At 65.4% G+C, this 57,671-nt stretch carries 41 protein-coding genes, 1 other RNA gene and 7 pseudogenes (1 of these 49 running past the window's edge); 23 read left to right on the top strand and 26 right to left on the bottom strand.

Annotation, left to right across the window (positions count from 1 at the left end; genetic code table 11):
• The 9 genes and pseudogenes from XAXN_RS05200 to XAXN_RS05160 all read left to right on the top strand — a co-directional run.
• Positions 1-810 carry the 3' portion of a hypothetical protein gene (locus XAXN_RS05200; RefSeq protein WP_054318763.1) on the top strand. Its footprint begins 225 nt before the window's first position, so 810 of the gene's 1,035 nt are visible here — the last part of the coding sequence; its start codon lies beyond the left edge, outside the window; the stop codon is at positions 808-810.
• Between the two features lie 10 nt (positions 811-820).
• A complete protein-coding gene (locus tag XAXN_RS05195; protein WP_054318762.1) occupies positions 821-2,728 on the top strand; it encodes a glycosyltransferase family 2 protein in 1,908 nt (635 codons plus the stop codon).
• A gap of 49 nt (positions 2,729-2,777) precedes the next feature.
• Positions 2,778-4,073, top strand: a complete 1,296-nt coding sequence (locus tag XAXN_RS05190) for a hypothetical protein (protein WP_054318761.1) — start codon at positions 2,778-2,780, stop codon at positions 4,071-4,073.
• Positions 4,055-5,023: a glycoside hydrolase family 113 gene (locus tag XAXN_RS05185; RefSeq protein ID WP_054318760.1), complete on the top strand. Its 969-nt coding sequence runs from the start codon at positions 4,055-4,057 to the stop codon at positions 5,021-5,023. The genes XAXN_RS05190 and XAXN_RS05185 overlap by 19 nt, the downstream gene beginning before the upstream one ends.
• 382 nt (positions 5,024-5,405) lie before the next feature.
• Positions 5,406-6,584, top strand: coding sequence for a nicotinate phosphoribosyltransferase (gene pncB / locus XAXN_RS05180; protein ID WP_054318759.1), 1,179 nt, complete (start codon positions 5,406-5,408; stop codon positions 6,582-6,584).
• A 204-nt stretch (positions 6,585-6,788) separates the two neighbouring features.
• A pseudogene (gene bcsD / locus XAXN_RS05175) lies at positions 6,789-7,243 on the top strand (cellulose biosynthesis protein BcsD).
• Between the two features lie 28 nt (positions 7,244-7,271).
• Positions 7,272-7,748, top strand: a pseudogene (locus tag XAXN_RS05170) (hypothetical protein).
• Between the two features lie 84 nt (positions 7,749-7,832).
• Positions 7,833-10,013: pseudogene (bcsA, locus tag XAXN_RS05165) on the top strand (UDP-forming cellulose synthase catalytic subunit).
• 20 nt (positions 10,014-10,033) lie between these two features.
• Positions 10,034-10,291 (top strand): annotated as a pseudogene (locus tag XAXN_RS05160) (cellulose synthase subunit BcsC-related outer membrane protein); the annotation flags it as partial.
• A gap of 207 nt (positions 10,292-10,498) precedes the next feature.
• On the opposite strand, the pseudogene XAXN_RS05155 reads toward XAXN_RS05160, so the two are convergent.
• Together XAXN_RS05155 and XAXN_RS05150 are read right to left on the bottom strand one after the other, a co-directional pair.
• Positions 10,499-12,158, bottom strand: a pseudogene (locus tag XAXN_RS05155) (PA domain-containing protein).
• Entirely contained in the window at positions 12,151-12,573 is a 423-nt protein-coding gene (locus XAXN_RS05150; protein WP_054318757.1) for a post-PEP-CTERM-1 domain-containing protein, read from the bottom strand. Before XAXN_RS05150 ends, XAXN_RS05155 begins: the two are co-directional and overlap by 8 nt.
• Before the next feature lie 330 nt (positions 12,574-12,903).
• Here XAXN_RS05150 and arsC point away from each other — a divergent pair, with 330 nt between their 5' ends.
• Together arsC and def are read left to right on the top strand one after the other, a co-directional pair.
• Positions 12,904-13,326 (top strand): arsenate reductase (glutaredoxin), encoded by a 423-nt coding sequence (gene arsC, locus XAXN_RS05145; protein ID WP_054318756.1) that lies wholly within the window; start codon positions 12,904-12,906, stop codon positions 13,324-13,326.
• Positions 13,327-13,664: 338 nt separating this feature from the next.
• On the top strand, positions 13,665-14,180 hold the full coding sequence (gene def, locus XAXN_RS05135) for a peptide deformylase (RefSeq protein WP_054318754.1): 516 nt from the start codon (positions 13,665-13,667) through the stop codon (positions 14,178-14,180).
• 216 nt (positions 14,181-14,396) lie between these two features.
• On the opposite strand, the gene XAXN_RS05130 is transcribed toward def, so the two are convergent.
• Entirely contained in the window at positions 14,397-14,951 is a 555-nt protein-coding gene (locus XAXN_RS05130) for a DegV family protein (protein WP_054318753.1), read from the bottom strand.
• Between the two features lie 480 nt (positions 14,952-15,431).
• On the opposite strand from XAXN_RS05130, the gene XAXN_RS05125 reads away from it, so the two are divergent.
• Positions 15,432-16,247, top strand: coding sequence for a GH12 family glycosyl hydrolase domain-containing protein (locus XAXN_RS05125; protein ID WP_054318752.1), 816 nt, complete (start codon positions 15,432-15,434; stop codon positions 16,245-16,247).
• A gap of 398 nt (positions 16,248-16,645) precedes the next feature.
• On the opposite strand, the gene XAXN_RS05120 is transcribed toward XAXN_RS05125, so the two are convergent.
• The 4 genes and pseudogenes from XAXN_RS05120 to XAXN_RS05105 all read right to left on the bottom strand — a co-directional run bounded on the left by XAXN_RS05120 (position 16,646) and on the right by XAXN_RS05105 (position 21,884).
• Positions 16,646-18,247 carry a rhamnogalacturonan lyase B N-terminal domain-containing protein gene (locus XAXN_RS05120; RefSeq protein ID WP_054318751.1) on the bottom strand — a complete coding sequence of 534 codons (1,602 nt, stop codon included), beginning with the start codon at positions 18,245-18,247 and terminating at the stop codon, positions 16,646-16,648.
• Between the two features lie 357 nt (positions 18,248-18,604).
• A complete protein-coding gene (locus XAXN_RS05115; protein ID WP_054318750.1) occupies positions 18,605-18,931 on the bottom strand; it encodes a hypothetical protein in 327 nt (108 codons plus the stop codon).
• 302 nt (positions 18,932-19,233) lie between these two features.
• Positions 19,234-20,514 carry an amidohydrolase family protein gene (locus XAXN_RS05110; protein ID WP_054318749.1) on the bottom strand — a complete coding sequence of 427 codons (1,281 nt, stop codon included), beginning with the start codon at positions 20,512-20,514 and terminating at the stop codon, positions 19,234-19,236.
• A pseudogene (locus tag XAXN_RS05105) lies at positions 20,511-21,884 on the bottom strand (amidohydrolase). The gene XAXN_RS05110 and the pseudogene XAXN_RS05105 overlap by 4 nt, the downstream one beginning before the upstream one ends.
• A 134-nt stretch (positions 21,885-22,018) precedes the next feature.
• Between XAXN_RS05105 and XAXN_RS05100 the strand changes: the two are divergent.
• The gene (locus XAXN_RS05100; protein WP_174515493.1) at positions 22,019-22,585 is read left to right on the top strand and encodes a DUF924 family protein; all 567 of its coding nucleotides are present in this window, start codon (positions 22,019-22,021) and stop codon (positions 22,583-22,585) included.
• Positions 22,586-22,738: 153 nt separating this feature from the next.
• On the opposite strand, the pseudogene XAXN_RS05095 reads toward XAXN_RS05100, so the two are convergent.
• Positions 22,739-23,597, bottom strand: a pseudogene (locus XAXN_RS05095) (hypothetical protein).
• A gap of 198 nt (positions 23,598-23,795) precedes the next feature.
• On the bottom strand, positions 23,796-24,722 hold the full coding sequence (gene grxD, locus XAXN_RS05090) for a Grx4 family monothiol glutaredoxin (protein ID WP_054318747.1): 927 nt from the start codon (positions 24,720-24,722) through the stop codon (positions 23,796-23,798).
• A gap of 45 nt (positions 24,723-24,767) precedes the next feature.
• Here grxD and XAXN_RS05085 point away from each other — a divergent pair, with 45 nt between their 5' ends.
• Entirely contained in the window at positions 24,768-25,559 is a 792-nt protein-coding gene (locus XAXN_RS05085; RefSeq protein ID WP_174515492.1) for a polysaccharide deacetylase family protein, read from the top strand.
• Positions 25,560-25,701: 142 nt separating this feature from the next.
• Here the strand turns inward: XAXN_RS05085 and XAXN_RS05080 are convergent, their stop codons facing one another.
• The 3 genes from XAXN_RS05080 to XAXN_RS05070 all read right to left on the bottom strand — a co-directional run bounded on the left by XAXN_RS05080 (position 25,702) and on the right by XAXN_RS05070 (position 28,728).
• Positions 25,702-26,373 carry a methyltransferase gene (locus tag XAXN_RS05080; protein WP_054318746.1) on the bottom strand — a complete coding sequence of 224 codons (672 nt, stop codon included), beginning with the start codon at positions 26,371-26,373 and terminating at the stop codon, positions 25,702-25,704.
• Between the two features lie 433 nt (positions 26,374-26,806).
• On the bottom strand, positions 26,807-27,457 hold the full coding sequence (locus XAXN_RS05075) for an SGNH/GDSL hydrolase family protein (RefSeq protein ID WP_054318745.1): 651 nt from the start codon (positions 27,455-27,457) through the stop codon (positions 26,807-26,809).
• On the bottom strand, positions 27,457-28,728 hold the full coding sequence (locus XAXN_RS05070; RefSeq protein ID WP_054318744.1) for a pyridoxal phosphate-dependent aminotransferase: 1,272 nt from the start codon (positions 28,726-28,728) through the stop codon (positions 27,457-27,459). The genes XAXN_RS05075 and XAXN_RS05070 overlap by 1 nt, the downstream gene beginning before the upstream one ends.
• A 153-nt stretch (positions 28,729-28,881) precedes the next feature.
• On the opposite strand from XAXN_RS05070, the gene rsgA reads away from it, so the two are divergent.
• Positions 28,882-29,973: a ribosome small subunit-dependent GTPase A gene (rsgA, locus tag XAXN_RS05065; RefSeq protein WP_054318743.1), complete on the top strand. Its 1,092-nt coding sequence runs from the start codon at positions 28,882-28,884 to the stop codon at positions 29,971-29,973.
• Positions 29,973-31,235 (top strand): flavohemoglobin expression-modulating QEGLA motif protein, encoded by a 1,263-nt coding sequence (locus XAXN_RS05060; RefSeq protein WP_054318742.1) that lies wholly within the window; start codon positions 29,973-29,975, stop codon positions 31,233-31,235. The genes rsgA and XAXN_RS05060 overlap by 1 nt, the downstream gene beginning before the upstream one ends.
• 46 nt (positions 31,236-31,281) lie before the next feature.
• On the opposite strand, the gene XAXN_RS20620 is transcribed toward XAXN_RS05060, so the two are convergent.
• Positions 31,282-31,357: non-coding RNA, sX9 sRNA (locus tag XAXN_RS20620), on the bottom strand.
• Positions 31,358-31,514: 157 nt separating this feature from the next.
• On the opposite strand from XAXN_RS20620, the gene XAXN_RS05055 reads away from it, so the two are divergent.
• Positions 31,515-32,195 carry a type 1 glutamine amidotransferase domain-containing protein gene (locus XAXN_RS05055; protein WP_054318741.1) on the top strand — a complete coding sequence of 227 codons (681 nt, stop codon included), beginning with the start codon at positions 31,515-31,517 and terminating at the stop codon, positions 32,193-32,195.
• Positions 32,196-32,383: 188 nt separating this feature from the next.
• Here XAXN_RS05055 and XAXN_RS05050 read toward each other — a convergent pair whose 3' ends face one another.
• On the bottom strand, positions 32,384-34,303 hold the full coding sequence (locus tag XAXN_RS05050; protein ID WP_054318740.1) for an alpha-amylase family glycosyl hydrolase: 1,920 nt from the start codon (positions 34,301-34,303) through the stop codon (positions 32,384-32,386).
• 34 nt (positions 34,304-34,337) lie between these two features.
• Positions 34,338-36,794 carry a TonB-dependent receptor domain-containing protein gene (locus XAXN_RS05045; RefSeq protein WP_054318739.1) on the bottom strand — a complete coding sequence of 819 codons (2,457 nt, stop codon included), beginning with the start codon at positions 36,792-36,794 and terminating at the stop codon, positions 34,338-34,340.
• A 266-nt stretch (positions 36,795-37,060) separates the two neighbouring features.
• On the opposite strand from XAXN_RS05045, the gene XAXN_RS05035 reads away from it, so the two are divergent.
• On the top strand, positions 37,061-38,380 hold the full coding sequence (locus XAXN_RS05035; protein ID WP_054318737.1) for an MFS transporter: 1,320 nt from the start codon (positions 37,061-37,063) through the stop codon (positions 38,378-38,380).
• Between the two features lie 153 nt (positions 38,381-38,533).
• On the opposite strand, the gene XAXN_RS05030 is transcribed toward XAXN_RS05035, so the two are convergent.
• The 4 genes from XAXN_RS05030 to XAXN_RS05015 form a co-directional block, all read right to left on the bottom strand.
• Positions 38,534-39,565 carry a LacI family DNA-binding transcriptional regulator gene (locus tag XAXN_RS05030; RefSeq protein WP_054318736.1) on the bottom strand — a complete coding sequence of 344 codons (1,032 nt, stop codon included), beginning with the start codon at positions 39,563-39,565 and terminating at the stop codon, positions 38,534-38,536.
• A 215-nt stretch (positions 39,566-39,780) separates the two neighbouring features.
• Positions 39,781-40,521 (bottom strand): acetoacetyl-CoA reductase, encoded by a 741-nt coding sequence (phbB, locus tag XAXN_RS05025; protein WP_054318735.1) that lies wholly within the window; start codon positions 40,519-40,521, stop codon positions 39,781-39,783.
• Positions 40,522-40,638: 117 nt separating this feature from the next.
• Positions 40,639-41,967 (bottom strand): CitMHS family transporter, encoded by a 1,329-nt coding sequence (locus tag XAXN_RS05020; protein WP_054318734.1) that lies wholly within the window; start codon positions 41,965-41,967, stop codon positions 40,639-40,641.
• 226 nt (positions 41,968-42,193) lie between these two features.
• Entirely contained in the window at positions 42,194-43,387 is a 1,194-nt protein-coding gene (locus XAXN_RS05015; protein WP_054318772.1) for an OprO/OprP family phosphate-selective porin, read from the bottom strand.
• 254 nt (positions 43,388-43,641) lie between these two features.
• On the opposite strand from XAXN_RS05015, the gene XAXN_RS05010 reads away from it, so the two are divergent.
• Genes XAXN_RS05010 through XAXN_RS04995 form a run of 4 tightly spaced genes read left to right on the top strand, consistent with a single transcriptional unit; the run spans position 43,642 to position 47,449 of the window.
• Positions 43,642-44,343 (top strand): response regulator, encoded by a 702-nt coding sequence (locus XAXN_RS05010; RefSeq protein WP_054318733.1) that lies wholly within the window; start codon positions 43,642-43,644, stop codon positions 44,341-44,343.
• The gene (locus XAXN_RS05005; RefSeq protein ID WP_054318732.1) at positions 44,336-45,721 is read left to right on the top strand and encodes a sensor histidine kinase; all 1,386 of its coding nucleotides are present in this window, start codon (positions 44,336-44,338) and stop codon (positions 45,719-45,721) included. Before XAXN_RS05010 ends, XAXN_RS05005 begins: the two co-directional genes overlap by 8 nt.
• Complete coding sequence (locus tag XAXN_RS05000; protein ID WP_054318771.1) at positions 45,721-46,770, top strand: ABC transporter substrate-binding protein; 1,050 nt, start codon at positions 45,721-45,723, stop codon at positions 46,768-46,770. Before XAXN_RS05005 ends, XAXN_RS05000 begins: the two co-directional genes overlap by 1 nt.
• Before the next feature lie 40 nt (positions 46,771-46,810).
• Positions 46,811-47,449: a response regulator transcription factor gene (locus tag XAXN_RS04995; RefSeq protein ID WP_054318731.1), complete on the top strand. Its 639-nt coding sequence runs from the start codon at positions 46,811-46,813 to the stop codon at positions 47,447-47,449.
• Between the two features lie 126 nt (positions 47,450-47,575).
• Here XAXN_RS04995 and XAXN_RS04990 read toward each other — a convergent pair whose 3' ends face one another.
• Genes XAXN_RS04990 through XAXN_RS04980 form a run of 3 tightly spaced genes read right to left on the bottom strand, consistent with a single transcriptional unit; the run spans position 47,576 to position 49,588 of the window.
• The gene (locus XAXN_RS04990) at positions 47,576-47,944 is read right to left on the bottom strand and encodes an Atu4866 domain-containing protein (RefSeq protein WP_054318730.1); all 369 of its coding nucleotides are present in this window, start codon (positions 47,942-47,944) and stop codon (positions 47,576-47,578) included.
• A gap of 11 nt (positions 47,945-47,955) precedes the next feature.
• Positions 47,956-48,501 (bottom strand): nuclear transport factor 2 family protein, encoded by a 546-nt coding sequence (locus tag XAXN_RS04985; RefSeq protein WP_054318729.1) that lies wholly within the window; start codon positions 48,499-48,501, stop codon positions 47,956-47,958.
• Between the two features lie 16 nt (positions 48,502-48,517).
• The gene (locus XAXN_RS04980; protein WP_054318728.1) at positions 48,518-49,588 is read right to left on the bottom strand and encodes an aldo/keto reductase; all 1,071 of its coding nucleotides are present in this window, start codon (positions 49,586-49,588) and stop codon (positions 48,518-48,520) included.
• A 306-nt stretch (positions 49,589-49,894) separates the two neighbouring features.
• Between XAXN_RS04980 and XAXN_RS04970 the strand changes: the two genes are divergently transcribed.
• Positions 49,895-50,797, top strand: coding sequence for a LysR family transcriptional regulator (locus XAXN_RS04970; protein ID WP_042823628.1), 903 nt, complete (start codon positions 49,895-49,897; stop codon positions 50,795-50,797).
• Here the strand turns inward: XAXN_RS04970 and XAXN_RS04965 are convergent.
• From XAXN_RS04965 to XAXN_RS04950, 4 genes are all read right to left on the bottom strand, one after another.
• On the bottom strand, positions 50,789-51,556 hold the full coding sequence (locus XAXN_RS04965; protein ID WP_174515507.1) for a substrate-binding domain-containing protein: 768 nt from the start codon (positions 51,554-51,556) through the stop codon (positions 50,789-50,791). The two genes, XAXN_RS04970 and XAXN_RS04965, sit on opposite strands and share 9 nt — an antisense overlap.
• 8 nt (positions 51,557-51,564) lie before the next feature.
• Positions 51,565-52,914, bottom strand: coding sequence for an MFS transporter (tcuC, locus tag XAXN_RS04960; RefSeq protein WP_054318725.1), 1,350 nt, complete (start codon positions 52,912-52,914; stop codon positions 51,565-51,567).
• 296 nt (positions 52,915-53,210) lie between these two features.
• Positions 53,211-55,856, bottom strand: coding sequence for a hybrid sensor histidine kinase/response regulator (locus XAXN_RS04955; RefSeq protein WP_054318724.1), 2,646 nt, complete (start codon positions 55,854-55,856; stop codon positions 53,211-53,213).
• Positions 55,857-56,244: 388 nt separating this feature from the next.
• Positions 56,245-57,417, bottom strand: a complete 1,173-nt coding sequence (locus tag XAXN_RS04950) for an OprO/OprP family phosphate-selective porin (protein ID WP_054318723.1) — start codon at positions 57,415-57,417, stop codon at positions 56,245-56,247.
• Positions 57,418-57,671 lie beyond the last annotated feature (254 nt).

Here is a 57,671-nt window from a genome sequence, read left to right as displayed (position 1 = left end):
GCGCTGCATAGCGATGGCCGTGGGTGGTTCGACGACAGCCATCACCGCACGACCTTCGGCGACGGCCAGCAGTTCGACGGCAATGGCCGCAGCCGTCAGGACCAGCTCAACGTCTACGTCGAGCACGGTCTGACCGACAAGCTCAGCTTCATCGGCAACTTCTATTTCAACGACGTGGGTTTCAGCAACCACGATGCCGTCAACGGCCGTCAGCAAATCACGACCACCGGTTTTGCCGATCAGGAAATCGGCTTGCGCTATGCGCTGCCGAGCGCGCAGAACGATGTGTGGCGCAGTGCCGTGCAGGCCTTGGTGAGCATCCCCGCGTATGGGCGCAGCAATACCTACCACCCGAACAATCCTTCCGCCAATTCCGACCCTGCGCTTGGCCTCGGCGACTATGGCCTGGAGCTGCGCTACAGCCGCGGCCGCGGTTACACGCTGGGCGGCCGCAACGGCTACGTGGATCTGGGTGGCGCGGTCCGCCTGCGCGGAAGTGCGGCGTCCGACGAATTGCGGGTGGACGCGTCCACTGGTCTGAGTCTGACCCCGAGTTGGCTGCTGTTGTGCGAGCTCAACGTGATCCAGAGGTTGGGCAACGGGCGTGGCAACTTCGATGTTGCCGGTAGCGGTGGCAGCGTGGGCTTCGTCGCCACCGGCACCAACTACGACCTCACCAAGGTGCAGTTGTCCACGCTGTATACGGCGCCGGGTGGCAGCCAATGGCAGGTGGGGTATCAGCAGCCGGTGATGGGCCGCAATACAGGTGCCGCAGGGGGGCCATTCGTGGCCGCCTGGTGGCGTTTCTAAGGGGCCGCACATGACGGTCACCTGCGAAACGGACGCGCTGGGACAAGCACCGGACATCGGCCGCGAACGCTGTCTGCTGGGTCGTGCGCTGGTGTCGGCAGGCGTCATCACCGATGAGCAGCTGCGCTCGGCGCTGGCGTTGCAGCAACGCTGGAATTCGCGCCTAGGCGATGTGATCCTGGCCCAGCGCGGCGTGCCGGCGCAGCGCTTCTACGCCATCGTCGCCGCGCACTTCGGGCTGCAATTCATCGATCTGGTGCAGCAGCCGCCGGATCCTGCGCTGCTTACCCCCGGCGATCTGGATAGCTACGCGCAACGGCTGGTGTTGCCGTGGCGGCGCGAAGACGGCGTGCTGGTGCTGGCGGTGGCCGATCCGGATCCGGCCTTGTTCGCCTGGGCACGTGCCCATTACGGCGAAGACGTGCGCTTTGTCGGGACCGCAAAGTTCGACATCATCTGGAGCCTGCAGCGCTATGCCGACGAGCAGCTCACCGACAACGCGCTGAACCTGCTCGCGGCGCATGCGCCGACGTATTCGGCACGCCAGGTCATCACACGCGGGCAGAAGTTCGCGTTGTGGGCGCTGGCGGCGGTGATGCTGGTGACGTTGGTGCTGTTCCCGGTGCCGGCCTTGATTGCCGTCAACGTGCTGGTGGCGCTGGGCTTTCTGGCCACCTTCGGGTTGAAGCTGCTGCTGGTGTGGTTCGGCTCGCGCCATCGCATCGACATAAAGGTCACCGAAGACGAAGTTGCCGCGCTGCGCGACGACGACCTGCCGGTCTATACCGTGCTGGTGCCGATGTACAAGGAGCCGGAAGTCCTGCCGATTCTGGCCAACGCGCTGCGCAAGCTGGATTACCCGATCAGCAAGCTGGACGTAAAGCTGGTGCTGGAAGCGGACGACCTGGACACCATCGAAGCGGCCAAGAAACTCGGCCTGGAAGCGTTCTTCGAAATCATCCGGGTGCCGCCGTCGCAGCCCAAGACCAAGCCCAAGGCCTGCAACTACGCACTGCATTTTGCGCGTGGCGAGCTGCTCACCATCTACGACGCCGAAGACAAGCCCGAGCCGGACCAGCTCAAGCGCGTGGTGGCGGCATTCCGCAAGGCCGAGAAGGATGTGGTGTGCATCCAGGCGCGGCTGAACTACTACAACGCCGACGAAAACTGGCTGACGCGGATGTTCACGCTGGAATACACGCTCTGGTTCGACTTCTACCTGCCGGCACTGGAATACCTGCGTATTCCGATTCCGTTGGGTGGCACCTCCAATCACTTCCGTCTGGACGTGTTGCGCCAGGTGCGCGCCTGGGACCCGTACAACGTGACTGAAGACGCCGATTTGGGCGTGCGGCTGATCCAGAACGGGTATCGCGTCAACGTGGTCAACTCCACCACCTTCGAAGAAGCCAACGTCAGCATTCCCAACTGGATCCGGCAGCGTTCGCGCTGGCTCAAGGGCTATATGCAGACCTGGCTGGTGCATATGCGCGACCCCGTGCATCTGTATCGCAGTACCGGCTTCAAGGGATTTTGGGGGTTTCAGTTCTTCATCGGCGGCGGTTTCTTCACCGCATTGGGCGTGCCGGTGCTATGGGCCTTGTACGCGGCGTGGGCGTTGACGGGCACCACGATGTTCGAGCGCTTCTTCCCGCCGTGGCTGGCGACAGTCTCGCTGGTCAATCTGCTGCTGGCCAATGCGTTCTTCATCTACATCACGCTGGTTGCAGCGTTCAAGCGCGACTACTTCAAGCTGGCGCCGTACGCACTGACGGTGCCGTTCTATTGGGCGTTGCAATCGATCGCCGCCTACAAGGGTCTCTGGCAGCTGATCCACAATCCGTTCTATTGGGAGAAGACCACGCATGGCATCAGCAAGCATTCGGAAAACGAACGCCGCGCCGCACTCGAAGAGTGAGCCGGTTGCGCAGCGTCGCGAGAGCGGGCTGCCGGCGTTCCTCATCGCCGTGGTGGCACTGTCGCTGCTGAGCCAGCCGTTGCTGGTGCAGTCGGTGGCCACGGCGCCCGCGCTTGCGCCAGGCATCGGCGTGCCGGCGACCGGGCTGTTGGCGTGGGCGGTCGATCTCACCTTGCATCGCTGGAATCTGCCGTTCCAGGTCTGGCCTTGTGTCGCGGTGGCTGCGAACGCACTGTTCCTGTCGCTGCTGTGGCGCGATCTGGCTGGCGTGTTCGGGCGCGGCTGGGCCAGCGCTCTGACGCTGCTGGTGGGCTGCAACCCGCTGTTCCTGCTGCCGATCGCTGCCGGCGGCAGCCAGGCAGTGGGGTTGCTGGCCTTCTATGGTTTGTGCCGCACCTTGCGGCGCTTGCAGGCGCCGGTGGAAGCCTTCACCTACCTGCGCATTGCCGGTTGGCTGTGCATTTTGCTGTGCCTGGATCTGCAGACGCTGGCGCTGTCGACCATGGTCGCGCCGTGGCTGCTGCTGGTCATGCCGCCGCAGATGCTGCGCAAGGCGCCGGGCTCGTTCTACCTGGTGTGCTATCTGCCGTTCGCGTTCCTGGTCGGCATGTGGGCCTACGTCAATCTGGTCGTATTCAATGCGCCGTGGCCGACGCTGTCCAGCATCGCGCAGGCCTCGCACCCGTTGCCGCTGCCCCTGGCCGGCCATGCCGACGGCTGGTTGCCGGCGGTGCGCTGGGGTGTGGCGGCCGTGGTGTGCTTCCCGGTGCTTGCGCTGGTGGCGCGTACGCGCGGCGGTGCGTTGGCGCGTGGCGTGGTGGCCAGTGCCGGCACCGTGATCTGCGCGGCCGCGTTGTCGTTCGCGTTCGGCTGGGCTGGCTTCGATGCCCTGCTGCTGTTGTGGGTACCGGCGGCGCTGTTGCTGCGTGCGCTGCACGCCGACCAACGCGGCCAGGCGGCCGGGTTGCTGGTGCTGGGTCTGCTCGGTGCGGTCTGGGCGCAACCGCAGGGGTGGGGCAGCTGGATGCGTGCCGCAGCGACCGACGAACAGGCGTTGATGCAGGGCGAGGCCGTTGTCATGACGACGCCGGTAGCGCTGCCAGTGCTTGCGGCGGCCGCTCCCGCCACGCATGATGCTGGTGTGATGCAGTCGGCGATGGCCGAGAGCGCTGCGGTGGTCCCGGCGGCAACGGCATCTGCCGACACTGCCCAGCCGGCCAACCCGGCAGCGGTCACGGTGGTCCCGCAGGACAAGAACAATGCATCCTTGCGTGCGACGGCGTGCTCCCGGCACGCGGCGCCGCCCAATACCGAAGTATCTGCAGCATGTTCAAGCGCGTTCTAAGCGTCGCAACGTTGATCGGCGTGTGTCTGCTGGCAAACGGCTGCAATGCCGCCGCGCCGACCTGGATGGGCGCCAACGTCAAGGTGTCCGCCAACGCCCCGTGGGAAAGCCAGGCTGCAGCGCAGGCGCTGGACGCATTGGCCAAGACCGGTGCCAGCAAGGCGTTGCTGGTGGCGTTCGTGTGGCAGGCCAACCCGCAGTCCAATGACCCGGTGCTGGGCAGCGACAGCAGTGTGGAGGCCATGCGTGCGGCGTTGCGGCAAAGCCTGCAGGCCGGTTTGCAGCCGACGCTCAAGGTGCATGTCTGGATTCCGGGGCACTGGGCCGGCGATGCCGCGCCCACCGACCCGGCGGCCTGGTTTGCGGCCTACCAGCATGCATTGTTGCCGTTGGCCAAGCTGGCCCAGGACGAACACGCCGAAGCGCTGGTGATCGGCACCGAGTTGCGCAAGTTGCAGGACGCGCCGCAATGGCCGGCGTTGGTCGCGGCAGTGCGCAAGGTCTACCACGGAAAACTGTTGTATGTGGCCGACGGCATGGAGCATGCCGAGCGCTTCCGTTACTGGTCGTTGTTCGATGCGGTGGGCACCAGCCTGTATCCGCGCCTGTCCGAAGCTGCCGATGTACGCAGCGCTGAAATGACCGCTGCGGCACAACGCCTGCAGCAGTTGGGTCAGCGCGTGGGCAAGCCGGTGTGGGTGGCCGAGCTGGGGTTGCGTTCGGCGCGCGGTAGTCTGGCCGCGCCGTGGGAAAGTCCGGAGCAGCGCACGGGCGCCGTCGATACGCACCTGCAGCTGCAGGTGCTGCAGCAGTGGCGCAAGGTACTGCAGGCGCATGGCGTGGAAGGCATTGCGCTGTGGTGCTGGTATACCGACCCCAAGGCCGGCGGCCCGGGCGACAGCGACTTCACCGTGCAGGGCAAGCCGGCGCAGCAGGTGCTGGCGCGCTGAGGGCGACTCGCGAACAGCTGCGTTCGCTGCAATGGCGGGGCGCGGCCAATGCCCGGGATCGCCAGATACCGCTCGCACGCTTGGGCATCTGGCGCCGTTCACGCCATGTGATGCCGGCTCGCTTTGGTTGTCGGTCGCCCTAAATCGCTGCTGCACGCCCATGGTATGCGCCTATGCTGCGCGGCAGGCGGGGGCGGCTGTGCGCACTGGCGATCACGTTGCCTGTCTTCCGCTGTCGACTATGCCGCAGCACTGCTTGAGGCTCGCTGACCCACCTTGGCGATCGCCGCTTCGTGCCTGACAGCACAGCTGCGGTGCGTCGCCACGTGGGGCTTGCGCACTGCACGCGCCGCCATCGCCGCTAAGGGCATAATCCGGCGGCATGATCATCCATTCGCTGCTCGACACCGACCTGTACAAATTCACCATGATGCAGGCAGTGCTGCACCAGCACCCGGCAGCGCAGGTGGATTACCGCTTCAAATGCCGCACCCCCGGCGTGGACCTGGCCCAGTTCATCGATGAGCTCTCGCGCGAGATAGATGCGCTGTGCCGGTTGCGGCTGCGCGATGACGAAGTGGATTACCTGCGCAGCCTGCGCTTCATCAAGCCGGACTTTGCCGACTTCCTGGCGCTGTTCCATCTGGATCGCAAGTATCTGAGCCTGACCGCATCGGCCACCCATCCGGGCGAGATCGAGCTGACCATCCGCGGCCCGTGGCTGCACACCATCCTGTTCGAGGTGCCGCTGCTGGCGATCATCAACGAGGTGTGGTTTCGCAATACCTCCGAGCCGGATTTCGAAGAGGGCCGCACCCGCCTGCGCGAGAAGGTGGCGAGCCTGCGCAGCATGCCGGCCGGCTGCAAGATTGCCGATTACGGCACCCGGCGGCGCTACTCGCGGCAATGGCATGGCGAGTTGCTGCCGCTGCTGCGCGATGGCCTGGGCGAGCAGTTCGTGGGCACCAGCAACGTGTATTTCGCCAAGCAGTACGGGCTGACCCCGCTGGGCACCATGGCACACGAGTATCTGCAGGCGTTCCAGGCGCTGGGGCCGCGGCTGCGCGATTCGCAGGTGGCGGCGCTGGAATCGTGGGCGCGCGAATACCGTGGCGATCTGGGCATCGCGTTGTCGGACGTGGTCGGGCTGGATGCGTTCCTGCGCGATTTCGATCTGTATTTCTGCAAGTTGTTCGATGGCATGCGCCACGATTCCGGCGACCCGTTCGAATGGGGCGAGCGCGTCACCGCGCATCTGGAAGCGCACCGCGTCGATCCCCGGACCAAGGTGCTGGTGTTCAGCGACGGCCTCAATATCGACAAGGTGATGCGGCTGTACCAGCACTTCCACACGCGCTGCCGGCTGGCCTTCGGGGTTGGCACCAGCCTCACCAACGATCTGGGGCCGACGCCGCTGCAGATCGTGATCAAGATGGTCCGCTGCAATGGCCAGCCGGTGGCCAAGCTCAGCGACTCGCCCGGCAAGAGCATGTGCGAGGACATCGGGTACCTGCGCTATCTGCGCGACGTGTTCGGACTGCCGCCGATGGCGGAAGGTTGATCGATCGGGGCGAGACCGCAGGGGACTGACTGGCGGGGATGAGCACCCACTATAGAAATTCGCTACACGCTGTCGGGGAATGCCCGGAAAAGTGAGATGCATCTCTCGATTTGAGGATGGCGGCCGCCAACATTTCATCACACATGCATCACATCGGATGCACGCGTCGCATGTGACGGCCCTTTTCCTTGCGAAGTCTGTTGAATGAGCGCACTCGACCCGTTGCCGCTATACCGCACACGCAGTTGCTCCCGGCAATGGGTGGGGTTTGTGCGCGCGATGGCCGAGGAGTTTGGCGCCGAATTGTCCGAGGACGATCTGGCCCTGTTGATGGTGCGAATCGGGCACCGCTTCGCACGCGAACAGCGGCTTGCGCCCTGCCCCATGCTGGATGACGCGCAGCACGCGGCCTATGCGGTCTGGGACCGCTGCGACTGGGGCCAGTGCGTGTTGGAGGAGTACACCGACCATGTGCAGATCCGGCACGCGGGCGCGCCGTTGAGCGTCGCGCTGAATGGCGCCGCGTGGAGCGATGGGTTCTTGCAGGGTGTGTACGAGGGGTGGTTCCAGCAACTGGGGATGCTGGCAGGTCTGGCGGTGCAGCGCGTGCCGAGCGACACCGTCGATCTGCGCTGCCTGGGTTGGCGCGCACGGCATGAGCATGTCTGATCGGGCAAGGAGAGTGTGATGACAGCAAAGAAGGACAAGGACGCAACCCAACATGACGATGTGTCGGGCCTGTTCGCGCGCTTGGGACGCCGGCGAGCCAGGGGTACCACGATTTCGCTTACACCCAGCTGTCGCCGCGCACGTCTGGCTAGATGCAGGCCGGTGCGCCGGCAGCTATCGAAGCGATCTCCGGTGCGCCCGATGCCGTGCAGCCGCCGGTGGGGAGTTGCAGCGCCGACGCCCAGCTTGGGCATGCCGGTCGCCGTAGCGGTGCCAGAGCGTTCGCTGCAACCCGTCGTGACGGCGGCAGACCCGGTGCCGGATGCGCTCGTGCCGCTGCGCAAGTTGCGGCAGCTCGACGAACCTGCGCCGCGCGGCGTGCAGCCGGCCGATCGGCCCGCGCAGACGCCGTTGGAGCGCTTGTTCCAGTGCCTGTTGCAGGCCGATGCGCGCAGCTGCGCGCAAAGCCCGCTCAAGCGCCTGCGCTCGCGTTGATCTGTTGCCCGTTGTTCCCTGCCGTAGGCGCCGATGCGCTTGACGCTTGTTGTGCCGTACGCCGCCATGCTTGAAGGACGATTGATGACCGCTGCCAGCCGCCGTTCCGCATCACCGCTGCCCACGCTGGCGACCTGGGCGCTGTGGTTGCTGGGTGCGTTGCTGCTGGTGTTCGTGGTGGCCGTGCCGATGGATGTGACCCAGTAGCTGGTGTTTCCCGGCGTGTTGTTCGCGGTGGCGCTGGCAGTGCGCAATCGCGGCGGGCGGGTGGTCATCCTGATGATGATGGGGATGTCGCTGGCGGTGTCGTGCCGCTACATCTGGTGGCGCATGACCCAGACCATGGGCGTGGGCAGTGCGGTGGATTTCATCCTCGGCCTGGGCCTGCTTGGCGCCGAGCTATATGCCTTCGTGATCCTGGTGCTGGGCTATTTCCAGGTGCTGTGGCCGCTCAACCGCAAGCCGGTGCCGCTGCCGGCCGACCAGCGCCTGTGGCCCAGCGTGGACGTGTTCATTCCTACCTACAACGAGCCGCTGTCGGTGGTGCGCACCACCGTGCTGGCGGCCAGCGTGATCGATTGGCCGGCCGGCAAGATCACCATCCACTTGCTGGACGACGGCCGTCGCGACGCGTTTCGCGCGTTCTGCGCCGAGGTCGGCATCCACTACGTCAACCGCACCAACAACGCGCATGCCAAGGCCGGCAACATCAATGCCGCGTTGAAGAAGTGCAGCGGCGATTATGTGGCCATCTTCGATTGCGACCACATTCCCAGCCGCAGTTTTCTGCAGGTGGCGATGGGCTGGTTCCTGTGCGACACCAAGCTGGCACTGGTGCAGATGCCGCACTATTTCTTTTCGCCGGACCCGTTCGAACGCAACCTGGACACGCACGGCAAGGTGCCAAACGAAGGCGAGTTGTTCTACGGCCTGCTGCAGGATGGCAACGACCAGTGGAATGCCACGCTCTTCTGCGGCTCGTGTGCGGTGATCAAGCGCACCGCGCTGGAAGAAGTGGGCGGCGTGGCGGTGGAAACGGTCACCGAAGATGCGCACACCGCGCTGAAGCTGCAGCGCCGCGGTTACCGCACCGCCTACCTGGCCGTGCCGCAGGCTGCGGGCCTGGCCACCGAAAGCCTGTCCGGCCACGTGGCGCATCGCATCCGCTGGGCGCGCGGCATGGCGCAGATCGCACGCATCGACAACCCCTTGCTGGGGCGCGGGCTCAACCTGTCGCAGCGGCTGTGCTACCTCAACGCGATGCTGCACTTCTTCTACGGCGTGCCGCGCATCATCTATCTCACTGCGCCGCTGGCCTATCTGTTCTTCGGCGCGCACGTGATCCAGGCCTCGGCGTTGATGATCCTGGCCTACGCCTTGCCGCATATTTTGCAGGCCAACCTGACCAACCTGCGCGTGCAGAGCCGCTTTCGCCATCCGCTGTGGAACGAGGTCTACGAAACCACGCTGGCCTGGTGCATCTTCCGTCACACGCTGGTGGCCTTGCTCAATCCCAAACTCGGCAAGTTCAACGTCACGCCCAAGGGTGGGCTTGTGGCGCGCAGCTATTTCGACGCGCAGATCGCCAAGCCCTATCTGTTCCTGTTGTTGCTCAACGTGGTGGGCGTGGTGGCCGGTGTGCTGCGGCTGATCTATGTGGGTGGCAGCGGCGAGCAGCAGACCATCTGGTTCAACCTAGCCTGGACGCTCTACAACATGGTGCTGCTAGGCGCCACGATTGCCACCGCCAGCGAAACGCGCCAGGTGCGCAGCGCGCACCGTGTGCCGCTGGATGTGCCGGTCACCCTGTATCTGCCCGATGGCGGTGTGCTGCCGAGTCGCTCGGTGAATTTTTCCACGGGCGGCATGGCGATCACGCTCGCGCAGCCGCAGCCGCAGCCGCAGCCGCAGCCGCAGCCGCAGCCGCAGCCGATCGAGCCGGGCTTGCCGGTGCAGATCGGCCTGAGCCATCGCGGCGTGGAGCCGACCTTGCCGGCGGTGGTGCGCCAGGATCGCGATGGGCAGGTCAGCATCCAGTTCACGCAGATGTCGATGGAACAGGCGCGCTGGCTGGTGGCATCGATCTTCGCGCGCGCCGACATCTGGCTGTCGCAGTGGGGCCAGCACGACCGCGATGCGTTCTGGCGCTCGATGGGACAGGTGTTGGAAGCCAGTGCGCGCGGATTCGGGCGACTGGGCGGGCATATCGTGGACAGCGCGCGGCAGGGCTTTCGTCCGAGGCGCCCGGTGGATCTGGAGTCGTGAGTGTGATGCGTGGTGTTTCTCTTTCCTTGGTCAACCGCTACACCGACCCGGTGTATGCGGGCGAAAGCCGTACCGGCATGTCCTACAACCTCAGTGGTGCGGCCGAATGGCAGGTGGCGCCGCAGCTGTTCCTGGGCGGGCGGCTGACGTTCAACAACGCGCGCGACTACAACCAGTTCAGCAGCAACCTTTACTTGCGTTTCGTGATGGATCGCCTGGGCGCTGCGCTGGGGCGTGCGCCGCAGGTGCTGACCTCGCCGTATGCGGCCGAGCATTGATGTGCCGGCAACCTGGTGCGTCGCCGCGAATGCGCGCAGGCGGCGTGATGCCGCGCGTGCATGGGGTTCGCATCCTCGCCTGCGAGGTGGTGTGAATTGTCGCCACGCTGCAGGGACCGCGTGGCCTGCACGCGATAACGCAGGAGCAGACAAACGAACGGCGCCTTCCGGCGCCGTTCGCATCGCAGCACATCACGCGTTGCTCGCTTACGGACGCACCTTGGTGGCACAGACAAAGACCGCGGCCTGCTGCACGCGGTTGATCACGCCCTGGCTCTGCAGCTCGCGCGCGTGTTCGTCCATGCAGGTCAGGTAACCCAGACGGTTGCCGACGTTCTGCGTCTTGCACAGGCTGCTTTCGGCAGACACGTTCGCACCCGGAATCAGGCCGCCGGTCTCCACCGTCGGGACCAGGGTATTGCAGGTACCCAACTTGGCCGGCCCGGTGTTCAAGGTCCAACCGATGTCGGCAAACAGCGCCGGGGTCAGGTCGATGTTCACGTGCGCCTGCACTTCCGGCGTATCGAACGGCTCCATCAACGCATTGGGCTGCAGATCGGTATCGAAGTGCGAGAACGTCGAACCACCGGCCACCACGCTGGGCGAGTACAGCCGCGTGCGACCTGCGCTGTCGGTGCCCTGCAGCAGCTGTGGATCTTCGTACAGCGCCGCGACCACCGCAGTGTTGCCCTTCAGACGCGCGCCATCGGCTTGCGAGACCATGATGGCGGGGATGGTGATGTCGGTGATCGGCGGTGCCGCATTGCCCATCGTCTGCACACCGGCCGTGTTGTTGGCGAAGATCACGCCCACCGCGCCGTTGAGCTGCGCATTCTTCACCTTGATCGCGAACGCGCAGGTGCCGCGGTCGATCAGCGCCACCTTGCCGGCCACATCGGCAGCATTGACGAACGGTGTTTCGCAGCCATCGCTGGCCGATGCGGCTGCCACGCCGTCGTTGACCGTCACCACCGAACGCGCCGGGAAATTGGCCGCCGTGGCCAGCGGCCCGAAGCTGGCAAAGCCCACTTCGAACTTGCCCGCAGCGCTGGCCGGTGCGGTCACGCGCAGCAACGTGCGCTGATCCAGGATCAACGCCGCCTCGCGGTTCACGCGCGTGCCGGCCCAGACCGTGCGGCCGGGCGTGCGCATCGCTTCTGCGCGCAGGGCGTCGGTCATGGTGGGGTCGTCGAAGCGCTTGTTCTGGACGTTGTCGTAGGCCTGCGAGGTGTAGACGTCGGTCAGGCCGCTGCCCGAACCCAGCACGCCGGTGGTCTTGTTGAGGAAGCCGGCCGCGCCCAGGCCGTGGCCGATCTCATGCATCACCACGTTGAGGAAGTTGATCTGCCCTTCGGGCGTCTTGCCGTCCAGACCCAAGATACCAGCCCGAACCGGCCAGGCAATCGTCCTTGCCCAGGTCGCCGTTGAACTGCGAAAACACGTCGGCCGGATCGGCCGGATCCGGCACCAGGTCCTGCCAGGCGATCGCATCGCCCAGCGCGGACGGATACAGCGTATTGGCTTTGGCGCCGGGGAAGTTGTTGACGATCCAGTTCGGGCCGGCCTGGCCCAGCGTGCCGCCGGTGGCGGTACAGGTCAGCCGGGCGAACGAGGCATACACCTTGATCTCGACGTTGCTCTGCAGCACCGCGCCCCACAGGTCCATGACGTACTGGTAGGCGATGCGGCGTTGCTCGCCGATCGTGCGGCCCGGATTGCCGCCCAGCGGTGCGGCAGCGGTCGGGTCGTTCAGACCGACCACGGTACCGGCATCGCCATTGATCAGCGTGACATTGGCTGCCGGGGCATGCAGCGGTGCCAGCGCGGCCGCCACGGCCAGGGACAGCAGCAACAAGGGCTTATTCATGCGGCAGCGCTCCGTGCTCGGCGTGGGTGGGTTGCGTGGTATCGGCGTCTTTGCTGTGTTCGATGACGATGCGTCCATCGGCCTGGCGGGTTGCCGTTAGCGAACTCATCTGGGTGGCCGGCAACTTGCGCGCCACGGTGCCGTTGGGCAGGCGCCGCTCGGTCGCGCGTGCGGCCGCTTCGTTCTGCGGTACCGAGGTGCGTGCAGCGCTGCTGCGTGCTGCGGAGGCGGCTGCAGCCTGCTGATCCAGCGCCGCGCTTTCGGCGTCGGTCAGCGGGCGCAATTTGCCGGTGGTGGGGTCGATACCGACCTTGGAACTGTTGGTGGCTGCTTCCTGCGCTGCAGCAATCGCCGGCAGGCATGCGACACACAACACACCGGACAGCATCCATCCGGGCTTGCGAAAGCTCATCATCGTTGGGGTTTCCTTGGGTCCAACAGGGGGAAAAACGCCGTGCTGACACCGGCGCTATGGAGATTCCTTCCATTTCAGTCTGTTCATGACTGAGTCATGAATCTGTGATTCGTGTCAATCTTTTGACACATCCGCCGTCGAATGTGAAGCGGCAACCTGAAAAAGTCATCGACAGGCTTGCGCTGTGGCGCTTCAGTTCCCAAGGCGCGACGGCCAAGCGGCCGGCGCTCGGCATCTTCAGACGCCACTCGTACACTGACCGGCCTGGGCGTCGTTCGGACCTCCGTTGCCGCCGCCATACACCAGCAGCCAACCCAACGCCAGGCCACCATGCACGCCGTCATCTACCACAATCCCGGTTGCGGAACCTCCCGCAACACCCTCGCCCTGATGCGCCACACCGGCGTCGAACCGCAGATCGTCGACTACCTGCAGCATCCGCCAAGCCGCCAGACGTTGCAGTCGCTCATCGCCGCTGCCGGCATCACGGTCCGCGAGGCCATTCGCCAGAAAGGCACGTCTTACCTGGAACTGGGACTGGACGATCCCGCCCTGGACGATGCGGCACTGTTGAGTGCGATGCTCGCCCATCCGATCCTGATCAACCGCCCATTCGTCCAGACCGCGCGCGGCACGCGCCTGTGCCGCCCTTCCGAATTGGTGCTGGACCTGCTGCCGCCGGCCACGCACGGCTTCATCAAGGAAGACGGCGAACGCGTGCTGGACGAGGCCGGTCAACCCCTTGGCCGCTGACATGTTTCAACCGGTTCAACCGGCGCGAAGCTGGCCTGGCGTTGTCATGCTGGCTGCAACGCTGACGATAGACGCAGTGCGCTTATCCATGGCGCGCCGATGAACAATGCTGCTGCACGCCCACATCCGTATGCACCACACCTGCTGAGCGCAGCAGAGCAAGGCGACTGTACGCACCGCGCGCTGGCGCGCGCATTGCCCGGAGGCGGCATGCACAACCCGCGGCAGCGACTGCTCGTAGACTGCAGCGTCTGCGTGCCTTTTGCACCACCTGCACCTGCTCGCTAGCGGTTGTCAGCCGCTCTAGAATCCACGCCACGATCGTCAGGAGCACCCGCATGATTCGCGAAATTATCCGCATGGGCGACAAGCGCCTGCTACGCGTGGCGCCACCGGTCACCAACCTGGGCAGCGCCGAGTTGCACACGCTGGTGGCCGATATGTTCGAAACCATGGACACTGCGCGTGGCGTCGGTCTGGCAGCACCGCAGATCGCGGTGGATCTGCAATTAATGGTGTTCGGTTTCGAGGCCAGCGAGCGCTATCCGGAAGCGCCCGCAGTGTCGCGCACGGCCCTGGCCAATGTGCAGATCGAACCGCTCTCGGAAGAACTGGAAAACGGCTGGGAAGGTTGCCTGTCGATCCCCGGCCTGCGCGCAGTCATTCCGCGCTATCGCTTCATTCGCTACCGCGGCTTCGCGCCCGACGGCACCCTGATCGAGCGCGATGCCGAAGGCTTCCACGCACGCGTTGTGCAACACGAATACGATCATCTGGTCGGTCGCCTGTATCCCTCGCGCATCGAGAATTTCGACACGTTCGGTTTCGAGGACGTGTTGTCCTACGATCTGTAGCAGGTCGTTCGCTGTGTCCATCGCGGGGTGGCTGTCGCCGTGGACGGCAGCCATCTGTCCTGGATTCCGCCTCGTTCAAGCCAACCATCAGCAAGTTGCCCGGTGTAGTGCCATTACCACTTGCCGCTCCCTTGGCGGCATGAATGCGGCAATCCACTTCGTGGTGGATTGACGATGTGTCTGGCGAGCGACAAGGACATACACCCTGGCCATGTCTCAGGCCGAAAACGTGTGTGGCTCGGCAGCAAATCCGACCGCCAAGGCGCCCTTGCCGACGTTAAGCATGCCGGTCAGGCTCATCACGCTCTCCAGGAGTTCCAAGCCGTGGCTCTGGCAGGCTGCGGCGTAGCCGGGCAGGGCGTGCAGCTCGGCCAGCTCGCCGCCGTAGCCCACGCACACCGTTGGCGTCATCAGGCCGTCGCGAATCGGCTTGTAGTCGTTGAGAATCGCGAAGCCGGCCTGCATTGCGTTGTCGAAGATCTGGCTGCGAAGTTTGGAAATGGTCAGGCAGAACACGTGGTCATAGTCGATGACCAGTTGTTGCAGGAACAGGTCGCGGATCTGGTTGACCGAAAACGGCGTGGTTTCCGCTTCGTGCCCGCGCTCGGCCACGTGCGCCTGCAGAAAGCTCAGCGTGGCTTCTCCGTCGCGGTGATCGGCCAGCACGGCCTTGCCGATGCGCACGCTGATCGGCAGCACGATGACGTTGTGACGTTGGATGAAGTCCTGCGGCAGGTCGCACGCGCTGTCCACCACGATTCCGATACGCATCGTCGCCCCCTCCGGCTGTTGCGTTATCTGTCGTGCGAACGCTATCGCAAAACGGCCCTGCCGCGCAGGTCTGAGGCAGAGCTTGTCCCGGCACCGATCGCACGGGTGGCAGGCGGACGGATGCAGACCGGTGGCAGGCGACGCCACACTGCGTTGAAAGCCATTGCACGCGCAGGCGCCGCCGCCGGCATGTGCGGACACGGTCGATGCGCATGTGGCTGCGCACCATTCGACTGCCCGACGCTGCGGCGTCTTCGCGCGAAACCCGCCGCTGCTTTCCCATCCGGTGACCTGAGTGCGAGCCAGCGCACGCTGCAAGTGCAAGCTGGCGCCCGCTATTGCGCATGGCCGGGTAGCGCCGCCGGAATCGTGATAGTTTCGCGCGTGGCGCCGCTGCGACGGTCCAACCCCGACTGCCGCAGGGCAGGTCTCGACGGCGCTGCACCAGCGTCGCTGCGCCTAATCATACGGAGAGCCACTATGCACAACTGCCCATCCAGCTCGCTTGTCCAGCCTTGCACCGGTGCGCCGACCACGCGGCGGCGCGCCTCGCGCTGGTGGACCGCGGCGCTCGCCTTCGGTCTGGTCGCACTCACCCCGGCGGCGCTCGCCGGCCCGTACAAGATCTTTGGCCACCACTATGCGTGGATGAACAATTTCAACGATCCCAACAACATCATCCAGGGCACGTTCGGCACCGGCAGCACGCCGGAGTTGACGGTCACGTTCAACTTTGCCGACTACAACCTGTATGGCTATCCCGCGATCGCGCGCGGCTGGCACTACAGCTGGAATCCGACCACCGACACGTTGTTCCCCAAGCAAATTTCCTCGATCAGCTCGCTGCCATTCAAGTTCAATTACAGCGCGGGCGGCACCAATCTGGCCGGTGATTTCGCTTACGACATCTTCTTTCGCTCGGACACCGCCAAGGGCAATCCACAGCTGGAAGTGATGATCTGGGGCGACCACAATTCCTGGCCGGTCGGCACCGTGACTGCGACCAAGGTCATCACCGCGGGCGGGCGCACCTTCGACCTGTGGGAAGGCTTTAACTCCGCTGCCGGCTATTACGTCTACACCTTCATCCCGACCGGTACCGCCGGCCAGCCGACGCTGAAGACCAGCGGCAGCCTCAACGTGAATGCCAAGCCGTTTCTGACCTGGTTGCAGAACAACCGCGCCAAGGATGGCCGCTACAACAACAGCATGTATTTGCATGTGGCCGAAGCGGGCTTTGAAGTGGTGCGCGGCAATGGATGGGTCAAGGTCAGCGCGACCTTGGATGCGAAGTAAACGCAGTGGCTGCTGTGTTGTGCGTGTCGGCGTTACCGGTCGGCACGTACACGGTTTTTGTCAGAGACGGGTAAGTCGCCGCCTTTGCGCGTTGGTAGCGACTGTCTGCGCAGAATGCTGCGGACATGACAACGAGGTGGCCGTGTGTGGCGCCCATAACCTCGGCATCGCATATCGGAAGAGCCCACGGTGAGCGATGTGCATGATGACTGCGCCTGCGCCTGCGCCGCGCGTGGTCGCGGACGTGCTGGCGCGCAATGATGAGGAGCAGCGAACAACGTGCCGCTCCACGGCCGGTGCTGGGTGCGAAGAACATCGGAACGGCTGATCGCTGCAGGCCGACGCCATGCGCCGGCCGCGCGTGCCTGGCCGCTGCGCGGATCGCGCTTTCTGCGCTGCTACAACGCCACCAACTGGATGCTGTCGAACACGATTGCCGGACTGAGGTAGCCGTTGTCCGGGGAGCCGGAGGCAATGCCGATCTCGATGCGGTTGTTGCCGGCCTGCAAGGCCGAGGCGGGGATGTCCGCTTCGTAGAGGGTATTGTTGCCGCGCGCAGTGCCGCGCGTGATGCCGCGTGTCTTTGGTTGCGTGGGCGCGGCAGGCACCGGGCCGTTCCAGCGTGCATTCACGCTGATCTGCGGACGTGCGCCGCCCTGTGCCAACGGCACGAAGATACGCAGGCGGTAGCCGCGCACCTCGTCGGCGGGCAGGGTGAAGTCGATCCGGCTCGGGGTGTTGATACCGCGCCACTGCACCGCCGGAAAGCTGTTCAGGCTGCTCGATCCCACGGTGTAGGTCGCCGCAGACCAGTGCATGCGCGCATCGGAAGGGTGCGCCCGCGGTAGCAGGTCCGCATGTCTGAACCCGGCCGGCGTGCCATCGGGAGTGCCGATCTGCCACTTCACCGTGCCCGGCAAGACAACTGCCTGCAGTGCGGCTTGCGCAGTGGCGCCAGCGGAAACCCCGATGTTGCGTTGTGCCACTTCCAGTTCGTTCTGGTAGAGCGTCATGCGATAGCTGCCCGGGCGAACACCCGTCACCTGGTAGTCGCCGCTGCCGTCGGCGGTGGCCCAGTACTGCGCCTTCGCATTGCGCAGGCCGATGACGGCCGGCTGGCCCGGCAGCACGCCGCCGACGCGCCCGCTCACTGCGCCGCGCCCGCCTGCCGGCACATAACCGCTCAAGCCCAGCGTCGCATCGACGAATGCGGTGTCCAGCTGCGCACTCGATGGTGCGCCGCCATCGGTAAACAACAGCCCGTACACACCGTGCAGGCCGCCGCGAAAGGCCTCGGTCTGGGTGTGACCGGAATACATGTAGTTGTAGAGCTCATGCGTCACGCGGGTTTTTTGCGTGGCGATGTCTTTGAAGAACGGGCCGCCCGCGCTGCGCTCGCGGTTGCCCATCAGCATGAACACTGCAACGCCAGAGCCACTGACGCCATGCACCTGGTCGTCCATCATTCGACGTGCGGAATAGAATTTGGAACTGGTGCGCCCATCCGGCAACAGAAAGACATCTTCGCCTTCGATCGCTTTGCCGACATTGGAATCGGGTTCCTGCTGCGCACTCGGCAACTTGGACACGTTCAGGCGGGCGACGAAGCGCAATTCGCCCACCGGCAGCAAGGTTGGCGCATAGGTGGCCATGTAGATCGCGTTGCGGCCCTTGCGCGCGATGTAGTACTGCACCAAGTCGCCGGCCTTGGCCGACACCACGATCGTCCCGCCAACGATGCGTGCATCCACACTGGCACTGCCCAGCCCCGAAGCGATCTGCGAGCCCTTCGATTCGGTGGTCTGCAGTTCGTTGCCGCGATAACGCATCGACACGATGTCTCCATGACGCGCATCGATGGCAAACACCAGCTCGGCGCCGCTGTCGACGATCACGCGGTCGCCGCTGCGGCTGATCGCGAAGTCGGCCAGCGCAGGTGCACTGACGCCGGCATACAGCAGCAGTGCGCAGGCGAAGGTGTATGGATGATGGCGAAGCATGCTGGTGAGCGTCCGGAAGCGAACCAAGGCTGCGGTACATGCACGCGATGCCCGGTGGTGCCGAAGATAGAGATTGTACGCACTGTTCGAAATTCCAGCGACCAAGGGTCGAGTCGTGGCTGACTTGCGGGCATCGCTGACCGCAGGGACGGTGGGCAACTGTAATAAGGAGGTCTGGTGGCTGCCAGTGGCGAGGCACCCAACGCCGAGAGCCGTTGTCGGGTGGGCGTGGACGGCGTACGGCAACTGCGTTGCACGAGCGGGACATGTCGCAGGGAACACCGGCAGCTTGCGGCCCGGCGCTGACGCAGTCGCCTTGCTAGCCGCCTCTGCGACGCACTGGCGTCGTTGCGCGGCTCAGCGCAAGGCATCCCGTGCCGAGGCGATGTCCGCCATCCACTGCATGCGCTTGCCGATCGCGAAGCGGTATTGGTTTCCGTCATCCAGCCGCACTGCCAGCGACGTCGGTGCGATCGGCAGCAGGCCGAACAGGCGTGTCCAGCAGGGCTGCGTCGCCACGATCTGCCGCAAGGGCACGCTCAGCGATTGGTTCTGCACATTGAACGCATGCGGCTGAAACAGCAGCGCATCGGCGGTGAGAATCAGGCGCCCACCCACCGCTTCCATGCCGCGCTGCAGATTGGCAGGTGGCTGGCGCAACACCACACGATCGATCGAACGCAAGCCGCTACCGTGGAAGAGCGAACTCACGGTCGCATAGCGGCGAGGTGGGCACGTGGCATGTGCCTGGGCAAGACGCCGAGGTGGCCAAGCGCTGTCAGGAGTGAGACCGAAAACATGCGATAGGCCTGGTGGGAGACATCACGACAGCGAAGGCCGCCAGCTAGACGCGGCAGGACGCCACGGCAGCATATCCCCTGTGCACAGCAGCGAAGCGGTGAAGCGGTGCGCCGGCACCGGCTCTTGCCGGCACACCAACCACGAAAGACCATGCTCAAGTGACGCTTGAGCGACACACTGCACGCCTACTTCAGATAGGCGCGCGGCAGGGGCCCGGCCTGCCGCATGTAGCGGTCGCGCAACTCGCTCTGGCGCGATCGCATCGGCATGTCGCGGCCGCCCAGCCAGACCTGCTCGGCATGATGCGCCACACCCAGCGGGTCGCCTTCCCACAGCACCAGGTCGGCCTGCTTGCCGACCGCAATGCTGCCGATGCGATCGCCTACGCCGAAGATGTCTGCCGGAACACGGGTCAAACCGGCCAGGCCCGATTCCCATGGCAAGCCATTGGCAACCGCATTGCCGGCCAGCTGGCGCAGCTTGCGCGCGTTGTGCGAGGCATCGCCGTTTTGGGTAAAGTTGACCTCCAAGCCGGCAGCGCGCAGACGTGCAGCATTTTCCAGCGTCGCGCCAATCTGGTCGAAGGTCGATGGCAGATCCGCCAATGCGTCCACCAGCACCGGGACCTTGGCCTGCGCCAGTTGTGGCGCGAGCTTCCAGGCTTCTGCGCCGCCGGCAATGGCAATGCGCACCTTTTCGCGCTGCGCCCAGCGCAACAGCTGACGGATGTCGGCTGCCCGTTCCACCTGCACCACGATGCGACCCTGGCCGGCCAGATAGTGCGCGAGGACACCGCGTCCAACCGGGGTCAGCAATGCATGCGGCGAATCGGCCGGGATACGCCCGCGTGCTCCGGCGACCAGTTGATCCAGCAGCATCCACTGCGCTGCGCGCGAACTGCCGGTGAGATCGGAGGCCGCTGCACCGATGCGAAGAAACAAGGCATGCGGGCCTACCGGATCCGGGCTGCCGTCCAGCCGCACGATGCCGCCCTGGCCGGTGATGAAGGCGCCGCTGGTGGTCGCCCCCAGCGCGGTGAAGCTGATGCCTTCCACGCGCGTCACCGGCACCAGCACCGAGTCGGGGTTGTAGGCCAGGGTGACGTCGAATTCCGGGCGCATCGGCTGATCGGCCAGTTTGACGCCGCTGTCCACCGTGCTCTCTTCGCCAGAGACTTCTTCGATACCGATCTCGGTGATGCCGCCGAACAAGGCCGGCGGCAGTGGGCGGCCTTTTGCTTCGACCACGCGGCTGTCGGTGGGGACTGCCAGGTTGCGGCCGATGGCGCGTATCACGCCGCCCTGCACCAGCACGTCGGTGTTCTGCAGGGTGCCCTGTGCGGTGGCAGTGTGCACGGTAGCGCCGCGAATCAATACCTGCTGGCCGAAGGCCGGCAGTGCCAGCGCGGCCATCACCATTGCCGCGATCGCGCGCAACCGCGGGTGCACAACGGTGGCGCGGCTCATCGTGCCATCTCCTGGCCAAGCATGAAGTCCGACACCGGCTGCAGTGCGCGGTTATGGCGGTCGTACACCTTGCGCGCCGTCGATATACACCTGCTCGGCCAGTGCATACGAGCTGAAAGAGTTGCCGTTCCACACCACGACATCGCCCATCTTGCCCGGCTCCAGTGCGCCGGTCTGCTGCTCGATGCCGAGCGCCTTGGCGGCATTGCTGGTGAGCCAGCGGATGGCGCGCTCTGGTGGAATCTCCATGCCGCGGCGGCGCGCGTTGGCGATCACCTTGGCGGCTTCCTGGTTGAGCCGCTGGATGCCTTCTTCCGAATCCGAGTGCACGATGGCGCAGCTATTGGCCGGGCGATCGACCAGTGCGATGTTTTCCTGGATGCCATCGAAGGCTTCCATCTTGAAGCCCCACCAGTCGGCCCACAGCGCGCCGCAGACGTTTTCCTGTGCCAGGCGGTCGGCCAGCTTGTACGCCTCCACGCCGTGATGGAAGGCGGCAATGTGGAAGCCGAACTCCTTGGACAGATCCAGCATGGTCGCCATTTCATCGGCGCGGTAGCAGTGGATGTGCACGCGGATATCGCCGTTGATGGCGCCGGCCAGTGTGTCGAGTTTGAGATCACGCTTGCCGCCGGCATCGCCGCTGCTGTCGTTGTCGCCGCCGCGGCTCCACCAATGGCGCTTGTTGGCAGTTTTCTTTTTCGGTACGTTCTTCTGCAGATACTCGGCCGCATCGATGAACGCAGCGCGGTAGCCGGCCACGTTACCCATGCGCGTGCCCGGGCCACCTTTCTGGCCGTACACGCGTTTTGGGTCTTCGCCGCAGGCCATCTTCAGGCCCCATGGTGCGCCGGGGAATTTCATGCCCTGATAGGTGGTGGAGGCGACGTTCTTGAGCGTGGCGCCGCGCCCGCCGATCAGATTGGCCGAGCCCGGCAACACCTGCAGCGAGGTGATGCCGCCGGCCAGCGCAGTGCCGAAGCCGGGGTCCTGCGGCCAGATCGAGTGCTCGGCCCATACATTGGGCGTCACCGGTGCGGTCATCTCGTTGCCGTCGCTATGCGCGCTGACGCCCGGGCTGGGATACACGTCCAAATGCGAGTGCACATCGATGATGCCGGGCGTCACCCACTTGCCGGTGCCGTCGATACGGCGCACGTCCGCGGGCGCATCGAGCGCCCTGCCCACCGCAGTCCAGCCGCTCGCCGGTGCCGGTAAGGGCGGTGGCTTGCTGGATCAGCACCGGAGCGGACGCGCGCGCGATAGGTGCTGGGGTAGGGGTCTTGCACGAAGCGCGATGCCGCCGCTGTCGCAGACGCAGGCCCGCACAGCACCGCCGCGCCCAGCGCGGCGAACAGGATGGAACGCATGGATTTCCCCGGTAAATACGAAAACGTCAGCCGCCAACCTAGTCGTCGGCAGCGTGCTTGCCAAGTGCTGGAAGTCGAGAGCGGCGGGCTCATCAAATGTACCCGTGCATGCTGTGCCGAATTCGTCAGGGGATGTGTCGATGACTGCCAAAACAGAGCGCAACAAGCAGGCCGATGTGGTGTTGGCTTTCTGGGAGCTGGTCGGCGCGGCGCGCTGGTTCACGCACAACGACGCCTTCGATGCCAATGTTCGCCAGCATTTCAGCGAGCAGCATCTCGCCGCCGCACGCGGCGAGTACGCGCAGTGGATGGCGCGCGCCGAAGACGCACTTGCCTTGCTGATCCTGCTGGATCAATTTCCGCGCAATGCGTTCCGCGGCAGAGCGCATGCCTATGCCACCGACGGCCTGGCACTGCGGCACGCCAAGCAGGCGCTCGCCAGCGGCTTCGATCAACAGGTGTCGGCGCAACTGCGGCTGTTTTTCTATCTGCCCTTCGAGCATGCCGAAGACGCCGAGGATCAGGCGCGAGCGGTGCAGCTGATCACTGCACTGGGCGATGCGGAGACCACTCGTTGGGCGCTGGAACATCAGCGCATCATTGAGCGCTTTGGCCGGCTTCCGCACCGCAATGCGGTGCTGGGACGTGAAACCGCGGCAGAAGAGCAGCAGTTTCTGGATGACGGTGGATTTGCCGGTTGAAGACCGGCATTGACATCTACATGCCCGAAGATTGAGATCTGCCGCGCAGCGCGGGTAACCACCGTGCGGCCGCCGGGCAGACGTGGGCATGGCAACGCAGAAGATTCCGCTATGCGCATGCCGCACAAGCAGCGCGTAAGCAGTCAAAGCCGGTCAGCAGCCGCCCGGCAGTGCTTCCGAACGCCAGCTGGTGCCTTCGCCCAGCAGCAGATAGAACCCGTAACTTTCGTAGCCGCTTTCGGCCAGCATGAAATCGAGCGTGCCGTTGCCGTCGATATCGCCGAACTGCAGCAGATGTGTGCGCAGCGGCAGGTCTTCGCAATCGTCGCAGCCGCTGGCAGCGTGACCCCTGCGGAACTGCCAACGGCTGCCGTCATGCTCGAAGATCGCAAGGACGACGAGCACGCCGGTGGGGTTGTCCGGGTTGTCGGTCTGGATGGGATGGTTGGAGGTCAGGATTGCCACGCGTCGCTGCGGTTGCTGCGTGTCGGTGACGATCTGCAGTGCGGCCAGATCCTGCGCGCGATCGGCATTGAACCCGGCCAGCGCCTGCGCCAGGGCTGCCGGCTTGATGCGCTTGCGCAGCTGCGCGGTATTGTTCACCTGGGCGAACAACTCGGCCTGTTCGCTGGCGGTGGCCGCGCGGCCGGCGAAGCGCTTGCCGGGATTCAGATCTTCGGTCGACAGCAGCGGCGAATTGGACAGCATCGGGTTGCCCTTGATGCGCAGCTTCGCTGTGCCGCCGCACAGGCTGTTGTCGTCCACCGTCAGTGCCGCAAGCCGCACGTTGCCGGTGGAAACGCCTGCGTTGAAGACCTGCAACGGCTGGCTCAGCAGCGCCTTGGGTAGGGGCGACGCCCTTGCCGAGCCAGACCGGGATGTATTCCAGCGGCTCGTCGGACGGCTGGTTGTCATAGGTCTGAACCAATAGCACCGCGCGCGACGGTTCGGCAGCGTGGGTGGCCAACGGCAGCAGCGCGGCCAGGGCCACAGAGAGCAGGCGGGTCTGCATTGCAGCGATGTCCTTGTGCAGGTTGATCCATGAAAAAAAGGGCGCTCCAAGGAGCGCCCTTTTCGGTATGCGACGTGCCGGCCTAGCCTGCTTCTGAGGAAGCTGCGGTCACGCAGTTGTCGCAAGCGCGGTAGTCTACCCAGGGAGCATGACCGGTGCGCGGCCGCCGCGACCGTGCGACTGCCGCTGATGTCTTGCTCAGTATTTCGCCACGCCGTTGTCCACCTCGTCCGACCAGGCATCGATGCCGCCGGTGACGTTGTAGACATTGGTGAAGCCCAGGCCACGGAAATGTTCGGCGGCCTGCAGGCTGCGGCCGCCGCGGTGGCACAGGAACGCCAGCGGGGTGTCCGTGGGCAACTGTTCGATGGCGGCGCGCTCGTGCGCATCCAGCGTGCGGAACGGTGCGGCCACCGTGGCCAGCGCGCGCTCGTCGGCCGGGCGCACGTCCACCAGGGTCAGGCTGCCGGCCTTGAGACGGTCGTCGGCGTCGCGCACCGACAGCTCCTGCACCGGCTTGGGTGCATTGGGGTTATCGATGGCCAGGCCACGGCCGCGGATGTCGTCGACCCAATCGATGGTGATGCCGTCGGCACGACGCGCGCTGGCCAGGTCGAACTGCACGCGCAGCCCGTTGGATTCAGCTGCAATGGCGTTCGGGTTGGTTGGCGCCAGCTGGAAGTTCGGCTGGAAATTGGCATCGATGGCCAGCGTCAGCGAGGCATCCGGCGCATCGGCCAGCGCACCCTTGAGCATCTCGACCGCGGCCGGGGTGATGGTGATCTTGGGCGGGCTGCGGTCGGGCGCCTGCAGGCCGAGCATGCTGCTCAGCTCGCCGCTATCGGCCATCTGCACGATGATGTCGCTGCCGCCGATCAGCTCGCCGTCCACGTACAGCTGCGGGATGGTCGGCCAGTCGCCGTAGGCCTTGATGCCCTCGCGGATTTCCTGGTCGGCCAGCACGTTGACGTGGGCATAGTCGATGCCCAGGCCGTCCAGCACGCCGACCGCCTTGGCCGAAAAACCGCACTGCGGCATGCCGGGCTGGCCTTTCATGAAGAGCACCACGCGGCTGGATTGCAGCAGCGTATCGATACGGGAACGCAAGGCGGAATCGAGAGACATGGCAGCACTTCGGTGGCGGCGTGGAGACCGGGCATTCTACGCCGCATGGCATCATTGGGCATGACCACGCCGGAAACGCTGTATCGCACCCCCTCGCGCCCGTACCGCTGGGTGGGCCTGTTGGCCGTCTCGCAGGTGGCGGTGGCCCTGCTGTGGTGGCATTTGGGCTGGGCCTGGGGGCTGCCCTCTCTGCTGCTGTCGCATGCGCTGTTCGTGGTGCCGGTGTTCCTGCCGCGCGCGCGGCTGTATGCGCCGGTGCTGGCGCGATTACCCGATCGGGCGCCGCAGGTGTGGCTGACCATCGACGATGGCCCGTCCGACGACACCCCGGCCATCCTCGACCTGCTGGATGCGTACGACGCCAAGGCAACGTTCTTCGTGGTCGGTACGCGTGCCGAGCAGCGGCCCGAGCTGGTGCGCGAGATGGTGCGGCGCGGGCATGGCATCGGCAACCACAGCCACACCCATCCGCAAGCCTGGTTCTGGGCGCTGGGGCCGCGGCGGATGGCGCAGGAAATCGGCCAGGCGCAGCGCGTGCTGGCATGCATTACCGGCCAGGCGCCACGGCTGTACCGCTCGGTGGTGGGCATGACCAACCCCTTCGTCGCCTCGCCGCTGCGCGCGCACGGGCTGACCCGGGTGGCCTGGAGCGCGCGTGGCTTCGACGGCGTGCGCTGCGAGCCGGACACCACCATCGCCCGCATCGTGCGCGACCTGCGGCCGGGCGCCATCGTGCTGCTGCACGAAGGCGCCGCGCACAGCCACAACCTCACCATCCTGCGCGGCGTGCTGGAGGCAATGCAGGCGCGTGGGTTGGTGGGCCGGCGGCCGGATTAGGCGCGACGAACAAAACGACTGCGCTCACCGCCTGGCGGGCGCGGATCGGGGCGGCATGTCCCGCCCATGCATGCCAGGTTCTTCGCCCCTTCGACATCCACTCCACGATTGCTCGCCACGTGTAGCGCGTCGCCAGTCGCGCTCAGCGTGGCTCGGCCACGATCAACCAGTTGTTGAACGGCGTGTTGCCATACAGCGGCGCAAACCTAGCGCGCAAGCCGGCCGCATCCAGATTCGCTTGCACGCTGTCGCGGGTGGGATAGCTGCGCGGCATCCGCTGCATCCAGCCGCTCAGGTGCGCCAGGACGTCGGTGACACGGCTGGTGCGGCCACGGCCGCTGGCATCGCCCAGTGCGCTGCGAATCACCAGCTTCGCGCCAGGCGTGAGCATCTGCGCCACGCTGCGCAGCAGACTGGCCTGCATGTCAGCTTGCAGATACTGCAGCACATCCAGGATGGTGACGCTGCCGCGATGCTGCGGCCACGCCACACTCAGATCGACCACCTCGAACTTGGTCTTGCCCAGGTTCGAGCGCTGCGCGATGTGCTGTGCGCGGCGAATCTTGGACGCATCCACATCCACGCCGTGATACGCCAATGCCTGGCCATCGGCGCGCAATGCATGGGCCAGCAGGCCGAGCCCGCAGCCCAGATCCAGCACCGGCGCAGCGGTATTGCGCAGCTCGGCCAGCACTCCCGGATATAGCGGGTCGGTGCGCAGCTTGGCTTGCGTGTAGTAGTAGTCGTAGCGGTTGCCCAGCGGATGCGCCGGCAGAAATGCGCGTGCAATCGGCAACGCCTGCGCGCGGCTCATCGGTTGGGTGGCAGTGGTGTGCAATGTCGTTCCTTGGCAATCAGGCGTGCTGCGCGGCTAGCTTAGGACCTGCCGGGCTGGTTGGGATAGGGCGGGTTGGCAGTTTGCGATGCGTGACCGCGGACGCGTCGGTGCCGGGTATCTGACGCGCGCGTGTCGAAAGACCTGGCCGCAGCGCGTGTTTCTGCCGCATTGACGTAAGAGACGGCTGGCGTTGACTGCGTGCGACATTTCGCGCTGCCAGGCAGGCGCAAAGGCCACGAGTGCAAAGCCACCACGCAGATGAGCGCTGTGGCTTGGTGCCGTGCCGAAATGTAGCGCGGAGCCATCCGATGTTCGTGGGCCGCATGCAAGAACTGCAGCGTACGGGAGCGGATTCGGGGTGCCGGCCGCAGCCATCTGGCGGCAGCACAGTCCTGGTTGTCAGCTGCGCTTAGACGATCGTGTCCAACGATCCAACTGCCCCCAGCGCATCGCGCGCTGCCGGTAGGGCCAATGCTGTCCAACGCGCATACATCGCACCGGAAGGATGCAAACCGTCGTCCACCAGCATGTCCATCGCATCGCCGCCATCGCGGCCGGTGGCCGTGATGTCGACAAAGCGCACCGCATGGGCACTGCAGCGGTCGGCAGCGATCGCGTTGAACGCGTCGATCTGCGCACCGATCAACGCGGCATCGCCACTGCGCGCGCGCGCAAACGGGGTCAGGCCCCAATCGGGAATCGACAGCACGAACACGCGTGCCGGGTGGCCGTCCGCGAATGCAATTGCACGCAGCAGCAGGGCCTCGAATTGCTGGCAGTACTCGTCCAACGAGCGCCCGCGGTACTGATTGTTGACGCCGATCAACAAGCTCACCAGCGCGAAGGGTCCCTGCGGTGCAGCCACGTCGATCCCGGTCTGCAATTCGTTGGTGGTCCAGCCGGTGGTGGCGATGATCTGCGGCGGCGCCACGTTCCAGCCGTAAGCACGTAAGCCGTCGACCAGTTGCAACGGCCAACGCTGTGCAGGCGCAACGCCTTCGCCGATCGTGTACGAATCGCCGAGCGCCAGATAGCGCAGCGGCGTGCCAAGCGCGGCCATCAGGCCACGCTGCGTGGCTTGAGTGCAACCACCTTGGTGACCGTTTCGGCGCGGCGTGCCAATGCGCGGTCGATGCGAGCAAACACATCGCGCATCACGCTGGCTTCCGGCATCAGTGTCACGCGGAAATGATGGCGATACGGCACGTTGAAGCTGGAGCCGGGCACCACCAGCACGCCTTCTTCGTTCATCAGGTCCAGCGCGAATGCGTGGTCGTCGAAGTTGCGCGCCGCTGCACCCACCACCGCCGGGAACGCATACAGCGCGCCGGCCGGTGCCACCAGCGACAGATGCTCGCTGGCCGCGCAGGCCTCGATCACCGCGCGGCGGGTTTCATACAGACGTCCGCCAGGTGCGCACAAGGCGGAGATGGTGTCCGGCCCGTTCACCGCCGCATCGATGGCGTACTGGCCCGGCACGTTGGCGCACAGTCGCAACGCGCCGAGCAGGTCCATCGCGTTGCGCAAGTCGTTGATGCGCGCCTGTTCGCCAGAGAGCAGCGCCCAGCCCACGCGCCAACCGCAAGCGCGATGCACCTTGCTCAGGCCGCTGAAAGTGATGCACGGGTGCGTGCCGGCCAGTGGCGCCACCGGCACGAACGCCGCGTTGTCGTACAGCACCTGATCGTAGATCTCATCGACCATCAACAGCAGATTGTGCTTGGTGGCGATCGCCACGATGCGCTCCAGCAACTCGCGCGAATAACTGGCGCCGCTGGGATTGTTCGGATTGATCAGCACGATGGCGCGGGTGCGCGAGGACACCAGCGTCTCGATCTCCACCGGGTCCGGCTGGAAGCCGTTCTCCGGCGCGCAGCGGTAATACACCGGGCGTCCGTCGTTGAGGATGGTGGCCGCCGACCACAGCGGGTAATCGGGCGAGGGCACCAGCACTTCGTCGCCGGGGTTGAGCAGCGCACGTAGCGACAGATCGATCAGTTCGCTGACGCCGTTGCCGACAAAAATACGATCCGGGTGCGCATCCGGGTGCTGGCGGCGCGAATACGCGGTGGCGATCGCCTCGCGCGCTTCCGGCAGGCCTTGCTGATGGGTATACGGATCGGTGCGGCCCATGTCGTCGGCGATGGCACGCTGCAGATGTTCCGGCGCACGAAACCCGAACGCGCCGGGGTTACCGATATTGAGCTTGATCAATTTGCGGCCTTGCGCCTCCAATTCCCGCGCTCGCCGCGCCAGCTCGCCCCGGATTTCGTAGCGGACTTCGGACAGACGCTCACGAATCGCGAGCGGCTTTTGCGGGGCAGTGGACATGCGACGGGCCGGTTGTAGGCGTGAGGCTTGGCATGGTATCGGAAATATGACAAGCGGACATGCTTGCATCGGCAAAACGATGTCAAGGGGCACGTCAGGCGGGGCAGGACACGCTTGCACAAGCCGCTGCGGCCAGCCAGCTAGAATCGCCCCATGAGCGACACTTCCCCCGATTACCCCACCCTCCAATCCATCGGCTGGCCCTGGCCCGGGCCGCCTGAAGAAGCGGCCTGGCAGGCCGTGTTTGCCGCGCATCCGCAGGCGCTGCCCGCGCGGGTGGTGGAGCAGCATCGCACCGGCTATGTGGTGGCCGATACGCCCGAGGCCAGCCTCAAGGCGGAGTCGTTGCCGGAGTGGCAGCGGCCGCGCTTCCCGAGCCATGAGCGGGCGGCGGTCGGCGATTGGGTGTTGATGGAGGGCAAGCGCATCGTGGCGCTGCTGCCGCGGCGCACCTCGATCAAGCGCGGGGCGGCCGGCGAGCATTACCACCAGCAGGTGATCGCGGCCAATATCGATACGGTGTTCATCGTCTGCGGGCTGGATGCAGACTTCAATCCGCGTCGCATCGAGCGCTATCTGTTGCTGGTGGGCGGCGGCGGTGCGCAGCCGGTGGTGGTGCTGACCAAGGCCGACCAGACCGAATACGCCGAGGATGCGTTGGCGGTGCTGGAGGAGCTTCAGGCGCAGAACATTCCGTTGCGGGCGGTCAACGCCAAGGACCCGGCCAGCGTGGCCGCGTTGCGGCCGTGGCTGGGCGATGGCCGCACCGCGGTGCTGGTGGGTTCGTCCGGTGCGGGCAAATCGACCCTGACCAATACGCTGCTCGGCACGCAGAAGATGAAGACCAATACGGTGCGCGAGAACGATTCGCGCGGCCGGCATACCACCACGCACCGTGCGTTGATCTCGTTGCCGACCGGCGCCTGCCTGATCGACACGCCTGGCATGCGCGAGCTCAAGCCGACCGGCGAAGAGGATCTGGCCGAAGGCGGTTTTTCGGATGTGGAGGCCCTGGCGGCGCAGTGCCGCTTCAACGATTGCGCGCATCTCGCCGAGCCGGGCTGTGCGGTGCGTGCGGCGATCGACGCAGGCGAGCTGGACCCGGAGCGCGTTGCCAACTACATGAAGCTGCGGGTGGAAGTGGCCAGCGCGGCCGAAAAGCTCGCCACCCGCGTTGCGCAGAACAATCGCGGTAAAGGGGCGTGCAAGCGGCCGGCCAGCGTCGATCGTCCCGGACGGCGCTGATGCCATCGCGCAAGGGGCCGCCGGACATCGTCCATCACGCGGCGCTGGATGCGCGCTTGGTCAAGGCCGTGCGCGGTGTGCGTCTGCTGGCCTTGGCCAGCTGGCCGCGCTCGCTGCAGGAGCCGTTTCTCGACAGCGTGGCGCGCGGGCAGCCGGAATTGCCGCAGGTCGAGTACCCGGCGCTGGATTTCGGCGACACCCGGCGCGAATTGGCCGCCATTGCCAAGCACGCCGACCCGCATCATCCGCTGGGCGAGTACCTCATCGATTCGGCGCATAGCTGGAGTCTTGCAGCAGGTTTGCTGGAGTCGCTGGGCACCACGGCGGTGAGTGATTACTCGGCGCAATTGTTCGGCGTGCCGGAGGACCCGATGCCGGGCAACGGGCCGAGCACCCGCGAAGCGGCACAGCATTTCATCCAGATCGCGCAGGAACTGGATCGCGAACTGATGGCGCCGGAAGAGCAGGTACCGGTCTCGGCGACGGCATTGCGCATGCAGTTGCAGAACGACCTGGACGGGTTTTTCGAGCGGCGCGTCATCACCGTCACGCTCGATCCGGATCTGCTCGCCAAGGCGGCCGCTGGCGCGAACCGTATTCGCTTGCGCACCGGCGCCACGTTCAGCGATTACGACCGCGCGCAGCTGTTCCATCATGAAGCGCTGGTGCATTCGCTGACGGCGCTCAACGGTCGCGCGCAGGTGCATTTACCCAGCCTGGGCATTTCTTCCCCGCGCACGACCGCAACGCAGGAAGGCCTGGCCACGTTTGCCGAGCAGATCACCGGCAGCATCGATATCGAACGTATGAAGCGCATCAGTCTGCGTATCGAAGCGATTGCGATGGCGCGCTCGGGTGCGGATTTCATCGAGGTATTTCGCTACTTCACCGCAGGCGGGCAGAGCGCTGCAGAAAGTTTTTCGTCGGCGCAGCGTGTGTTCCGCGGCGTGCCGACCGGTGGCGGCGGTGCCTTCACCAAGGACACCGTGTATCTGCGCGGTTTGGTGGCGGTGCACACCTTCTTCCGCCATTCGTTGCAGCGCGACCAGCTGCAGCTGTGCCGTTACCTGTTCGCCGGCAAGATGGCGTTGGGCGATGTGGCGCGCTTTGCGCCGTTGTTCGACAGCGGCGTACTGCTCGCACCACGTTGGCTGCCGCCGTGGGTGAGCCGTGTCAGCGGGCTGGCCGGCATGTTGGCGTTCTCCTTGTTCGCCAACCGCATCCGAATGGATCAACTGCAGCCGCCGGCAATGAATGTATAAGGCAGGGCACTTGCTGCCGTTGCGGCGAATCGCGGCGCCCCAGAGTGGCTCACAACGCCTAGCGAGCAGTCGCTGGCTGGGCGCGGATGGCGAGCCGGAGCCGGCGTATACATGAGGCACCTGCGGCCCATGGCTGTCGGTCGCATTCGTTCTGTTGCAACGCAATCGCTACATTCATGAACATATGCGGCGGGCACCACGTGCCCTACACGAGGCTGCAACGGGCTGAACTCCACGCTGGCCGCCTTGCCCAGTTGGGCCATGACATGAGGCAATGCGATGAAAGTTTTGATGGTGCTGACGTCCCACGACCAGCTCGGCGACACCGGCAAGAAGACCGGGTTTTGGCTAGAAGAATTCGCCGCGCCGTATTACGTGTTCAAGGATGCAGGCGCGGAGATCACCCTGGTCTCGCCCAAGGGCGGCCAGCCGCCCCTGGACCCCAAGAGCGACGAGCCCGGCGCGCAAACCGAGGCGACCAGGCGCTTCAAGCAGGATCCCGAGGCGCAAAAAGCCCTGGCAAGCACGCACCGTCTGGCCGACATCAAGGCCGATGACTTCGATGTGCTGTTCTACCCGGGCGGCCACGGCCCGCTATGGGATCTGGCCGAAGACGCCGATTCCATCGCGCTGATCGAAGCGTTCGCCAAGGCCGACAAGCCGCATGGTCTTGTGTGCCACGCACCCGGCGCGCTGCGTCGGGTCAAGGGCAGCGACGGCAAGCCGCTGGTCAACGGCCGCCGCGTCACCGGCTTCACCAATAGCGAAGAAGAGGGCGTGGGCCTGACCAAGATCGTGCCGTTCCTGGTCGAAGACGTGCTGACCGAACTCGGCGGCAAATACGAAAAGGGCGCCGATTGGGGCGTGTACGTGGTCACCGACGGCACCCTGGTCACCGGTCAGAACCCGGCCTCGTCGGAGAAGGCCGCAGAAACCCTGCTCGCGCTGGCAAAGCGCTGATCCTGGAAATTGCTGGTCCTGAAAAGCCCCGTCCCCGTCGGGGCTCACGGCACGGCTCGCGCGCGACTGGTGCGTGGGCCGTGCTGCAATTGCATTAGCAAAGAGGCAGCGCGAAACGGGCTTCAAGAGCGACGGTGCGGCTCACCAAACGCGCGGCAATTTGCCGCTCACGCCGATCGAGTGCATGCTCAGTCCTCACGCTGCAGCCAACGCACGCCGTAAGCCGGAAGCACGATCGATACATCGTCGCTCACGGCTGCGCCATCAACCACGTCATCGATGGCCAGCAGCGTCCATCCATTGGCGCCGATTGCGGCAAGCTCCATTTTGAGCGACTGGTCGCTGAAGTTATGCAAGGCGATAAAGCTGTCGCCGCGCGTCAACGCGAACACGCGAGAGTCGTTCAAGGCAATGCTGCCCAGCGCTTGATCCGCCGCCAACGCGGTGAGCGCGGCACGTTGCCGGATCAATCCACGCAAGCGCCGGTACACCGTGCCACTCAGGCTCTTGGCATCGTGACGCTGGGCGGCAAGCTGCCAATCCATCGCAGGCCGATGTAGCCAACGGCCTTCATGCCGGCGGTGCGGATCGTCGCGGTAGCTGGGGTCATTGATCATGGCCAATTCGTCGCCCATATAGATCAACGGGACGCCCGGCATGGCAAGGGCGATGGCATACAGCAACACCAACCGGTCCACTGCCACCGCCAGCGCCGCCGCATCGCCTGCGTCCTGCGCGGCCTGTATGCCCGCAAGTGCGGCAGCCATCCCATTGGTCCCATGCACGCCGTCGCCGCTGCTCTGGAAGCTCTCGCCGCGCGCGTAACTGCCCGGCACCGCGTTGGCATAGAAGCGCGCCACATCGCGTAGCGAAAACGGCGGTTGCGCGGCATTGCCGGAGGCTTCGTGCTGCAGCACATGCCAACCGATATCGTCATGGCAACGCACATAGCTCAGCCACGCACAGTTGCGCGGCAACGGTGGACTGTGCGCGATCACGTTGTGCAGGATGTCGCCGCGTTGCAGGGCCAGTGCCGACCAGCCGGCCGCCATCAAGGTGCTGTGATATGCCAGATGGCATTCGTGGCCCTGGTCCGTGCCGCTACCGAAGTACGGTGGCAGCTGCGTCATCGGCACGATGGCTTCGGCCTTCATCACCACCGCCGGTGCGACGATATCGGTCACCGCACGCAGCGCCACCAGCAGGGTGTGCGCCTCGGGCTGGTTCATGCAATCGGTCCCGATGCGCTTCCACAAGTAAGCCGTGGAGTCCAGGCGGAATGCTTCCACGCCCAGGTTGGCCAGTCGCAGCATCGCCAGGGCCATGTCGCCGAATACTGCCGGGTTGCTCCAGTTCAAATCCCATTGATACGGATAGAACGTGGTCCACATCCAGTGCGCGGCATCGTCCACCCAGGTGAAGTTGCCGGGCGCGGTGTGCGGAAACACTTGCCCCAGCGTGGCTTCGTACCGGTCGGGCAAGGTGCGGGCGGCAAAGTGATGGTAGTAGTCGAGATAACGTGCGTCGCCGGCGCGGGCCGCCCGTGCCCAGGCGTGATCGTCGGCGGTGTGATTGAGCACGAAGTCCGCACACAGGCTGATGCCGGCTTCGCGCAGGCGCGTGGTGAGCGCGATCAAGTCGTCGTTGCTGCCCAGGCTGGGTTCCACCTGGCCGTAATCGCTGACTGCAAAGCCGCCGTCGTTGTCGCCAGCGCGTGCGCGCAGGAACGGCAGCAGATGCAGGTAGCGCACGCCCAGCTCCTGCAGATACGGCACATGTTCGGCCACGCCTTGCAGCGTGCCGGCAAAGCGGTCTGCGTAGGCGCTGTAGCCGAGCATGTGCTGCTCGCCGAACCAACCGGCGTGCCGCGTGCTGTCGAGCGTTTGCAGTGCTTGCGGGCGTTGCCAGGCGATATTGGCCACTTCGCCCAGCCATTGCGCCAACCACGACGCATAGTCGGCACGCTGGCCGTAGAGCGCGTGCAAGGCATCCAGCAAACGCGAGGCGTGCTGGTCGTAGCGCGACAACAGCACGTCGGCGCGTTGCCGGTCCAGCGGCGCGGCAAAGGCCGCGCGCATTGCGGCGGTATCAATCGGGCAGGTGCTCATGGGAAGCCGCCGGGCCGGGCCCGGCGCCGGGTCCTTAAAAGTCGTAACGCAGGCTGATGCTGGTGGTACGGCCGGCAATCGAACGCGCACGGATGATGCCATTGGCCGGGATGGTCGCTTCTTCGGCTTCGGTCAGGCCAAAGGTGTTGAACAGGTTGTTGACGTTGAGCGCCACGGTGAGCGCATCGGTGATGCGGTAGTCGCCGAACAGGTTCACCTGCGTGTATCCGGGCATCTTCAACTGATTGGCGTCTTGCGTGTAGGCGTCGGTGGTGCCGATCAGGTTCACGCCGAACTGGTAGTTCTCGCCACGGTAGCTGGGCGTGAGCTGCCACACCACATCGGCCTGCCGACGCGGCACGTTGCCGGCATTTTCCGGGGTGATCTGGTCGCGCGAGATTTCTGCATCGGTCCAGGTCAGGCCGCCGTTGAGGGTGAACCCTTCATGGCGATAGCTGGCTTCCAGTTCCACGCCGTGCGCTTCGTAGCTGCGGTTGAAGAAGCGCTGGCTGGTGATTTCGAAGTTCTGCTCCTGGGTACGTGCCGAGAACGCGGTGGCGAACAGGCTCAGCCCGTCGCGGCGCCACTTCAGGCCGGCTTCGGCCTGGCGCACCACATTGACGCCTTCCTCGGAGGACACCGAACCGTCGTCGCGCACCACACCGAACAACAACCGGTCCGCGTTGGCGCGTGCGCCGCGGCTGATGCGCGCAAACGCGCCCAGGTCGTCGGTGATCAGATAGTTGCCGCCCAGCGAGTACGACAGGTAGTTCCAGTCGTAGTCCACCGGGCGCGAATTGGCGGTATCCACCGTGGCCACGCGCTGTTCCACCGGCTGGATCACGCCATCGCCGTTGACGTCCAGGTTCTGTACGATGGCGGTGCCGTTGTAGCTGCCGCGTGCGTCGCCCATGTCGTAGCGCAGGCTGCCGTCGATGCTGAACTTGCCGCTGTCGAAGGTCAGCGCAACGTAGGGTGCGTTGACGTCGTAACGCACGTCGTAGCTGCGGGTGACGCAGCAGTCGCCCCAGAACGGCGTGCCGTAGGCGTACAGGCCGTTCTGCGAGCGTGAGACGCCCGCCGCATCCACCACGTTGAGCAAGCGCGAATTGCGGCCCAGGCTCTGCACGTAGGAGTTCCAGGTCCAGTCCATGTCGATGGTCTGGCGTGAGCTGTAATAGCCCATGCGCAGATTCAGCGTACGTCCGTCGCCGCCGAACGCGCGCGAGACGCTGAGGTCGTTGGTGACGTTGCCCAGGTCGTTGATGGCCACGTTGAACAGGTGCGTGCGGATCGCAGTGCCGGTATAGGCCTGGCCAGCGTCGGGACCGCTGGCCTGCACCAGCTGCGCACCGGCACCGCCGATGGAAGCGGCCAGCGACGCGGCGTCGGTGACTTCGGCCGGGAACGGGCTGACGAAGCGGCCGCTGTTGTCGGCGACGCGGAACTTCTCGTTCAGGTTCCAGCCATTGCCCAGGTCGAACCAGGCCTCGGCCCCGATGGTGCGCGAGATGGGGTGCATGCCGTCGCCCAGATCGGTGCGGCGCGGCTGGTTGTTGCCGTCCAGGCCCACGTCGGTGCGGAAATTGCGGCTGTACAAGGTGTCGTTGCCGGGATCGAAACCGGGAAAGCCGCCCAGGTCTGGCGAGCCATCGCGGCCGCGCACCGAGGTGGGCACCGGCAGGTAGCCGGCGGCGCGGTCGTTGAGGTATTTGCCGTACAGGCGCACATAGCCGTTCTCGAACAGGCGGGTGAGGTTGGCCTTGAGTTGGCCGCCCTGGTCGGTGGTGTAACCGGCATCGCGCACGCCATCGCCCTGGCGGAAGAAACCGCCGATGTTGAACTGCCACTGCTCCGCGAACGGTGCGCCGTAATTGAAATCGATGCGGGTGTTGTCGTAGTCCAGGCCGCGGCTGACACCGACGCTGCCGCCTGCGGTGTCGCCGGTCTTGCTGATGAAGTTGATGATGCCGCCGGGCGCGTTGCTGGTGAAGGTGGAAGCCGAACCGCCGCGGATGGCTTCGATGCGGTCCAGGGTGAAATCCGAACGCACGAAGATATCCGAGTTGCCGAAGGCGATATCGCCGAACTCCATCACCGGCAGGCCGTCTTCCTGCAGCTGCAGGAATTTCGCGCCGCCGGATGCAACCGGCAAACCACGCACGGCGATGTTGGCATTGCCTTCGCCACCGCTGGATTCGGAGCGGATGCCGGGAATGTTGCGGAAAATTTCTGCCGTGCTGCGCGGCGCTGATTGTTCGATGGCCTCGGCACCGACGGTGCTGACCGAGACGCTGGATTTGAGTTTGGTGGTGGCGGTGGACATACCGGTGACGAACACCGAATCCAGATTGACCGCGGCGCTGTCGGCAGCCGGCGGAGTGGCCGGCGCAGCGGCGGCGGTGTCCTGGGCCAGCGCGGCGGGCGCGCACAGGCAGGACACGACCGCACAGGCCAGGGCATGCAGGCGCATGGTGTGCAAGGTGGACATTGCGATTCTCTCTCTCACAGATGGTGGTGTGCCGACGCCTGCATCGTCCCATCCCAGGGAGTGGCCATGTGGCCTGCAGTGCGAGCGCAGTAATACGCTGCGATACAATCGATTGCAATCTTGCGGCGCAACATAAATTGCGGGAAGATCGCGTCGTTTTTCAGGCGCGGAAATGTGTTGCGACGCAGCGTTACAATCGATTGCATAAGCGGCAGGGTACAGTGCGCTGCGGCCATTGGGAGCCGCACCGATGCCCAGGGCTTTGCATGTCGTCGACCGTTCCTCCGCTCTCCTTCGCGCGCATCCTGGCACTCAACGCCGGGTTCTTTGGCGTGCAATACAGCTTCGGGCTACAGCAGAGCAACATGAGCCCGATCTACAACTACCTGGGCGCCGACCACGCCAACCTGCCGTACCTGTGGCTGGCCGGGCCGATCACCGGCCTGGTGCTGCAGCCGTTCGTTGGCGCCTGGAGCGACCGCTCGGTGACGCGGTGGGGCCGGCGCATGCCGTACATGGTGCTTGGCGCGCTGGTGTGCAGCCTGTGCCTGCTGGCGATGCCGTTCAGTACCGCGCTGTGGATGGCAGTGTGCCTGCTGTGGGTGCTGGATGCGGCCAACAACGTGGCGATGGAGCCTTACCGTGCGCTGGTGAGCGACGTCCTGGCGCCGCCGCAGCGGCCGCTGGGGTATCTCACCCAGAGCGCATTTACCGGCCTTGCGCAGACACTGGCCTACCTCACGCCGCCGCTGCTGGTGTGGATGGGCATGAACCAGGACGCTGCCAACGCACACCACATCCCTTACGTCACCATTGCCGCGTTCGTGATCGGCGCGGGTTTTTCCGCGGGCTCGATCCTGCTCACTGCGCGCAGCGTGCGCGAGCCGGCGATCGCGCCGGCAGAGATCGCACGCATCCGCCAGGGCGGCGCCGGGCTGGCTGCGACCGTGCGCGAAATCGGCAGTGCGCTGCGCGAGATGCCGCCCACCATGCGCCAGTTGGCGCCGGTGATGCTGTTTCAGTGGTATGCGATCTTCTGCTACTGGCAATACATCGTGCTGTCGCTGTCGACCACGTTGTTCGGCACGACCGACCCCACCTCGCACGGTTTCCGCGAGGCCGGCCTGGTCAATGGGCAGATCGGCGGGTTCTATAATTTCGTCGCGTTTCTGGCGGCGTTTGCGATGGTGCCGGTGGTGCGCCGCTTCGGTCCCAAGTACACGCATGCGGCCTGCCTGGTCGCCGCCGGTATCGGCATGTGGCTACTACCTGGCATCGAAAATCGCTGGCTGATGTTGCTGCCGATGATCGGCATTGGCCTGGCCTGGGCCAGCATGATGGGCAACCCATACCTGATGCTGGCCGACAGCATCCCGCCCGAGCGCACCGGCGTGTACATGGGCTTGTTCAACCTGTTCATCGTGCTGCCGATGCTGATCCAGATCGTCACCTTGCCGCTGTATTACCAGCATGTGCTGCACGGCGACCCGCGCAACGTGGTCCGCCTGGCCGGCGCGCTGATGCTGGCAGCGGCAGCGGCGATGCTGTGCGTGCGCGTGTGTAAACCGAAGGCGGTGGTGGCGTAGTCACCCCGCCTGCGTTGCTGCGTGACGGCCGCCTTCGAATGCCGTAGCGACAACGCGCGATTGCGTTCGGCACGCGGTCGCGCATGCTCTTGCGATTCCCGATTCCCGATTCCCGATTCCCGATTCCCGATTCCCGATTCCCGATTCCCGGCCTCACGCCGACTCGCGCACCACCAGCTTCACCGGCATTTCAACCGATTGCACCTGCTCGCCTGCAATCAGTGCCAGCAGCCGGTCTACCAACAGTCGCGCGGCCAGGCCCAGATCCTGCTGCACGGTGGTCAGCGGCGGTTGGCTGTAAGCAGTCAGCGGGATATCGTCGAAGCCCACCAGCGAGATGTCTTGCGGCACGCGGTGGCCGGCCTCGACCAGGGCGCGGATTGCACCCACGGCGATCACATCGGAGGCGGCGAACAAGCCATCGGGCGGGTCGGCTTTCTTGAGCATCGCGCGGATGAGGCGGTAGGCATCTTCGCTGACGAAATGGCTGCGCGCGTGCAGCCGCGTATCGATTTCCAGCCCGTGCCGTTCCAGCGTGTGGCGATAGCCGGCAAACCGCGGCGCGACCTCCGGCAACTGGTCATCGCCCAAAAAGGCAATGCGCTGGCGGCCGCTGGCGATGAGATGTTCGGTGGCGAGCACGCCGCCCTGGAAATTGTCGCTGCCCACGCTGATGTACGACTGCCCATCGATGCGGCTGCCCCATACCGCCATCGGCAGGCCGTCGCGTGCGGCTGCATCCAGCGCGGCGTGTTCGAAACTTTGCCCCAACACGATGATGCCGTCGGAGCGGCTGCCGCGCGCAAGTTGTTCCACCCAGCCATCCTGATGCCGGTCCAGTTTGGAGAGCAGCATGCTGTAGCCGCGTCCGGTGAGCTCTTCGGCGAGCAGCGCCAGCATGGTCATCAGGAACGGGTCCGAGAGCGGCTGGTCCAGCGCATGCATCATCGGCACCGCCACGCTCACGGTGTTGGAGCGTTTGGCGCGCAGGCTGCGTGCCACCGGGTCGACCTGGTAGCCGGCGTCGGCGGCAATCTGCTTGATATAGGCGCGAGTGCGTTCGGCCACGACCGGGCTGCCGGCCAGGGCCCGCGACACAGTGGATTCGGACACGCCCGCCATGCGCGCGATGTCGGCCATCTGCGGACGGGCAGTGAGCGTGGTGCGGTCTGAGGGTTTGGCCATGGCAGCGCGCTGCGGAAAAGGCCAGAGTGTAATCAGTTCGCACTAGAGGCGGGTTGTTCGCACGGTCGCGGCTGCTTGCGCACGCGGGCAGGGCGCACGCGCGCACGGATCTCCTAGCCTTGTGGGCGCTCCCGTAGATCGAGCGCCGGATGTGCGGGGCAGGCGGGCAGTGGGACATGCAGTAGTGCGCGGCGAGAGCGTGTCGTGGGGCCCGCTCAAACCATGTACAGGCCGCCGTTGACCGCGTAGTCGGCACCGGTGACGTAAGCGGCATCGTCGGACGCTAGCCAGGCGCACAGGCCGGCCACCTCCGAGGGCTTGCCCAGGCGGCGCACCGGCACCGAGGTGGCCAGGCGATCGAGCACATCCGGCGGGAAGCTGCTGATCGAGGCGCTGGCGATATAACCGGGCGAGATGGTGTTGACGGTGACCCCGCGCGAGGCGACCTCCTGCGCCAAGGCGCGACTGAAGCCATGCATGGCCGCCTTGGCGGTGGCGAAACTGATCTGACCGATCTGCCCCTTGTGCGCGCTGACCGAGCCGATGTTGACGATGCGTCCCCAGCCGCGCGAGGTCATGCCGTCGACCACCTGCTTGGTGATGTTGAACAACGAATGCAGGTTGCTGGCGATCACCGCATTCCAGTCGTCGCGGCTCATCTGCCGGAACAGGGTGTCGCGGCTGCCGCCGGCATTGTTGACCAGCACATCGATCTCGCCGACTTCGGCCTTGACCTTGGCGAACGCGGCGACGGTGGACTCCCAATCGGCGGCATTGCCTTCGGATGCGACGAAATCGAAGCCCAACTCGCGCTGCTCGCGTAACCACGACGCCTTGCGTGGCGAATTGGGCCCGCAACCGGCAACCACGGTATGCCCGCTGCGCGCCAGCTTCTGGCAGATCGCGGTACCAACACTGCCCATGCCACTGGTGACGTATGCGATGCGGAGAGTCATTGGGTGTCACTCCTTCGGAGTTGGGATTCGGGATTGGGGATGACGGGATTCGCAACAGCGGGCAGCGGTATTCGCTTTTGCGAATCCCCAATCCCGAATGCCGAATCCCGGCGGGCGTCAGCGCGCCAGCGGAAACAAGCCAAACAACAACCCGCCGCCAAGCATCAACAGTGAAATCAGCACCGCCCACTTGAGCGTGAAGCGTTGATGGTCGGCGAAGTCGACCTTGGCCAACCCGATCAGAAGATAGGTCGATGGGACCAGGGGGCTGAGCAGGTGCACCGGCTGGCCGGCGAGCGAGGCGCGGGCCATTTCCACCGGGGTGATGCCGTAATGGCTGGCGGCCTCGGACAGGATCGGCAGCACGCCGAAATAGAACGCATCATTGGACATGAAAAACGTGAACGGCATGCTGACGATCGCCGTGATCACCGCCAGATAGGGGCCCCAGCTGTCGGGAATGACGGCCAGAAAGCTGCGCGACATTGCTTCGACCATGCCGGTGTTGGACAGGATGCCGGTGAAGATACCCGCAGCGAAGATCAGCGACACCACCGACAGCACGTTGCCGGCGTGATTGACCAAGCGACGACGCTGCTCGGACAGATTCGGGTAGTTGATCATCAGCGCCAGCGCGAAGCCGATCATGAACAGCACCGGCATCGGCAGCACGCTCACCACAAGCGCGCCCATCAGGGCCAACGTCAACAGCAGATTCACCCACAGCAACTTCGGCCGCTTCATGTCCTCGGTGTCTTCCACACGCGGCAGGGCGTCGTTTTCTTCGGGGATGCTGGTGTCCAGCCAGTTGCCATCGGCCGGCAGGCGCACCACGCCCAGGCGGCGACGCTCGCGCATGCCCAGATACCAGGCCAGCGTCAGGATGCCAGCGATCGCCAGCACCATGGCCGGCACCGACGGCACGAACACATCGGCCGGATCCACATGCAGCGCGGTGGCGGCGCGGGCGGTCGGGCCGCCCCACGGGGTCAGGTTCATCACGCCGCTGGACAGGATGGTGACGCAGGTCAGGTTGAGCGCGTTCATGCCCAGGCGCCGGTACAGCGGCAACATCGCAGAGACGGTGATCATGTAGGTGGTCGAGCCGTCGCCGTCGAGCGAGATCAGCAGCGCCAGGATCGCCGTCCCCATCACGATCTTCAGTGGATCGCCCTTGACCAGACGCAGGATGCGGCCAACCAGCGGGTCGAACAGCCCGGCATCGATCATCACCCCGAAATACAGGATGGCGAACATCAGCATCACGCCGGTGGGCGCGATCTTCTTGATGCCTTCGAGCATCATCTCGTTGATGCCGGTGCCGAAGCCGCCCAGCAACGCGAACACGATCGGCACCGTGATCAGAGCCACCAGCGGCGACAACCGCTTGCTCATGATCAGGTACATGAAGGTGATCACCATTCCGAAACCGAGCGCGGTCAGCATGCGGGCGAATCCTTTGAGGCGTACAGCAGGGGGAGAGTGGAACTCAGCGTTGCGCAGGGTGCGCAACGCTGACGATCCAGGCATGCGAAGGCGACGTCACGCAGGTGACGTACCGCACGCAGGGTGGTGGGGGCGCACGCAGCGGCACTGCGGCACGTTGCACCGATCCATGCAGCCGACAGGCGCACGGCGATCTTTCTGCTGGCCGATGCGATGCAGATGCGCATCAGAAGTCGTACTGAAAGCGGCCGGTCACCGCTAGCGTGTGGTCGACCACTGCGTCGGAAATGCGGTCGCGGTTGTGGCTATCGATCACGTTGAGCATCACGCGCAGGTTCGGCTTGAAATACCAGTTGCCGCCCAGCGTCCACGACTGCGTGCTGGCGTTGATGAAGTCCGGTTGCCCGTCCAGATGCTGGTTGCCACGCATGTAGTCGTAGCGCAATGCCAGCTCGAACGCACCGGAGGGGCGGTTGGGCATGGCGATGCGGCTGAAGCGGCCGGTCTTGCGGTCGTAACCGCGCGATTCGCCGGTGACGAACCAGCTGACCAGCCCATAGCTGGCCAACACCTTGGCGTGCTGCGCGCCATCGTCGAGCAGGCCGCCGCTGAATTCGCTCTGCCACGACCACGGGCCGAGCACTTCGGCATATTCCAGCGACCACTTGTCGAAATCGGTGTCGCGGCCGTCGGCAAAACGCGCCAGGGTGATGCGGCTATTGTTGGCCAGATCGTTTTCCGGACGTGGGCGGATCAGCAGCGACGAAGCGCCACCACTGCCCGGATGCGAATAGCGCTCGTGCGCCAGCGACAGGCCCAGGTGGCGCAAGCGTGCCTCGCCCATCTCCGGGGCGTAGGTCAGGCGCGTGCCGAGCGCGCCGCCCTTGGTCGAGGAATTATCGATGCTTTCCAGGCTGTAGGCGGACGTGGACCAGGTCGCATCCGGGCGATTGGTCTGCCAGGAAATGGCCTTGCGGTAGATCGGCGCCAGCGTGGTCGAGGCGTAGCCGCGTTCCAGGAACGGGCCGTAGTTGGAGCCGGTGCGATCGTCCAGCGAAAAGTACTGCTTGAACTGGCCAACGGTCAGCGTACCGGCCGAAAACTTCTTGGCGATATAGACATCGCGCGCCAGGATGCCGCGGCTGCCCGCTTCGTACTGCAGACCGGCGAAATCCGCCTCGGCCTTGTAATTGAACCCGTAGAACTTGCCGGACACATCCAGCCACACGCGGCGGAACTGGGTGTCGTTGGGCTCGCGCGCACCACGGTCGTCGTTGTCGAACACGGTGAAGTCCCAATGCACGCGCCCGCCCACTTCGGCAGTGACCGGGCCGGCCTCGTCGGCGGCATGTGCCGCCGGTGCAAGGCAAATCGCCGCGCAGGCGCCGAAGGCACGCAAACGCAAGGTGTCGTTGCTCACAGACGCTCCCAGGTACATGTGTGAATCACGTTTGGCCGATGCGCTGCATAACCGCCGCGGCGCGTTGGCAGCAGCCTAGTCCGGCGAAGCTGTCATGGACCTGTCGTTGAGGGGCGGGATTGGGGAGTCGGGATTGGGGATTCGTAAAAGCACAATTGCAACGGCCGCAAGCTTTTGTTTGCACGGCCTGTTACCTTCCGGCCGCAGCCAACTGCCTTTGCTAATCCCCAATCCCGACTCCCCAATCCTCGCTCATGCGCCTTCTCCTAGTCGAAGACAACGCCGACCTCGCCGATGCCATCGTGCGGCGCATGCGCCGTAGCGGGCATGCGGTGGATTGGCAGGCCGATGGGTTGGCGGCGGCAAGTGTGTTGCGGTATCAGAACTTCGATCTGGTGGTGCTGGATATCGGGTTGCCCAAATTCGATGGGTTGCGGGTGCTGGCCGGCATGCGCGAGCGCGGCGATACCACGCCGGTGCTGATGCTGACCGCGCGCGATGGCATCGAAGACCGCGTGCAGGCATTGGATGTCGGTGCGGACGATTACCTGGGCAAGCCGTTCGACTTCCGCGAGTTCGAAGCGCGTTGCCGGGTGTTGCTGCGGCGCAGTCGTGGCCAGGCCAGCGAGGTGGTGCAGATCGGCGGATTTGTCTTCGACAATGCCGCGCACACGCTGCTGCTGGATGGCGTGCCGATCGAGTTGCCCAATCGCGAATATCGTCTGTTCGAAATCCTGATCGGACGGCTCGGGCAAGTGGTTGGCAAGGACGAGATCGGCAACGGGTTGTTCGGCTTCGACGATGATGCCGGGCCCAACGCGATCGAGCTGTATGTCGGCCGGCTGCGGCGCAAGCTGGCCGCGGCACCATTGCGCATCGTCACAGTGCGCGGTGCCGGTTACAAACTCCAAGAAGCCGACCCGCATGCGCCGATGGAGCCGGGCGTCGATGGCTGAGCCGCTGACGGTGGCACCGTCGATCCGGCGCACCTTGGTGCTGTATCTGGGCAGCCTGTCGCTGCTGGGTGCGGTGGTGCTGTTCTTTGCCGCACGCAATTACGGCGAGCGGGCGGCCAATCGGTCCTACGATCATCTGCTGGTGTCCTCGGCCTTGTCGATCATCGACAGCGTGGCATTGGTCGGTGGTGACTGGCAGGTGGATCTGCCGTACGCCTCGCTGGATCTGCTCGGCATGGCACCGGAAGACCGCGTGTTCTATCGCGTGTTCGATGCGCAGGGCCGCACCATCACCGGCGAAGAGACGCTGCCGCTGCCGCCGCGTGCCCCCCGCGACGAGCGGCCGCTGTTGTTCGATGCGCAGTACAGCGGCGAGCCGGTGCGCTTTGCGGTGGTGATGCATCGGGTGGCGTCGGCGTCGGGGCAGGGCGAGGTGCGGGTGCAGGTGGGCCAGACCCGGCGCGCACGCGATGCGGTGGCGCGCGATGTGGTGCTCAACGCCTTGGCGGCGATTGGCGTGCTGTCGCTGCTGGCGCTGGGGTTGGTGTGGCTGGGCGTCTACCGCGCGTTGCGGCCGCTGCAGCGCATCGAGCGCGATCTGTCGCGGCGCGAACCCTCCGACCTCAAGCCGCTGAACGTGCCGGCGCCGCAGGAAATGCAGTTGATGGTGACCGCGCTCAACCGGTTCATGGCGCGGCTATCGTCCAGTAACGAAACCTTGCGCGCCTTCATGGCCGAAGCCGCGCACCAGATGCGCACGCCGCTGGCGGCCTTGCGCGCACAGGCGCAACTGGCGATGGACGACGACGACCCGCACGAGATGCAACGCAGCCTGGTGGCGATCGAGCGCAATGCCAGCCACATGAGCCGGCTGCTCAATCAGTTGCTCAGCGATGCCAGCGCGATCCATCGTGCCAACCTGCAGCGCTTTGACACCGTGGATCTGGCCGAGGTGTTGCATCAGGCCTTGTACGAAGCGCTGCCGCGCAGCGCAGGCGCACCGCGCGTGCAGCTGGCGGTCGACCCGCAACCGGCGCTGCTGCGTGGCGATGCATTGCTACTGCGCGAGGCGCTGAAAAACCTGATCGACAACGCCTGCGAATACGGTGCCGGTGGACCGCTGCAGGTGGCGCTCACCAGCGACGGCAACCATCACGTGCTGACCATCGCCGATCATGGTCCCGGCATTCCAGCTGCCGAAGCCGAGCGGGTGTTCGAGCGTTTCGTACGGGGAGCGGATGCGCCTGCCGGCGGCGCCGGGCTGGGATTGGCCATCGTCAAGCGCGTGGTGGAAGCGCATGGCGGACGCATCGATCTGGCCAACCGCATCGGTGGCGGCTTGATCGCCTCGCTGCATTTTCCTGGAGGAGGCGCATGATGCGGCCGATGTGGATGCTGGTATTGCTGCTGGTCCATGGCATCGCCTGCGCGGCGCCCGGCGATGTGCGCCGCTTTCCTGCACAGGGCCCGGTGCAGGTGCAGCTGCGCGTGCAGGGCTCCACCGACCTGGAAGTGTTCGGTGCAATCATCCGCGACTATCAACGGTTGCACCCGGGTACCGAGGTGATCTACGAAGACGTGATCGCCTGGGACATCTACGAGCGTTATCTGCACCCAGGCCATGGCGCACCTGCTGCAGACATGCTGATCAGCGCCAGCATGGACCTGCAGACCAAACTGGTGAACGACGGCCACGCGCTGGCGCACCGCTCCGCACAGACCGAAGCCTTGCCAGCATGGGCGCAATGGCGCCATGAAGTGTTCGGCATCAGCTACGAGCCGGTGGCCATCGTCTACAACACGCGCAAGCTGGATGCCGCCCGCGTGCCGCGCACGCGCCGGCAATTGCTGGCGTTGCTGCGTGCGCCCGATGCACCGCTGCGCGGCAAGGTCGGAACCTACGATGTCGAGCGCAGCGGCGTGGGGTATCTGTTCGCCACCCAGGACGGCCAGGTGGGCAGTATCGCCGGTGCGCTGCTCGCTGCACTGGGGGCCAACCGGGTGGTGTTGGAAGAGCGCACCGGCAGCTTGCTCGACCGCGTCAGCCGTGGCGAGCTGTTGCTTGCCTACAACGTGCTTGGCTCCTATGCGCAGGCCCGCATCGATGCGGGGGCGCCGCTGGGCATCGTGCAGCCGCAGGATTACACGCTGGTGGCATTGCGCACGGCAGTGATCCCCAAGACGGCGCCGCATGCGCCGGAGGCGCGCATATTCCTTGACTATCTGCTCTCACCGCGCGGCCAGCAGGTGCTGTCGCGCGAAGCGCGGCTGATGCCGATCCTGCCGGCGGCCGGTGGCCGCGGCGGTTCGGCGCAGCCACCGTTCCGCCCGATCCCGCTCGGCCCCGGGCTGCTGGTGTATCTGGACAAGCTCAAGCGCCGCCAGTTCCTGGATGCCTGGCGGGCGAGCACGCAGCCGCCGCGCTAGGGCAGGGTATCGGCGGCGGCACATGTGCCAGACTTGGCGCATGGCCGATGTCACCATTCTCGTCGCCGACGACCACCCGCTGTTCCGCGCCGCCGTCCTCCACGTGCTGCAGCAGACCCTGCCGCAGGCCAACGTGGTGGAAGCCTCCAGCGCCGCCACCTTGAGTGCCATGCTGCGTTCGCATCCGCAGGCTGAGCTGGTGCTGCTGGATCTGGCCATGCCCGGTGCACGCGGTTTTTCGGCGCTGTTGCATGTGCGTGGCGAACACCCGGACATTCCGGTGGTGGTGATCTCCTCCAACGATCATCCGCGGGTGATCCGGCGTGCGCAGCAGTTCGGCGCGGCCGGGTTCATTCCCAAATCCACGCCGGCCGAATCGATCGGTACCGCGGTGGCCAGCGTGCTGGAAGGCGGCACCTGGTTCCCGCCGATGACCGCCGAACGCTCGGAGGCCGATGCACAACTGGCCTCCAAACTCGCCCAGCTCACCCCGCAACAATTCCGTGTGCTGCTGAGCCTGGCCGATGGCCTGCTCAACAAGCAGATCGCGCACGAACTGGGCCTGGCCGAAAACACCGTCAAGGTGCACGTCACCGCGATCCTGAAAAAGCTCGACTGCTACAGCCGCACGCAGGCGGCGGTACTCGTCAAGGCGTTGGAGCCGGAAGGCGAGGGCTGATCCAGCGTACGCTGAAGGTTGCTGCGCATTGCGGTCTGCCGCACGCGCAACGCATCACCGATGCCGCTCATGCGGCCGCGCCAGGCCCGGTGATCAACCAAGGCGAGCGGTTCGTTTTTAGTCGCTCTAGGCCGGCGGCTGCCGGTAGAACACCATGCCGCCATGGTGCAGCTCATCGTCGGTGACGAAACGGCCGCCGGCGGTGAAGCCGGTGTCGTCCCAGTATTCGATGTGGTTGCCGGAGATTTCGTAGCGGCCCTGGTAGGCACTTTGGCGCGTGCCGCGGGCCTCGTCGTAGCGGCCGTTCGGCAGGAGTTCCTGCCGGATCCGTCCGTCGCCGGTAACCCACATGCCGAGATAGGGGTGTGCTTGCATCGGATGTCCTGGTTGTTGGGTCGCGATAGCGGCGGGCGCGATGGGCGGTTGCGCAGCTGCCGCGAATGGGCTGGCGAGCGCCGAGCCGGCGCCCAGCGCCACCGCGATGGCGGCTTTCATCGGTCGGTCGCTCATGGGCTGGCCCTGCGTTGCATCTGGCGATGGCCGCGCTGCAGTACCGCGTCGTAGGCGGGCAGGTCGAGGAAGGCGTTGACCTCGACCGCCTTGCCATCGGCCATCCGCATGATCCATGCGTAGCGATTGCGATAGCTGCCGCCATCACGCAGCGTGGCCACGCCTTCCCACTGCACGATGACGTGCTCGCCATCGGCCCAGAGGTGTTGCTGCACCGGCCGCAGTGGCGAGGCCAGGCGCTCGCTCAGCGGACGCACCGCGGTCTCGGCCAACACGTCGCGACCACGCAAGGTGCCGGCGCTCGGACCGGAGCCTTCGATGGTCCACACCACCTCGGGCGACAGCAGCGTCTCGAAGATGCCGCTGCCACCGGCCTGCCATTGCGCAAAGGCCGCTTCGACGATGCGTTTGTTGCAGCTGGGCACCGCTTGCCCTGCAGAGGTGTCTGTGGATGCAACGTCCTTTGCTGTGGCGCCGGCATTGCCTGCGAACGCTGCGGCGACAAGCAGCGCTGCCGCCGTGATGGTTGAGAGTCTGGTCAGGGCTGCTCCGTGGTGATCAGGTGCGCAGCTGCACGTGATGGGTGCCGAAGATCAACTGCTGCGCCATGGGCCTGCCGATGAAGCGTTCGGGGAAAATCGGCGGTACTGCGCTGACCGCGTCCAGGCGCGCAACTTGCTCGTCGCTGAGCACGATCTCCAGCGCGCCGAAATTGTCTTCGGCCTGCTGCAAGGTGCGTGCGCCCATCACCGGCGATACGACGGCCGGGTTGCGCAAGGTCCAGGCCAGCGCCACCTGCGAGCGCGATGCGCCCAGTTCATCGGCGACCGCCCCGACCACATCGGCAATTTCCAGCGAGCGCGCATTGAGATGCCCGGTCGATGCGATCACCCCCTTGCGGCTGCTCGACACCTCTGCCGCATTGTCGTCGGTCAGATCGGCGCGGCTGTATTTGCCGGTGAGGATGCCACCGCCCAGCGGCGACCACGGCAACACGCCCAGGCCGAGTTCGCGCGCCATCGGCAGCAGCTCGTGTTCGACGCTGCGTTCGACCAGGCTGTACTCGATCTGCAGCGCCACCAACGGCGACCAGCCGCGCAGGTCGGCCAGGGTCTGCAATTGCGCCACGCGCCAGGCCGGGGTATTGCAGATGCCCAGATAGAGCACCTTGCCCGCTTGCACCAGATGCTCCAGCCCGCGCATCACCTCGTCCGGTGCGGTGGTGAAATCCCAGGCGTGCAGGTACAGCAGATCGATCCGGTCGGTGGCAAGTTGGCGCAGGCTGGTTTCGACCGAGCGGATCAGGTTCAGGCGATGATTACCGCCGGAATTGATGTTGGCCGCATCGCGTGCCATGGTGAATTTGGTGGCCAGCACGAAGCGTTCGCGTCGGTCCTTGATCAACTCGCCGAGGATGCGTTCGGAGCCGCCGTTGGTGTAGTTCACCGCCGTGTCGATGAAATTGCCGCCGCGTTCGGCATAGGCGTCGAAGATGCGCTTGGCTTCGCCTGCATCTGCGCCCCAGCCCCAGGCTTCGCCATAGGTCATGGTACCCAGCGACAGTGGCGAGATGCGCAGGCCGGAGCGGCCGAGCAGGCGGTAGTGGTCCAGTGAGCGTGGCTGATGCATGCGTGAGGTCTCCCGGTAGTGGCGTGTTGCGTGTTGCCAGCCACTGTGCGGCGGCGCGGGGAGCGAGCGTGAGCCCGGTTATCCGGCATCCTTGCCTGATCGTCCGAATGGTCGATGCAGCGCCATCGCGCAGGCAGTGTGTTGCGAGACGTGGGAGTTGCGGCGTCACGTTCGATGTAGGTGGCTGTTCCAATGCGAACGCATGCACTGCGCATCGAATGCAGCGGCTTCGCAACGTCAGACGCAGCACCGCAGGCAAGCGTCTATGCTATGGCGACGGCCATCGAACACTGAAGCTGCGGCATTGTGACCATCAAATTCGACCTCAACGATCTGCAGGCATTCCGCGCCGTCGCCGAGAACGGCAGCTTTCGCCGCGCTGCCGAACGCATCCGCATCACGCAGCCGGCGCTCAGCCGCAGGATCGACAAGCTCGAGTCGGCGTTGAACGTCAAGCTGTTCGAGCGCACCACGCGCAAGGTCGTGCTCACCACCGTCGGCCAGGCGTTCATGCCGCAGGTCGAGCGCATGCTCGACGATCTGGACATGGCGCTAATGAGCATCGGCGATGCAGGTTCCAGCAGGATGGGTACGGTGACCGTGGCCTGTGTGCCATCTGCCGCGTACTACTTCATGCCGCAGGCGATCCACGGGCTGCATCAGTTGTTTCCGAAAATCCGCATCCGGCTGTTCGACGGCAGCGCCAGTCACGTCAGTGCGGCAGTGGCCTCCGGCGAAGCGGATTTCGGGGTCAGCTTCAGCGGCAACCTGGCCCCGGAGGTGGAGTTCGAACCGTTGCTGCAAGAACGCTATGTGATTGCCTGCCGCCAGGACCATCCGCTGTCCGGGCGCGCACAGGTCAGTTGGCAGGAGGCCTGCGGCTACGACTACATCACGCTGGACAAGACATCGGGCAACCGGTTGGTGCTGGATCGGGCGCTGGCTGCATTCACGCCGGACAAGCCGAGCATCTGCGAGACCCGCCACATCACCACGTTGCTGGGGTTGGTAGAGGCCGGCCTCGGTATTGCCGCGGTGCCTTCCATTGCCATGCCGTCCGGCCCGCATCCGATGCTGTCGGCAGTGCCGCTGGTCGAACCGGAGGTATCGCGCAACGTGGGACTGCTCAAACGTCGCGGACGCACGCTGACACCCACCGCGCTCGAACTGGCGGAACTGGTGCGACGGATGCCCGCACGTTCACGGTGATACCGGATCCAGGCCAGTCACGCGCGCAACCGCCTGCGCCTTCCCCGACTGCAGGTACGCCAGCAGGCGCCTGGCTGCTTCGGGGTGCTGCGCGTTGATCGGCATACCGGCCGCGTAGCGCGTGATCGACTGCAGCTGTTCGGGGATCTTGCCGACAAACTCCACGCCTGCCACCGGAAGCAGCTCGGCCACCTGCTGAAAGCCGAGTTGATAGCTGCCATCGGCCACCACCGTGCCCACCGGGATGCGCGGAATCTTCTTGCTCTTGGCCATCATCGGGCCTTGGATCTGCAGCTGCTTGAACAGCGTGGTCTCGATGTAGACGCCGCTGGCGCTGTCCGAATAGGCCACCGAATCGGCGTGCAGCAGCGTCTGTTTGAAATGCTCGACGCTGTCGATCTTGGGCTTGGGTGCACCGCTGCGCACCACCATGCCGATCCTCGAATCGGCCAGCTCCACCCGCGATGCCGGGTCGACCACGCCGACGTCGATCAGCGTTTGCAGGGCGCTACCGACCATGATCACCACATCGGCATGCTCACCGCGTGCGAGCCGGTTGGGAATGGCTTGTGGCGTTTGGCCCATGGAAGGGCCAAGCAGCGTGGTGACCTTCACCCCGGTCTGCTCGGTGTACTGCGGCGCCAGGCGATCGAAGGCGGCCGTGAAACCGCCGGAGGTCATCACGGTCAACTCCTGCGCGCCTGCCGCTGTCGCCAGCAGAACCGTTGCAAGAATCGCACCCAGCCACTTTTTCCACAGGGTCTGCCTCATTTGGTGGCGCCTGCCGCAGCATCCAGGCCGCTCGCCGGGACTGGATTGCCTTGGCGGCGATACAGAAACAGCGAGGCTCCCAGTGCGCACACCGATGCGAAGACCAGCCAGTAGCCAGGCGCCGCCTTGTCGCCGGTGACATGGATCAGCCAGGTGGACATCACCGGCGTAAATCCGCCAAACACCGCGGTGGCCAGGCTGTAGGCAAGCGAGAATCCCGCCACCCGCACATGCGCTGGCATCCGTTCTGTGAGCGCCGGAATCATGGCGCCGTTGTAGATACCGTAGATGAAGGACAGCCACAGCAGCGCCTGCAACATGTGCGCAAAGCTCGGTGCCGCCGCAAGCAACGCAAGCACCGGGTAGGCCGTCACGATGCACACCACCGCCATGGTCAACAGCAGCGGCTTGCGGCCGAAGCGGTCGCTGAGCGCGCCGCCGATCGGCAGCCAGATGAAATTGGAGACGCCCACCAGCAGCGTGACGATCAACGCATCGCCGGTACTGAGTTTGAGTACGCTCTTGCCGAAGGTGGGTGCGTAGACGGTGATCAGATAGAACGCGGTCGTCGTCAGCGCGACCATCAAGCCGCCGGCAATCACGATGCCGGCATTGTTCGCCAGCCCGCGCATCACCTGCTTCATCGTGACCGGCTGCCGACGCTGGGCAAATTCGGCAGTTTCTTCCAGGCTCCGCCGCAGCAGGAAGATGAAGGGAATGATCACGCAACCGATGCCGAACGGAATCCGCCAGCCCCATTGCGCCAGATCCTGCGGCGCCATCAGCTGATTGAGCGCAAACCCGATTGCGGCCGCAGCGACGATGGCGAGCTGCTGGCTGGCCGATTGCCAACTGGCGTAGAAGCCGCGCCGACCCGGCGTGGCCATCTCGGCCAGATACACCGACACGCCGCCCATTTCGGCGCCGGCCGAGAAGCCCTGCAGCAGGCGGCCGAGCAGCACCAGGGCCGGGGCCCACAAGCCGATGCTGGCGTAGCCTGGCACCAGCACGATCAGCACGGTACCGCTGGCCATGATGGTCAAGGTCACGATCAAGCCTTTGCGGCGTCCGACATCGTCGATGTAGGCACCCAGGATCACCGCACCCAGCGGCCGCATCAGAAAGCCCGCGCCAAACACGGCGAAGGTCATCATCAGGGACGCAAATTGGTTGCTCGCCGGGAAGAATGCCGCGGCGATCTGCATTGCGTAAAAGCCGAACAGGAAGAAGTCGAACTGCTCGAGGAAGTTGCCCGAGGTCACCCTCAGCACCATCCCGAGTTTCGACTGTTGCGTGGCCTCGCTGCGGGAACTGCGCATAAATCGCCCTCCACGATAGATATGCATGGACGTATAACATCCGAGGCACTCGATTCTGGTCGAGATGGTCGATGTTGATAATTGCTGGTTTCTCATCGATTGATGCGCGTTCAACATCGGCCCACGCGGCTGCAGTGCCACACGTGCAGTGGCCTCGCCACAACACGCACGCCGCATTCGCCAGCGGCCGCTGGCGTTGTCGCCTGACGTGAAGGTCGATCCGTCTCTGCCGTCGCCGCGGGTGCTCTGGTGGCCTGCCGATGCGCCGATCGGGTCGGTGCGTGCGCTGCCGGTCTTGGGCGCATGAAAGGAAGCAGGCAGCGTTACCCGCGCCGCATCAACATCTGCGTCACCAGCGCACGCAGGGTAGGCGGGCGGACCGGTTTGGACAAAAATCCCCAGCCCAGGTCCAGCGCATGCTCGCGCAGGACAGGGTCCGGTTCTGCGGTGACCAGGATCACGCGTGGCTCGCGTTGCCAGCGTTCCACCAACTGCGACAGCAGCATGGGGCCGTGGTGTGCAGCCATGCGCACATCCAGCAGCAGCAATTCCGGCACCTCCTCGGCATTGGCAGCGCTCAATGCCTCATCCGGGCCGCCGGCAAAATCCACGCGGCATTCCCAGCGTTCCAGCAGCGTGCGGGTGGCCTCGCACACCAATGGCTCATCATCCACGCACCACACCCGGCAGCCATGCAGGATGGGGTCGTTGCCGTGTTCGGCGGTGCTGACAGGTGCTGGCAGTTGCCGTGCGATGGTGGCGCGATCGCCCAGCGGGACCGTCACCGAAAACACGCTGCCGGCGCCCAGGGTGGAACGCAGCCCGATGCGATGGCCGAGCAGGCGGCCGATGCGCTCGACGATGGCCAGGCCCAGGCCTGCACCGCGATCGTTGGCCACGCCGTCGTCCAGGCGGCGGAATTCTTCGAAGATTTCGTGTTGCAAGGCTTCGGGAATGCCGGGGCCCTGGTCGTGCACTTCGATACGCAGCCAGCCGCCGCGGCGACGGCAGCCGATCAGCACGCGTCCGCGCGGCGTATAGCGGATGGCGTTGGAGAGAAAGTTCTGCAGGATGCGGCGCAGCAGGTTTTCATCGCTCAACACCACCGCCGAGGTCGGCACCGATTCCAGCACCAGCCCGCGGTCTTCGGCCAGGATGCCGAAGTCGCGCGCCAGGGTGTCCAGCAGGGGCGCAAGCGCAAAGTTGCGCACCTGGGTCTTCAGGCTGCCGGCTTCCAGGCGCGAGATGTCCAGCAGGCTGTTGAGGATGGCGTCCTGCGCCGCCAGCGCACCGTCGATGTTGTCGACCACGCGCGCGCTGCCGGCCTCGTGCACTTGCCCACGCAACACCGAGACGAACATGCGCGCGGCGTTGAGCGGCTGCAGCAGGTCGTGCACCGCCGAGGCGACGAAGCGGGTCTTGTAGCGGTTGGCGCTTTCGGCTTCGCGCTTGGCCGCTGCCAGGTCGCGGGTGCGCTCGGCCACGCGGTGTTCCAGCGCGTCGGCCAGCGAGCGCAGTTCGCGTGCGGCGTTCTTGTAGCTGGTGATGTCGGCGTAACTGGTGACAAAGCCGCCATCGGGTAGCGGGTTGCCGCGGATTTCCAGCACGGTGCCGTCTTCTTTTTCGCTCTCTCGCATATGCGGCTTGCCGCTGCGCAAGTGGTTCAGGCGCCGCTCGATCGCCGCTTCGATCGACCCCGGCCCCAGCAGGCCGCGGCGTGCATTGAAGCGGAACAGGTCTTCGATCGGACGGCCGATCTTGAGCAGTTCCGGCGGAAACCGGGCCAGTTCCACATAGCGCGAATTCCACGCCACCAGGTTGAGTGCCTCGTCGATCACCACCACCCCTTGCGGCAGATGTTCCAGGCTGCGGCTCAGGCCGGCATTGGCCTGCTGCGCGGCGGTGACCAGGCCGTCCTGGGCGGTGCGCAGCTCTTCGGCGTGTTGCTGCAGCAAGGTTTCCAGTTCGTGCCGGCTGCGCTGGCGCAATGCCGACAGCCGGCGCCGTTGTTGCACGAACAACCACAGCAGGGCCAAGGCCAGCCACGCGCCGGCGGCGGCAATCGCCGCGGCGCGGCCGGCAGCGGCGCTGGCTCGAGTGTCGTGCAGCAGATGTAGGCGCCAGCCGCTTTCGGGCACTTCCAGGGTCTGCCACACCACCTGCGCGCCGAGCGGCGGGTCGCGCACGTCGGCCAGCACACCGCCGTACCCGGTCTGCTCGATCAGCCGGCGCCGCAGCGGCAGCAATTGCTGGTCGGCGTACTGGCGGGTGCTTTGCAGTTCGCGGCGATCGCGGTCGCTGAGCGGGGCCAGCACGCGGTAGCGCCATTCCGGCTGGCTGGCCAGAAACACTACATTGTGCGCGTCCGACGCCAGCACGATATCCGGGGTCTGCAGCCACTCTCTCTCCAGCGCAGCCAGCGCGATCTTGATCACCACCACGCCCTGCACCTGGCCGGCGCCATCGACAATGGCCTGCGACAGGAAATAGCCTGGCTCGCTGGTGGTCATGCCGATGCCGTAGAAGCTGCCGCTGCCGGTGGCCAGCGCCTGCTGGTAGTACGGGCGGAAGGCGTAATCCACGCCGACGTTGCTGCGCGGCGCCTGCCAGTTGCTGGACGCCAGTGCCACGCCATCGCGGTTGATCAACGTCAGCGTCGACGATTGAGTGACATTGTTGGCGCGTTCGAGCTTGCGGTTGAGTGCATCCACCTGTGCCGGCGACAGCGGGCCGGACACGGCTGCGCGCAACTCCGGGTCCAGCGCCAGAATCTGCGGCAACGTGCGATAACGGTCCACGCGCTGCTGCAGCGCTTGCGCGTAGAGCCGCAGCTGGCGGCGCACGGTGGCGCTTTCATCGTGCAGCGCGCTCTGTTCGACGAAGTGCCCGGCTGCGACCATGGCCACGACCATCCCGCCCAGCACAATAAATAGGGTGAGCAGCAGACGGCGACGTTGCGATGCGTACATGGCCGCAAGTATGGCGGTCCGTTGCCGGATCGCGCAGCCACCAACCTGGAACGGCTAAAAAAACGGCTGCGCTCACCGCCAGACAGACGCGGCTGACGCTCGCTGCGGTAGATGCCACGCGTCGACGACGGTTCCGGGCGCTGCGCCCACATCTGCCTGCCGACCGCTCGCGACCTGTGTCAGTCGCTTTTATTGCGCGGGCAGGCGCCGAATACGACAACGGCCGCATCCGTGATGGATGCGGCCGTGTCGAATGCCTGTTGCGGTGCGATGCTGGTGGCGCACAGGGGCACAGGGGCACAGGGGCACAGGCGCACCGGTGCGAGGTCATGACGCGCGGCAGTGCGCCGGGGCGAATCGCCGGCGCGCTGCCTTTGCGCAATGTGGCTTAGAACTGCACCTGCGCACGCAGTTCCATCACGTGCGGGGTTTCATGCACGCCATTGCGCGAGGAATCCACCCAGCTGTAGTTCGCCTGGAACTTGAAGTGGCTGGTGAGGTACCAGTTGGCGCCAATGGTGGTGTCGTGCTGGCGGCCGCCATGCACATTGTTGTCTTCCAGGTTCAGGCGGCTGTAGCGGGCGGTCAGCTCGACCGCGCCGTAGTCGTGCGACGGCTTGATGTTGCCCGGCACGCCGCCGACATAGCTGCGCGACTCGCCGGTCAGCGTCCAGGTGCCGTAGACATACTGGCCCTGCGCGATGAAATGCGGCTGGTTGGCGTTGCGGGCCACTTCGGCACGCAGGGCTTCGCTCTGCAGCGAGAACGGACCATGGATCCACACCGCTTCCAGGCCGGTGCGGATCACATGGTCTACATCGCGGATGGTGCCGGTGTCGATCAGGCGCACATCGGTCAGGCCGGCTTCCGGGCGCGCACGCAGGCGCACACGCGGGCTGAATGACACGCCGCGGCCGTCGCTGTAACCGCGCGGGTTTTCGATCGAGCCGGCGATGCCCAGATGCAGCACGTCGCCTTCGGCCTTCATCGGGGTCCATGCCGCGTGCACGGCTTGGGTGGTGCCCGGGTTGTCACCCTGCAGATCCTTGCCGCCGTAAGCGCCGGCCTGCAGCAGGTACTGCTGACGTTCCAGCGTCCATTCCGCGCCGGTCCGGCGACCCTGGAACACCGCCTGGATCGGCAGGCCCAGTTCCATGAAGCTGCCCGAACGCGAGCTCTGCACTGCTTCCAGGCCCACCGGCACCTTCATGTAGCCCAGGCGCACCCGGCCGTAATCCTGGCCGAACAGGGCCTTGGTCTCGAACCGGTAGAACACGTCCAGCCACAGCTTGGACTCGAAGTCGTAGTACACCATGGCGTCGTAGACGCCCTTCTTCTTGATGGTGGCGCCGAATTCCTTGCGGCGGAAGTCGTTGCGGTCTTCCAGACGGTCGTCGCCGGAGAAGTTGTTGTCGTCGTAGGCGTAGTTGCCGGTCAGGCCCAGCTCGGTGCCGTCACCGAAGGTGTACTTGGTCGGCCAGTTTTCGATCGAGGTGGCTGCATTGGCAGCGGCGGGAACGATGGCAGCAGCCACCGTGAGTACAAGGAGATTCAGGCGCATAGGTATGGTCTTCGGCAATGAAAAGGGGCCGGGCGTCCTGCCATGGCGGTCGCAAAATTGTCTTCGGCAAGCGCGCAGGGTCCGGACGACGGCAGCACAGAAACGGTGTCTGCGTTAAACGGGATTAACGGCCGGCGGTGGCGCGGCTGAAGTGTAAGCCGACGTTCAGCCGCTGGACATGGGGTAATACCAATGGGCTATCGGCCGGGAATGTGACGTGCGGCCAGAATGCGTGCAACGGGTGCCTGCTCGGC

Source organism: Xanthomonas axonopodis, from assembly GCF_001304695.1.
GTDB classification, from domain to species: Bacteria; Pseudomonadota; Gammaproteobacteria; order Xanthomonadales; family Xanthomonadaceae; genus Xanthomonas; species Xanthomonas axonopodis.
Note: the sequence above shows the minus strand (reverse complement) of the source record. Positions and strands in the feature narration are given on the sequence as shown.

Coding starts and splice junctions, on each gene's coding strand:
- XAXN_RS05195 (WP_054318762.1), top strand. CDS start 821: ATGACGGTCACCTGCGAAACGGACGCGCTGGGACAAGCACCGGACATC.
- XAXN_RS05185 (WP_054318760.1), top strand. CDS start 4,055: ATGTTCAAGCGCGTTCTAAGCGTCGCAACGTTGATCGGCGTGTGTCTG.
- pncB (WP_054318759.1), top strand. CDS start 5,406: ATGATCATCCATTCGCTGCTCGACACCGACCTGTACAAATTCACCATG.
- XAXN_RS05150 (WP_054318757.1), bottom strand. CDS start 12,573: ATGATGAGCTTTCGCAAGCCCGGATGGATGCTGTCCGGTGTGTTGTGT.
- arsC (WP_054318756.1), top strand. CDS start 12,904: ATGCACGCCGTCATCTACCACAATCCCGGTTGCGGAACCTCCCGCAAC.
- def (WP_054318754.1), top strand. CDS start 13,665: ATGATTCGCGAAATTATCCGCATGGGCGACAAGCGCCTGCTACGCGTG.
- XAXN_RS05130 (WP_054318753.1), bottom strand. CDS start 14,951: ATGCGTATCGGAATCGTGGTGGACAGCGCGTGCGACCTGCCGCAGGAC.
- XAXN_RS05125 (WP_054318752.1), top strand. CDS start 15,432: ATGCACAACTGCCCATCCAGCTCGCTTGTCCAGCCTTGCACCGGTGCG.
- XAXN_RS05120 (WP_054318751.1), bottom strand. CDS start 18,247: ATGCTTCGCCATCATCCATACACCTTCGCCTGCGCACTGCTGCTGTAT.
- XAXN_RS05110 (WP_054318749.1), bottom strand. CDS start 20,514: ATGAGCCGCGCCACCGTTGTGCACCCGCGGTTGCGCGCGATCGCGGCA.
- grxD (WP_054318747.1), bottom strand. CDS start 24,722: ATGTCTCTCGATTCCGCCTTGCGTTCCCGTATCGATACGCTGCTGCAA.
- XAXN_RS05085 (WP_174515492.1), top strand. CDS start 24,768: ATGGCATCATTGGGCATGACCACGCCGGAAACGCTGTATCGCACCCCC.
- XAXN_RS05080 (WP_054318746.1), bottom strand. CDS start 26,373: ATGAGCCGCGCGCAGGCGTTGCCGATTGCACGCGCATTTCTGCCGGCG.
- XAXN_RS05075 (WP_054318745.1), bottom strand. CDS start 27,457: ATGGCCGCGCTTGGCACGCCGCTGCGCTATCTGGCGCTCGGCGATTCG.
- XAXN_RS05070 (WP_054318744.1), bottom strand. CDS start 28,728: ATGTCCACTGCCCCGCAAAAGCCGCTCGCGATTCGTGAGCGTCTGTCC.
- rsgA (WP_054318743.1), top strand. CDS start 28,882: ATGAGCGACACTTCCCCCGATTACCCCACCCTCCAATCCATCGGCTGG.
- XAXN_RS05060 (WP_054318742.1), top strand. CDS start 29,973: ATGCCATCGCGCAAGGGGCCGCCGGACATCGTCCATCACGCGGCGCTG.
- XAXN_RS05055 (WP_054318741.1), top strand. CDS start 31,515: ATGAAAGTTTTGATGGTGCTGACGTCCCACGACCAGCTCGGCGACACC.
- XAXN_RS05050 (WP_054318740.1), bottom strand. CDS start 34,303: ATGAGCACCTGCCCGATTGATACCGCCGCAATGCGCGCGGCCTTTGCC.
- XAXN_RS05045 (WP_054318739.1), bottom strand. CDS start 36,794: ATGTCCACCTTGCACACCATGCGCCTGCATGCCCTGGCCTGTGCGGTC.
- XAXN_RS05035 (WP_054318737.1), top strand. CDS start 37,061: ATGTCGTCGACCGTTCCTCCGCTCTCCTTCGCGCGCATCCTGGCACTC.
- XAXN_RS05030 (WP_054318736.1), bottom strand. CDS start 39,565: ATGGCCAAACCCTCAGACCGCACCACGCTCACTGCCCGTCCGCAGATG.
- phbB (WP_054318735.1), bottom strand. CDS start 40,521: ATGACTCTCCGCATCGCATACGTCACCAGTGGCATGGGCAGTGTTGGT.
- XAXN_RS05020 (WP_054318734.1), bottom strand. CDS start 41,967: ATGCTGACCGCGCTCGGTTTCGGAATGGTGATCACCTTCATGTACCTG.
- XAXN_RS05010 (WP_054318733.1), top strand. CDS start 43,642: ATGCGCCTTCTCCTAGTCGAAGACAACGCCGACCTCGCCGATGCCATC.
- XAXN_RS05005 (WP_054318732.1), top strand. CDS start 44,336: ATGGCTGAGCCGCTGACGGTGGCACCGTCGATCCGGCGCACCTTGGTG.
- XAXN_RS05000 (WP_054318771.1), top strand. CDS start 45,721: ATGCGGCCGATGTGGATGCTGGTATTGCTGCTGGTCCATGGCATCGCC.
- XAXN_RS04995 (WP_054318731.1), top strand. CDS start 46,811: ATGGCCGATGTCACCATTCTCGTCGCCGACGACCACCCGCTGTTCCGC.
- XAXN_RS04990 (WP_054318730.1), bottom strand. CDS start 47,944: ATGAAAGCCGCCATCGCGGTGGCGCTGGGCGCCGGCTCGGCGCTCGCC.
- XAXN_RS04980 (WP_054318728.1), bottom strand. CDS start 49,588: ATGCATCAGCCACGCTCACTGGACCACTACCGCCTGCTCGGCCGCTCC.
- tcuC (WP_054318725.1), bottom strand. CDS start 52,914: ATGCATATCTATCGTGGAGGGCGATTTATGCGCAGTTCCCGCAGCGAG.
- XAXN_RS04955 (WP_054318724.1), bottom strand. CDS start 55,856: ATGTACGCATCGCAACGTCGCCGTCTGCTGCTCACCCTATTTATTGTG.
- XAXN_RS04950 (WP_054318723.1), bottom strand. CDS start 57,417: ATGCGCCTGAATCTCCTTGTACTCACGGTGGCTGCTGCCATCGTTCCC.